This window comes from Flavobacterium sp. GW823-FHT06G12, from assembly GCF_058794775.1.
Genome location: NZ_JBXAHE010000001.1, coordinates 1038446 through 1096116, shown reverse-complemented (window position 1 = coordinate 1096116; position 57671 = coordinate 1038446). Strand labels below are relative to the sequence as shown.

Below are 57671 nucleotides of genomic sequence, written 5' to 3'. Positions count from 1 at the left end.
AAACATTATCTGCTTTAAACAATGTTATAAGAAAAAACAATTATTATCATGATTCTATTGGCTATTTATATAAAATATATAATTCTTTAGGTTTAAATTCATGGACATCTAAATTATATTTTTACTTTTCATCTGAAAATTCTAATTATAACACAACTATGAGTGTACAACAATTTTCATTGATGTATTCTAGTTATTATAACCCTGCGTTTGCAATAATATTAAAAAAATCTTCAATTGATTATTTGAATAAGTTTTCTACTAATAACACTAATCAAACTATCTCTTTTTGGAAAAACATTTGCTCAAAACTCTTTAATTTAGAGAACAATATTATTTATGATGAAAATAAAACAGCTTCATATCGTGAAGCTTTTTATAACGTAAAAATTCTAGAAGCTAATCAAGATTTCAAAAATGCTTTAGAAAAATATGTTGATTTAGAAAATGATATAAATTTTAAATATGAGATTAATTTACCCCACAATCAAGAAGATCTCATTCATTCTAAACTTAAGTGTTTGTTAAATCTAGATGAATTAGATAAAGCCATAGATTTGACAATCGAAAGTTTATTTACAAACAAATATTTAAAAAACAGATTATGCAGTAAATTTCTTATAGACAAAATAACTTCATTTAATAATGAGAAATTATTGCAAAATATATCCTCCTCTATTCTTCTTCATTATTATCAACAACTAATTGATGACAATGACCTTTGGATTGCATATGATGAATTCATGGCTTATGAACAGCTAGATTTCCCAAAAGAGTTAGAAAAAAATCAGAAAAAATTTAGTAAACCTAAATTAATTTATTTTTTAAAAAATATCTGCAAACAAGAAATATATGATTCTTCTCCTTCTTTCGAGAGTCAAGATGAGTTGGACAATGAAAGAGTTGAAATTTGTCGTCTATTGTCCGAATTAGATAGTGAAAACTTTGAAGATTATATCAATGAAATAGCAGAAATAAACAGAAATCAATTAATACGAAGAGGTATAAAACAAATTGATGAAAGTAAAATTTATGTTGATGTTAATGGAATCAAAAATTCTTTAGAGAAAGAAATTAGAGAAAGTTTTGAAAGGAGTTTAAATTTATTCAATTTGCCTATTGAGCAAATAAAAAAAATTGATGACACTACGGAAAGGGTTCTTATACCGTATTTTACAAAAAATGCAGAAGCAAAAAACGATTCAAGTCAATCTGTACAATTAACCAGTTACTCTAGATTTACACAATTTTCAGATATGTTTTCAAAAATAAGAGACAAATTCATTGCAAGTAATGAATTTGGAATAGATACTTATTTAAGCATGAGAATTAGACATGGAACTCTATTAGGTGAAATAAGAAGTGTCTTTGAACTCTATAATCTTATTACTAAAAAAGAAGATACTTCTAATAAATATCAAGAGAATATTTTTTGGAAAGACAAATTACATTTGAAATCAAAACTAATAGAAAATGTTTTTGATGATTTAATGTCTAAGTTTTCATCCGAAATTGATAATATTTGTAATGATTTAAAAAATAATAAAATTCAAATTAAAACAGAGAAAAAAAATTCTGAAGGACTTTTTGATTATTCATTTAGTGAATTTGAACTTATTCAAATTTTTAAGCATCAAATCGGAGGAATAAATCAATACGAAGATTTCTTTGATGCGGTGATAGCAATTTTGTGGGAGAGAACAGAAAAAATCTTATATAACATAAGAGATAATATTTCGAATACTGTTAAACCCCAAATGATTAAACTTTTAGCAGATTTATCAAGAAATTTAGAAACCCAAATAGATAAATTTGAATATTCAGAATTAAATGAAATAATAAGTAATATCATATCTTGTCAAACTGAAATATCAAATGAATTAGATAAAATATCATCTTGGTTTAAAAGAAGTAATAGTAAAAGTATTAATGAATTTGAAATTGATTTACCAATAAATGCCTCTCTAACCATTTTGAAGAGAATCTTTAAAGAGTTTAGTAATCTAAATCCGAAAATTGAAATTGATTGTAATATAAAATTTGAAGGAGAAAACTTTCCTCATTTTACTTACATAATGCAAAATTTATTTCATAATATCTTAGCTCATTCAAAATTAAGTTCAAGAGAGTTAAACATTAAAATAGAAGCAAATATTAACAATAATATATTTTCATTAATAGTAGAAAATAATTTTTCCAAAAGTCTTTCTTTAGAAGAAATCAACAAAAAAATAAATAATACTATGGAATTATTATTAGAAACTCATGATAATGAAAAAACAAGAGCTGAAGATGGGACTGGCTATATAAAAATCCGAAAAACTCTCGTTATTGACTTAAGCAGAAAAAATTACTCTATTGTAATTCATAAGGTTGACGAACAAAGAATATTTAAAACACTTATTAACTTCGAAATAAATAATTTGCAAAAAATAGTATACAATGAAAATATTAATAATTGAAGACGATCCTAATAAATCTAAACAAATACTTGAGTTTATTTCGAAAACATTTACTGATTATTATTCTGAATTAAAAAAATCTTACCAATCCGGTCTTAAAGAAATATTATTAAACAAATATGATTTGTTGTTGTTAGATATGCAACTTCCAAATTTTGATATCAAGCCTGGAGAAGATGGATATAAATTCAGAAAATTAGCAGGTTTCGATATATTACGCGAATTGAAAAGAAAAAATATTGATATAAAAGTTATTGTAGTAACACAATTTGAAACTTTTGGTGAAGGTGAATCATTAATTGAATTAAAAGATTTGAAACAAAAATTGAGAGAACAATTTCCTGTCTTATATGTTGATACTGTTTTTTATTCCGCTGATAAATCAATATGGCAAAAAGAACTTAAAAATATAATTGAAAAAACAACTCTTTAGTATTATGATAGGAATTTTAATCGTTGATGATAATCAGAATAAAATAAAAGCTTTAAGACAAATAACAGAAAAATATACAGGACAAATTGAAATCGAAACGTGCACAAATATAATTTCTGCAAAAAAAATGCTAAGTATAAATCATTTTGATTTACTTATCCTCGACTTAGGAATACCTCTTCGAGATGGTGATGATCCATTACCTGAAAATGGTATAAATTTTCTAGATGATATTAATCGTGGAAGTGGTAAATTAATCAAACCATTCCATATAATTGGTTTTTCTGCATTTAATGAGTACATAGAAAATTTTCATTCTAGATTTGAAAATGAGCTTTGGAGTCTAATTAAATATGAAGAGGATTCTATAAATTGGCAAACAAAAATCATCACAAAAATTGATTATTTAATAAAATCAAAAATTGATTTACAAAATTCTACTGCCCGCAAGTATCAATATGATCTAGCAATAATTACAGCATTAAGAAGTCCTGAACTTGACAGTATTCTAAATTTGAATGCAAATTGGGAATCTTTCAAACTCAATAATGATTCAACTGAATACTTTAGAGGTCATTTTGTTCAAAATGATAAAAAAATTAGTGTGGTTGCTGCTTCTGCTCCTCAAATGGGAATGGTTGCAGCCTCAGTTTTAACAAATAAATTAATTAATAATTTTCGCCCAAGATATTTAGCTATGACAGGTATAGCCGGAGGTGTTAAAGGAATAGGCAATTTTGGAGATATCTTAATTAGCGATATTTCATTTGATTATGGAAGTGGAAAAATTAAGTCTTCATCTGATGGAAGTGAAGATTTTTCCCCTGATTACAAATCAATAAATCTAAATGCAGATTTAAAAGAAAATTTGATGTCGTGTCAAGGAAATCGTGAATTTTTGAATGATATAAAGCAAAAGTGGAATGCAACTAAAATTAATACCGAACTAAACATTCATATTGGTCCTTTTGCATCTGGAGCTGCAGTACTTGAAAATGCAAATGCACTTGCAAAAATAAAAGTTCATAGTAGAAAACTTATAGGAATTGATATGGAAGCATATGGCGTATTTTACACTTGTGAAAATTGTCCAAAACCAAAACCATTAGCAGCCTTATCAATTAAATCAATATGTGATTATGGAGATAGTGAAAAAAATGACTACTACCAAACGTATGCAGCCTATACTAGTGCAAACTTTTTATATAATTTTGCATTAAACAAAATAGACTTTGAAATATGATATTCTTAAAAAGAAATCTCTCAAATGAGAGTTAAAAAAAATATTTTAAAAGAGACAGGTTGCACTGTCTCTTTTTTTTAGAATTAAATCATTTAATCCTTTGGCTTGTGATCATGCTCTTTTAGAGGAGGATAATCTTTCTTTTTGTCAGGTGTAACACGTCTTCTCTCATCTAATGTTCCATCTTCCTTTTTTGGTTTTGGACCTGGCTTAATTGCTTCAATTGTTTCCATTAATGTATTTTTAAAATTAAACATTTATTATAAGATTAGAGATTTAACCAACTAATCTTAAAACAAATAACATCAATAAATTCAAGAGAAAATTACGGAAAACCATAGCCAAAATTTGAAGAGAATTTTTTAATAGAATTCACCCCAAACTCATCCCACCATCCATAATAACATCAGCCCCAGTCATAAACACCGCAGCTTCACTACTTAGATAACAAACCATTTTAGCCACATCTTCTGCCCTTCCCATTTGTTTTAGCGGGACTTTTTCTATTACGACATCCATAATGCCTTTTACAGTGGCTTCGTCTAGACCTACTTTGTTCATGACTTCGGTTTGAGTTGGTCCTGGGCTAACCGAATTGACACGAATCTTTCTTGGCGCTAATTCTAAAGCCGCCGATCTCATAAACGAATTCAAAGCTGTTTTACTCGCCGAATAAACCGAAGATCCCGGCCCCGGCATACTCGCAGTATTCGAAGAAAGAAATACCACCGAAGCACCATCTTTCAAAATCGGGATAAATTTGCTTAAAGTGAAAAAAGCACCTTTTAGATTTACGTTCATAATGCTATCATACAATTCTTCTGTGGTTTGTTCAATTGTTCCTAAACCCGCGATTCCTGCATTGATAAACAAAATATCAACCGAACCGAAATCGGCTTTTACCTGAGTAGCTAGTTTTTCAATATCAGAAATATTCGATTGGTCTGCTGTAATGGCTGTAACGCCTAGTTCTAAAGCTGCCGTTTCTATCGCCTCTTTTCTTCTTCCTGTAATAATTACTTCTGCCCCCTGATCTTTTAATAATTGCGCTGTAGCATATCCTATCCCACTATTTCCGCCTGTTATGACTGCCACTTTATTTTTTAAATTGTCCATTTTTTATGCGTTTTAAATTAATGAGACAAAGGTAAATTCAAAATGGTATAACTTTGTAACCAGTATCACAGAGTATACCAGAAGTACATTTTAACATTAAAATAGTATTGAAAAATAAGTTTTAGTAAAAAGTCTCATTTTTATGTTAAATATTGAATTCGTATTCTTTACTTTTTTGGTTAAAATTCTTCGATTTCTTTAGTTTTTTCAATCATTTTTCTTAATTTATTTTTAAAACTTCATTAAACGGCTGTTAAATCTTAATCAGAATTCATTGAAAATTCTGCAGAAAAAGGTATATTTGAGTAATACAGAAATTTATTATCGTGCAAGAAAAAACAAAATCACATAGTTTTATATTTCCAAAAACTCCTACTGGAGTCGACGGATTAGACGAGATTACAGAAGGTGGATTTCCGCAAGGACGACCAACTTTAATCTGCGGTGGTGCGGGATGCGGTAAGACTTTATTGTCTATGCAGTTCCTGATAAAAGGAATTACAGAGCATAACGAACCAGGAGTTTTCATGTCTTTTGAAGAACCTTCAGATGACTTGACTCTAAATGTTAAATCATTAGGCTTTGACCTTGAACAGCTTAAAAAAGATAAAAAGCTTGTTGTAGATCATGTTCGCGTTGAAAGATCAGAAATTGAGGAAGCGGGCGAATACGATCTTGATGGCTTATTTATTCGTTTAGGACATGCTATCGATTCTATAAAAGCCACTCGTGTTGTATTGGACACCATCGAATCGCTGTTTGCTGGTCTGGACAATCAGGCCATTTTACGGGCAGAATTACGAAGATTATTCCATTGGCTTAAAACCAAAGGCGTAACGGCCGTTATTACAGGAGAACGTGGCGAGGCTACACTAACCCGTCAAGGTCTGGAAGAATACGTTTCGGACTGCGTAATTGTTCTCGATCATCGTGTAATTGAACAGGTTTCGACTAGAAGGCTTCGAATTGTAAAATACAGAGGTTCAACACATGGAACAAATGAGTATCCGTTTTTAATTGACGAAGACGGAATTTCAGTTCTTCCTATCACTTCTCTAAAATTAGATAACGAAGTTTCCTCAGACATTATTTCTACAGGTGTTCCTGGACTAAATGAAATGTTTCATGGTGGCGGTTTCTACAGAGGAAGCAATATTTTGGTTTCGGGAACTGCGGGAACGGCTAAAACAACAGTTGCCTGTTATTTTGCTAATGAACAATGCGAAAAGAACGAAAGAACGATTTATTTCGCTTTTGAGGAATCACCGCATCAATTGGTGCGCAACATGAAATCAATCGGAATTGATCTGGAAAAACACATCAAAAAAGGCATTTTGCAAATACATTCTTCTCGTCCGTCATTAAATGGTTTAGAGCTGCATTTGCTTACGCTTAGAAAACTAATCAAAGAGTTTCAGCCTACTACCATTATTATTGATCCAATCAGTAATCTTATTTCGGTAGGAAGCGAACACGAAGTGCGCTCCATGCTGGTACGGTTAATTGATATGCTGAAAGCCAATAATATTACGGCCATGTTTACGTCATTAAACAAACAAACCGATAATTTCAGACCAGATCTGGCAGAAGAATCGGTTTCTTCATTGGTGGATACTTGGATTACGGTTCGTGACATGGAAGGAATTGGCGAAAGAAACCGCGGTATTTTTATCATTAAAGCCCGAGGAATGGGACATTCTAACCAAGTAAGAGAATTTGTCATAACAAGTAACGGAATCGAATTGCTAGATGTAGAATTAGGTCCGCAGGGAATTTTGACGGGAGCGGCAAGACAATCTTATCAATTCAAAAAAACCATGTCGGATATTAAGCTTCAAAACGAAATTAGCCGAAAAGACAGGGAAATTGAGCGTAAACGCAAAGTCCTTGAGGCGAATATTGAAGCATTGAGAACAGAATTTGAATCGGCTGAAGAAGAACTAAGCATCCTTAAAGCAACAGAAGAATTGCAGGAAAAACTGTCTTCTAAGAAAAAATAAATAAAATGAAAAAAGAAGTAGCCGAATGGCAATTATTGCTTTATATAGCGGGACAAACGCCAAAATCGATCAAGGCGCTCGAAAACATAAAGAAGTATGCCGAGGAACATTTAAAAGGAAAATACAGCATCGAGATTATCGATTTGCTGAAGAATCCGCAATTGGCAGAAGGCGATCAGATTTTGGCCGTACCTACTTTGGTGCGTAAATTTCCTGAGCCTATTCGTAAAATTATAGGTGACCTTTCTAATGAAGAAAGAGTGCTTGTAGGGCTTAACATCAAAGCTATAAACTCTTAATTATGGAAGATTCATCTGATGGCACTAGTACAACCAAACATAAGTTTATGCTTTTTGTTTCAGGTATGTCTGTTAAATCAGGACATGCAATCGAAAATTTACGCAAAATTTGCGATACCTATCTCACCAACAATTATGAATTAGAAATTGTTGATATCAGCCGTGATAAAGAACAGGCTGTGATTCATCAAATTGTAGCCATTCCTACCTTGATCAAAACACAGCCAGAACCTAAAAGAATCATTTTAGGAGATTTATCAGATAAAGAAAAAGTATTATACATACTTAATATAAGCGAATAGTTTGAAGGAGAATAAAAAAAATATAGCAGAATTACTAGCAGAAATTGAGTCATTGAAAGAAGAGCTTTATGAGTCAAATAGTATCGTAAATGCTATAAAGCAAGGTGATGTCGATGCGCTTGTTGTAAACAGCAATGGGGTTCCTGAACTGTATTCTCTAGAAACCGCCGATTATACGTATCGTCTTCTTATAGAGAAATTCGGTCAAGGCGCGCTGAGCATTTCAAGAAAAGGACTGATATTGTATTGCAATGAGCATTTTTCTAAATTGGTTGGCATTCCATCAGAAAAAATAACGGGAACGTACATTTATGAGTATTTTACCAATCAAGCGCAGTTTGTGTCTTTAATAGAAGCATTGAGATATGGGATTACCAAACACGAAATACTTTTAAAATCGGAGAATGAAAAGACTTTTCCAGCTTATATCGCTTTAACTGATCTGGAACCCGCTGTAGAAGCTATTGGAGTTGTGATTACCGATTTGACTGAAAAGAAAAAGCATGAAGAAGCTTTAATTCGCCATCAGAAAGAACTGGAAGAAAAAATAAACGAACTGAATAAAATCAATCGTAATCTAGAAGAATTTATTCATGTAATCTCGCACGATTTAAAAGAACCGCTGCGGAAAATTGTCATGAATACTAGCAGAATTGACGGAAGCTATTTTAAAGAAGCCGATACAAAAGCTGTAAATGTGATGAAATTATCGGCTTTAAGATTAAATTCGCTTGTAGATGATTTAGTGCAGTATTCTTCGCATACCGCGCAGGAAGAACGAACAGAAATAGATTTAAGAACCATAATTTCGGAAGTTATTGAGGATTTTGAAATTATAATTTCTGATAAAAAAGCGGTTATCAAAACAGGAAAAGTCCCCATTATTAAGGCTTCTCGAGTGCAGATGAGACAACTTTTCTCTAATCTTATTTCAAACGCCATTAAATATAGCAAAACAGATATCGCTCCTGTAATAGAAATTTCGCAGGAAGAAAATTTAGATACTGAAATACCAAATCAAAATACTAAATTTGTAAAGGTTCAGATAAAAGACAACGGTATTGGAATGGAAGAAAGCCATTTGCTTAAAATATTTGTCATTTTTCAGCGCCTGCATGCCAGAAATGAATATTCAGGAAACGGTATTGGCCTCGCGATCTGTAAAAAGATTATGGAAAACCATTCTGGAAATATTACCGTTGAAAGCACATTGAACAAAGGCACAACATTTAACCTTTACTTCCCAATCTTATAAAATGCCGGAAAAATATAATTTACATATCGTAATTGCTGAAGATGACACGGATGATGCAGATGTTATTACAGAAACTTTTACCAATAATCCAAATTTTAGCAAAGTCAGTCTGGTTGCCAATGGCGAGGAACTACTTAATTACCTAAAAAACGATCAGAACGAAAATCCTGATGTTATTCTTACCGATATCAATATGCCTATCATTGACGGTATTGAAGCTTTGCAAGAAATTCTTAGCAACGATGAATTAAAAAATATTCCGTGTTTTGTTTATTCCACAAGTATTAATCCTTCTTACAAAGAAAAATGCGATGATATGGGTGTAAAAGCCTACTTAATTAAACCGTATTCTTTTGAAGCTTTCGCTGAAATTCCTAAAACTATTTTAAGTATTATTGAAGCTTAAATTTCTCGTTTAATCTTAAACTTTTTCTTCATTATTTTAGATTTATGGTATAACTTTGTAACCAGTAAATTTTCTAAACTAATGCTGTTTTGTTATGGAAAGAAATCAGAAAGAAGAAGTACAAGCGCTTCAGGACACATTGCATGTTTTGGGCGGAAAATGGCGTTTGCCGATCATCAATTCGATCTGCAACGGAAATCATCGTTTCAGGGAAATCGAACGCAGTATTCCAGGAATTACGACACGCATGCTTTCGCGAGAGCTCAAAGAAATGGAGATCAATATGCTTATAAAAAGAACCAAAGACCGCGATGCCGAAATTCAAGTCAAATACGAATCGACGCCTTACTGCAAATCTTTTGGTCCTGTAATCGAAGAAATGATCAAATGGGGAAAATCGCATCGAAAGGAGATTATTCGAAATTCTTAAAATATTCTCTCGCAGATTTTGCAGATTTCGCAGATTATACAAATTAAAAAAAATCTGTTTTTTGATTCAAAAAACGCTCTAATAAACTTAAAAAGTGCTTAAAACTGCCTTTTTTTATCATTTTTAGCTATAAAAGTTCTATCTTACAAAAAAGGCAAACGCCTATTCTGTTGGCCTATATTCTAAAAACTATAAAAAATGAAACAATTATTACAGTGGACCATAATAATTCCGATTCTCTCATGGGCGCTCTTATTTAGCGGACTTATAGAAAACAGCACTATTTTTCAAATCGTTGCAAGTATTCTGCTTATTTTAAGTGTGATGTCGGCTGTACATCATTCAGAAATTATTGCCGAACGTGTTGGAGAACCTTATGGTACGATTATTTTGGCTATTTCAATCACTGTAATTGAAGTTTCTATTATTGTTTCTTTAATGCTTTCAGAAGGTTCAGAGGCAGCTTCTTTGGCCAGAGATACGGTTTATGCTGCAACTATGCTTATCTTAAATGGAATTATAGGTTTGTGTCTTCTTATTGGAAGTATCAAACATTATGAACAGAATTTCTCTCCTTCTTCGGTAACCATTGGTTTGGTTTCGCTTATTTCGATTATTGTATTTACTCTAGTTTTCCCCACTTTTACAGAAAGTGTTCATGGTTCTTATTATTCAACGCCTCAGCTTATTTTTGCTTCGATTGCCTGTCTGATTATTTACGGTTCTTTTTTGTTTGCACAAACCAAAGGGTATCGCCAATATTTTCTAACCAATACTACAAACGAAGACGAATCTAAAACACATCCAATTGAAATTAATAATAAAACATTTTACACTAGCCTATTTTTTCTATTGGTGAGTTTAGGAATTGTGGTTTTACTAGCCAAAACCCTCTCGCCTACTATTGAAACTATTATTATAAGTCACAATCTTCCAAAATCTTTGGTTGGAGTTATAATCGCCATCATCATTTTATTGCCAGAAGCCATTGCAGCGATAATTGCAGCTAAAAAGAACAGATTGCAAACGAGTCTAAACCTAGCTTTAGGTTCCGCACTTGCCAGTATTGGTTTAACTATTCCAACTGTTGCGCTCGTTTGTATCTTATTGGGAATTCCTATTGTTTTAGGACTTGATATTAAATCTATTGTTCTTTTGGCACTGTCTGTTTTTACCGTAATGCTTTCTCTTAGCAAAGGAAAATCGAATATCGTTTATGGTGTTGTGCTTTTAGTCAATTTGTTTGCTTATATGTTTTTGATGATTTATCCTTAAAAAATGGAATTTAAACACATAGAAACATAGTTTTTTTTTTATTTGAAAAAGAAACTAATTCTAACACATAGTTAAAAAAAAGCCTGTAAAATTAATATTTACAGGCTTTTTTTATCATTTTTTAGAACAGTGTCAATCCAAAGCTCCATCCTATCCATCCCAGAATATCTTTGCTGTTATTATTGATTATAGTGTAGCGTTTCGTACGATCCTGAACGAATGTAGAAGTATTTACGTTTCCGTTTTTATCTTGTTTCTCAGACCAATAAAAATTTAAAGACGGTCCTGCAGATATTGCTACACCTTTACACAATTGAAAAGAAAAGGAAGAATCAAATTTAGATAAGGAATTATAAATGTCCCAATTTCCTAAATAAAGATACTGCGTGCTAAATTCAGGATTAAAAGTAAAACGTTTCCCCAACGGAATGTTCTTTCCTAGTCCAATTCCGAAAGAGAATAGTTTTTCTTCATCGTTTCTATCGCTTCTTCCCGCCAGTAAAATAGTGTACATTTTATGATCTCCTGTTTTTACAGCAAGATTTATATCTGAAATTTCATTGCTCGTTATGCTGATTTTTTTATAACCGTCTTTTTTAAAATTTAATAGACCAAAACTATAACCAGAAGGTGAATCTGTTATATTGACTAATCCAAATTGGACTCCATGTAATTCTTTGGCATAATTAAAAAGACCTGTAATTTGAGCACCTCGCACGGTATCTTTTCCAATATTGTAAATTCCCGAAAGCTGTAATCCGTTTTGCGAACCCTTTACTGTATTACCAATTCCTGCAATTTGAAGTCCTTTAGAATCTTTATATACATTGTTATAGATACCGCCCATTTGCAAACCGACTTGCGAACCTTTTACACTATTATGAATACCACTTACTTGCAATCCTCTTAAATTGCCAAAAACATTATTATAGATTCCGGCTAACTGAACTCCGTTTACAGATCCACCAACGGTATTAAATATTCCGGCTATTTGAAGTGCGTCAACATTCATACGATTAATGTTGTAAAGTCCTGCCATTTCAAGTCCGCGAACTCCAGCATTATAACCTCCTAATATATTTAGCGAAAAATTATTGACAATCTGCGTATTCAGCATTCCTCGAGTGCTGATACTCGGAATTAAAGAAGCCTGCAAAGGAACCTTAGAAATAAATCCTCCTAGATTGAGCGCTTGTATTTTTTGTTTGGAAGAAATAAAGAAACGGCCAATTCCTGATCTTTCAATTGCAGAGAAATCTCCATCAATATAATCTGTTTTATTTTTTTTGTCCCCCATCTGAATTTTAATTTCAGAAAGAAAAACCATTGTCACCGTTTTATAATTCTCCTTAACCGCTGTAAGTTCTATAGCTTGAGGTGGATTTTTTAATCGAAGTTCAAAAAAACCATCTTTATTTGTTAAGGTAGACACTAATGCATTCTTCTCTAATACACTCACATTTTCAATACGATTATTGGTTTTTGTATCTAAAATATAACCAATTACAATTTGCTGTCCGTCACTCATAACAGTGTTTTTTTCTAACACAAGAGCAAGTTCTAAAGGCGCATAACGAACAATAACAAATCCTGGCGATTCTTTAAATTCATATTTAGCACCTAGTAACTGATCCAGAACTCCTTTTATAGTAGCATTATCAGCATCAATGCTAACGATACTATCTTTTACCGCCAGTTTGCCATAATAAGCAAATCTAAAATTTCCTTTTTCTTCCATTAAGTCCAAAACACTGCCTAATGGTTTCTTATCTGCTTGAATAGAAATTTCATTTTCTAATACCGACTGAGCATTTGCTTTAAAAAAGATACCCGAAATAAGCATCAATAACAGGGAGGCAAAAGTAAACTTTGTATTATTTGGCATATAAAAAGGGAATTACTCTACTATAATTTGATTATCTGTACGTTCGATTTTTATCATTAGTTCTCTATTAAAATTGTTGCACACCTTTACAAAGCTTATATTCCATTAGTACAATAATAATTTATGGATTAAATCTTGGACTCAATTACATTTTCAAAATTACCTCAAATCCTATATTTTTAATATACATTTTTGTAATTTTTTACTGCTTTTTACTCTTGAGCAGAAAACTACTGTAAATAAAAACAACTCGAGATTGGTATTATCAGTATTATAACGATATAGTACTATAAAGGACTAGAAACAATTATAATAAGCGTAATTTTTACACATAAAAAGTATCACAATAAAGACCAAAAGTGAACTATTTTACACCTCCTTTTTCAGCATTTTTGCCTAACTTAGCGGTCTGCATTTTGAATGTAAAAAAATTAAAATAACCATTGTTTTTCTGCAAAACATTGAACTAAAAAACATTACTGTGCTTTTTCGTGCTTTTTTCTGCAAAAAACAGCTTTCTAATAATTTAGTTAATTGAAAACTATGAACAAATTTGATTTTGGAATTGTAGGACTTGGTGTAATGGGCCGTAACCTACTTTTAAATATCGCTAGCCACAACTTCGCGGCTGCAGGTTTAGACTTAGATACCGAAAAAGTCAACTCACTTCAACAAGAAGCTGCTCCTGATCATACTATCGAAGCGACTACAGATGTAAAGCATTTTGTAGAACTTATTCAACAGCCAAGAGCGATTATGCTATTGGTTCCTGCGGGAAAACCAGTTGACAGCGCAATTGCTAGTTTACTTCCTCATTTAGATAAAGGAGATATCATCATCGACGGTGGAAACACTTATTTTACTGATACTGACAGAAGATTTATTGAATTGTCTGAAAAAGGAATCCATTTCTTTGGGATGGGAATTTCTGGCGGTGAAAAAGGTGCTCGTTTTGGCCCAGCTATGATGCCTGGTGGAGATCAAAAAGCTTATGAAAGATTACGTCCTATTTTTGAAGCAATTGCAGCAAAAGTAGATGGAGAGCCTTGTGTAGAATATTTAGGAAATGGTTCTGCTGGAAACTACGTAAAAATGGTTCATAACGGAATCGAATATGGAATCATGCAGTTGATTTCTGAGATTTATGACTTAATGAAAAGAGGTTATAACTTGGACGACGAAACGATTCAGAAAACTTTTGCTGAATGGAATCAGACTGATGATTTAAGATCGTATTTGATTGAAATTACTGGAAACATCTTAAAACAAAAAGACGAAGACGGAACACAATTAATCAACAAAATCTCGGATTGGGCAAGATCTAAAGGAACAGGGAAATGGACATCGCAAAATGCTATGGATTTACAAGTTCCAGTTCCGACAATCGACGCGGCAGTGAACATGCGTGATATGTCTAAAACAAAACCAGAAAGAATTGAAGCAGCTAAGAAATTAGTTTGGAACGCTGATGAAACAAATGTTCCTCAAAACGAAGCAATTGCTTCTTTAAAATCGGCTTTATTCTTTTCTATCGTTGTGACTTATGCGCAAGGTTTAGCTCAGCTTCACACAGCTTCTAAAGAATATAACTACGGATTAAATTTAGAAACAGTTGCTAAAATCTGGCGTGGCGGATGTATCATTCGTGCGACAATTTTAGAAGATTTCAGAAAAGCATATGTTGCCAAAACAGATTTGCCAAATTTACTTTTAGATAGCGGAATTGCTTCAAAATTAGTAGAAAACCAATCAGGAATGAGAGCGGTTATTCAATTTGCAGTTCAAAAAGGATTACCAGTTTCAGGATTAATGAATTCATTGGCTTATTTTGATGCTTACCGTTCTGCTAATCTTCCGACCAATTTAATTCAGGCACAACGTGATTATTTTGGAGCGCATACTTACGAGCGTATCGATAAAGAAGGCGTTTTCCATACTCAATGGGCTGAATAAATAATTAAAGCAACACAACTACACCACACAATGACTAAAAATAAACTAAAGAATCCGACAATTATAGTAATTTTTGGAGGAACTGGAGATTTAGCGAAGAGAAAGCTATTCCCCGCTTTTCAAAATCTGTACCTTGACGGACGCATGTCTGAAAAGTTTCAGATTATTGCTCTTGGAAGAGCTGAAAAAACCAATGAAGATTTTCGCGCTTATGTAGCAGAAAATCTAAATCTATTCTCAAGAAAAAAAGGAATTGATGACCCAGAAACAGAAAAATTTCTTTCTCACATCACTTATCACAGTCTTGATATTGACAAAGAAGAATCGTACATTGGATTAAATGAAAAAATAAACAATTTTGACCTTGCTTTTGGCGAACGTTCTAATCGTCTTTTCTATCTTTCGATTACGCCTTCTTTCATTTCAACGATTTCAAGCAACATTAAGAAAATTGGACTTGCTGCAAATCCGAAACAAGATCGTATTATTATCGAAAAACCTTTTGGTTACGATAAAGCCTCTGCAATTGAGTTGAATGAAATGCTTTCACAGACTTTCAAAGAAGAGCAGATTTACCGAATCGATCACTATTTAGGAAAAGAAACAGTTCAAAACATCTTGGCTTTCCGTTTTGGAAACTCAATGTTTGAGCCTTTATGGAGCCGTAATTTCATTGATTTCGTGCAAATTACCGTTGCAGAAGAAGTTGGCGTTGAGGAACGCGGTGGATTCTACGAAGGTGTTGGTGCATTGAAAGACATGATTCAGAATCACTTGTTTCAGATTTTGTGTATGACGGCTATGGAAGCGCCTGCTTCTTTAAATGCTGATGACATTCGTAATCGAAAAGCAGATGTTTTAAAGTCAATTCGTCGTATTAAACCAGAAGAAGTCGATCATTATATTGTAAGAGGTCAGTATGATGCTGGAGAAATAAAAGGAGTTCCTGTTCCAGGTTACCGTCAAGATAAAGGCATTGCGCCAGATTCTAATACAGAAACTTATGTAGCAATGAAAATCTATTTGGACAACTGGAGATGGCAAGGAATTCCGTTCTATTTACGTTCAGGAAAAAGAATGGAAGAAAAACAATCTTCGATCATCATTCAGTTTAAACCCGTTCCGCATTCTTCATTTTCTTATGGAAAAGAAGGTATGACACCAAATAGACTGATTATCAATATTCAGCCTTCAATGGACATTAAACTGCAATTTATGACCAAAAAACCAGGCTTATCGATGTCTTTAAGACCTGCAGAGATGGTTTTTGATTATTTTTCTTGTTCTACAATGTCACCAGAAGCTTATGAAACCTTAATTGCAGATGCATTATTGGGAGATCCTACGCTATTCATGCGTTGGGATCAGGTAGAAGAAGCTTGGGATGCAATTGAAACGATTCAGCAAGTTTGGAAAACAACGCCTCCAAAGAATTTCCCAAATTACAAAGCAGGAAGCTGGGGACCTGAAGAAGCTGATGAATTGTTAGCGCGTCAAGGCCACAAATGGATTCCGAATACACAAACAAAAGAAGAAGTTTTAAATGATACAGATACACAATAATACAGAAGAAATTAATACTGCAGCAGCAGACCTTTTTGTGGAATCTGCGCAAAAAGCAATTGTGGCAAAAGGCAAGTTTACAGCTGTACTTACAGGAGGTTCTTCTCCTGCTGGGATTTACAAATTATTAGCTTCTGATGCTTACAAAAACAAAATAGACTGGAGTAAAGTTTATATTTTTTGGGGTGACGAAAGATGGGTGCCGCTAAATGATGATTTGAGTAATGCTAAAATGTCTTACTCCACTTTATTGAGCCACGTTCCTATTCCGCAAGAAAACATTTTTGAAATGTACAAAGATGGTGTAACTCCAGAGAATTATGCAGCTGAATACGAAAAGTCTATCAGAACTGTTTTGGGCGAAGAAGGTAAATTTGATTTGATTCTTTTAGGCATGGGAGACGACGGACATACGGCTTCTCTTTTTCCAGGTGAAGCAGTTTTAGAAGAGCAAACCAAATGGGTTGATGCTTATTATTTAGCTCCTCAAAAAATGTATAGAATTACGCTTACGGCTCCAATAATCAATAAAGCAGAAAAAATTGTAGTGGTAGCTTTTGGAGAAAAGAAAGTTCATGCTTTGAAAGAAGTTACAACTGGAGCTTACAATCCAACATTATACCCAATGCAATTGATTAAACCAGTTTCTAGTGAATTATTGTTTTTGGTGGATAAAGTTGCTGCTGGAACAAACTAATAAATTATTTATTCCCATATAATTTAAGGTCTATGCTGAAAAGTGTAGACCTTATTTTTTATAGATATTTTTTCACGCAGATTTTGCAGATTTAGGCAGATCTAAACAGATCAATTAAAAAAAATCTGCGCGAATCTGCTTAAATCTGCAAAATCTGCGTGAAACCTAAAGCCCAGCCATACAATCACAAAACACTGAAAAACAAATATTTACACAAACCTATTTCTTTTTTATTTAATTTTGTTTAATACTCTCCGTATCAAACCACTATACTATAAGCATCTTTTTTATTCTTCACGAGCTTTTACACTGATTATATAATTTCAAATCTATTTTGCAATGAAATATAATTACTTTCTAATTGCTGTTTTTCTTCTTTTTATTTCCTGTAAAGAAAAAAACACCGAACCCAAATCAGTTATAGTCAGCGCTTCGCAAGGATGTTATATTCCGAAAACGAACGATAAAGATTGGTACACCCAAAATAAAAAAGCGCCAAAATTTAAAGGTCTTGATGGTGTGAACTTTAAAATTACGACCAACAATCCCGAAACGCAAGAATACTTTAATCAAGGAATGATGTTGGCGTACGGATTCAATCATGCCGAAGCCGCAAGATCATTTTATGAAGCTTCGCGTTTAGACCCGAATTGCGCGATGGCGTATTGGGGATTTGCATATGTTTTAGGTCCGAATTACAATGCGGGAATGGAAGAAGATAACTTTCAGCGTGCTTATGATTCGGCTCAAAAAGCTAAGAAACTTTCTTCCAAATGTTCTCCCAAAGAAATGGCTATGATTGATGCATTATTAACGCGTTATGCTAAAAATCCTCCTGCCGATAGAAAACCGCTTGACATTGCTTATGCCGAAGCGATGAAAAAAGTATACGCTCAGTTTCCTTCAGATCCAAATATTGGAGCGCTTTACGCGGAATCCCAAATGAATCTCCATCCGTGGGATTTGTATGAAAAAGACACCGGAATACCTAAAAAATGGACTCCAGAAATACTGGCTGTTTTAAACGAATTGATTAAAAAAAATCCGAAGCATCCTGGTGCACATCATTTTTTGGTTCATGCGGTTGAAGCTTCAGCACATCCAGAAAACGGGCTTAAAAGTGCTAAATTACTAGAAACTTTAGTTCCGGGATCGGGGCATTTGGTACATATGCCTTCTCATATTTACATTCGAACAGGAGATTATCACCAAGGCACACTTTCAAACATCGAAGCGGTGAGAATTGATAGTTTGTATTCTACTGCTTGTAATGCACAAGGCGCTTATCCTCTAGCCTATTATCCGCATAATTATCATTTTTTGGTGGCTACAGCAGCTTTAGAAGGAAATTCAAAATTGGCTTGGGAATCGGCACAGATATTACAGGAGCATATGTCTCCCAAAATTATGCGTGAAGCTGGTTGGGGGACTTTACAGCATTATTATAGTATTCCGTATTATATCGCTGTAAAATTCTCGATGTGGGATAAAATTATGGAGATTCCACAACCTGAAAAAGACCTTGTATATCCAAATGCGATTTGGCATTACGCAAGAGGAATGGCGTATCTCGGGAAAAATGATATTGCCAATGCCGAAAAACAGCTTGCTTCTCTGAACCAATTAGCCAAAGACAAAACCTTAAAAGAGGTTACCGTTTGGAATATCAATACCACTTATGATCTTGTTCAGATTGCAACCAATGTACTTTCAGCAGGAGTTGAAGCCAAAAAGAATAATTTGGATAAAGCAATTGTTCTTTTAAACCAAGCAATAACAATTGAAGACCAATTAAATTACAACGAACCACCAGATTGGTTTTTCTCCGTTAGACATTATTTAGGAACAGTTTTACTGAAAGCTGGAAAATACGCCGAAGCTGAAAAAGTCTACAAACAAGATTTACAAACGCTTCCAAAAAACGGCTTCGCCTTAATCGGACTTTATAATGCTTTATCGTCACAGAAGAAAGAAAAAGAGGCTTTAAAAATCAAAACCTCTTTTGATGATGCTTGGCAATATGCTGATTTTGAGATTAAGGATTCTTCTAGTATTTTGGAGTGATTTTAGTTTTTATGATTTTTCATTTTCAAGAAAAAAAATACGCAAAGTCAGAGACATTTGCGCAACTTTATAATTCACCTTTACAACTTATCTAAGAGTGGAGTTTCTTAATATAAACAATTGGCTCGACGCAAAACTCAAATTCATCTAAAGGTTTTCGTTCTTCCCATATTTCTTCTAGTTCACTCTCTTCTACCTCATAAACAGGCTCATAGCTATGACGATCAAAATCCTTAAAATAAATTTGTGCTTCTGCTAAAGGTCTAATTCTATAAAATCCTGTATTTAGTAAAATCTCAAGAAAAAACTTAAAACCTTTATATGTACAAAATGTACCAACATCAAAAGCACTTTCAATCTCATTAAAATCAACTTCTTTATATACTTTATTTTTCAATTCTATATTATCATATTCTCTAAACCCGATGTTTTTTAATTTCTCATTATTATTTCCTTGTAAAACATAGAGATTACCCTCTTCCCAAAACCTACAGTATATTCCTTGATGTTGGGCATATAAGCCATTTCTTATCATTCGTTAATTCCTTTTTTTACTTATCTTCGCTCTATAGTTAATTATCTTTAAAATCTCACTTCTCATTTTTATATCCCCAACTCTCCGCAGTCTTCCTGCTAGCGCTACGCAAATGTCTCCGACTTTCCGTAACCTTTAATACTTTTTAAAAACACAAAACGTCTAAAAAGTCTCTGACTTTTAAAACGAATACTAGTTATCTATTTTCAAGAGAAATAACTTCTATATTCACCTCTTGGCCATCTTTTAATTTTTCCTTAGTAAATGCTTCCGAAAATTCTGCCGAACCATAAATATTGGGTCCACGAAGCAAAAAATTATATCCTTCTGTTCCATCAAGCATAATTTTAGCTGAACCTGTGGAATCTGTTGTGTATTCTGCCACTTTTTTAAAGGTCTTTTTTATAAAACCAAATCCTTCTTTTCTTACTTCGATTGTATCAAAAGTATTAAGTCTAGGCAATTTCGTTTTACTATCAATTGAATGTATTGTAATCGTTATTGGATCACTCTTTTTATTACAATTAAAAATTAGCAAAGCAAATATAAAAACACATATTAATTTTATTGCTTTAAAGACATTTGATTTCATAAAACACATTTAAAAAATTTAAACATTCAATTAAAAGTAATTTAATATCCGATGTAAAGGCTGCTTTTTAGAGCTGAAAATTGTATAACTTTTCAATTCAAGACTGAATTTTTCAATTCCAATCAAATATTACCCCATAATAAAGAAGACACTAAAAAACCAACTCCCTAAAAACCAACCCCAATTATTATCAAATTTTTAAATCTACTAGTTTTTAAAAAAATTTTAAGAATCCTTATTTTTCTAATTACTATATTTGGCGCACAATTCAAAAATACTGTTCACTTCCAAAAATAAAATCCTATATAATTCTCTTATATTGTAAATGAAACCTGCTAAGTTCATATATGTCGTTTTACTATCGCTGCTTTCTTTTTTTAGAGGTGCAGAGACGTATTCGCCGATTTATAGTTCTAGCAGCTGCATTACTTTGGATAGTGTTGCGGCAGACGATACGCAGATTTTTTCTTCTGACTTTTCTTCTACTAAAAATCTAGAAGTCCATTATAAGCTCAAAAAGAAAATGAAATGCAGAGCGACTACTTTAGAACAAAGTACGATCAAAGCTCCTTATTTCAGCAATTTAGTCAACTTCAAGCTTTATAAAGAAAGCTTAATCTATGGTATAGCTTCAATATACCATATTGAAAGACATCCCCACTTACATTTGTACCAGTTATTCTAGACTGATGTATTTCGTTGTTTTTATATTCTAGTGTTCTGGAAAAATATCTCATTTGCGTATGTGATTGAGCAGTTATTGCTATAAAAACACTTTTCAACGGCACTTTTCTAAAAGAGAAGCATCCGAATCCATTTTTATTTTCTGTTTCGATTTTTATCGAAAACAAAATCCAAATTCAGACTCCCGATATTCTAGTATCAAGGGAGCACATCTATTTATTCAAAAATTTAAACCTAATGATGAGCATTTATAAAAATCCATTTCTTCTATGCACCTTGGCTTTATTCGTTTTAGTCTCGTGCGGAGATAAATCTAAAAAAGATTCTAACAACATAAAAACGTTTCCTGTATATAAGGTTACTTTAAAAGACACTATAGTTTCGAGCAAATTTGTTGCCGATGTACATGCTAAAAACAATGTAGAAATTCACGTTCGTATTCCAGGTTTATTAGACAAAGTATATGTTAGCGAAGGACAAAAAGTAAAAAAAGGACAAATCCTTTTTAAAATAAGTGATGTTGAACTTCAGATTCAACTTCTAAAAGCCGAAGCCGTTTACAAAAGCGCAAAAGCCGATTTAAGAATTGCAACTGTAGAACTGGAACAGGCTCAAACCCTTTTCAATAAAAAAGTAATTGCAGATAAAGAATTAGAATTATCTAAAGCAAAAAATGATGCCGCTTCCGCAAAATTGGCTCATGCTGCTGCAGAAAGAAAAGCAATCAACCAACAGATTAGCTTCACCACTATCCGCGCGCCGTTTGACGGAACAGTTGACCGTATTCCGTTTAAGGAAGGAAGTTTAGTAGAAAATGGTTCATTATTGACTACTGTTTCTCAATTAGACGATGTTTATGCTTATTTCTCAATTCCTGAGAACACCTATTTCCAAATGATGGAAGACAAAGCTTTAAACACGCAAGGCGATATTAGATTGGTATTGCCAAACGGACAAGTTTACGATCAAAAAGGAGAATTAAGAACTGCTGATGGAGATATCGACAGACAAACAGGTTCTATTCAATACAAAGCAAAATTTCACAATCCGCAAGGATTTATCAAACACGGAACTTCTGGAAAACTGATTATTTCGGAGCCAAAAACCAATGCAATTTTAATTCCGCAGAAAGCTGTTTTTTCTATCCAAGACAAACAATACGTTTTCCGCGTGAACAAAGATGGAGTAGTTAAAATGACGAATGTTACCATTGAAACGACTCTAGATGATGTGTATATCTTAAATGATGGTCTAAAAAGCGATGACCTGATTGTACAAGAAGGTACACAATCATTAAGAGACGGCGATAAAATCAACATGAAACAAATGTAGATTATCGACTTGTAAAACAGTTATTTAATTATTTATCTAAAACATTTAAAATGATAGAGTTATTTATCAGGAGGAAAATATTGTCATTAATCATCTCGGTTATGATAGTCCTTCTGGGATTGCTGGCGTTGTTTCAGCTTCCCATTACCCAATTCCCAGACATTGTACCACCGTCTGTAACCGTTACAGCAAAATATACAGGAGCAAACGCAGAGGTTTCGGCCAATGCCGTCGCCCTTCCGTTAGAAAGAGCCATCAATGGTGTGCCTGGAATGACGTATATGTCAACCGTAACTTCCAACGATGGTTTGACGTTAATCCAAGTTTTCTTCGAAGTAGGAACCGATCCCGATCTTGCTGCCGTAAACGTTCAAAATAGGGTTACCACGATTTTGGACGAACTTCCAGAAGAGGTAATTCGTGCCGGAGTTACAACCGAAAAAGAGGTAAACAGTATGTTGATGTACTTGAACATTACAAGTACCGACAAAACTCAGGACGAGCAGTTTATCTTCAACTTTACCGATATTAATATTCTTCAGGAATTAAAACGTATTGATGGTGTCGGACGTGCCGAAATCATGGGTCAGAAAGAATATTCGATGCGTGTTTGGTTAGATCCAGAAAAGATGCTTTCGTATAATATTTCAGCAAATGAAGTCATTAATTCACTTCAAAAACAAAACATTTCTGCTGCGCCTGGTAAAGTGGGTGAAGGTTCAGGACAAATGAACAATCAATTACAATACGTAATTAAATATGGCGGAAAGTTCTTTGAACCAAAACAATATGAGGAAATTCCGTTAAGAGCCAATTCAGACGGAACTATTTTAAGATTAAAAGACATTTCGAAAATCGAATTTGGTGCGATGAGTTACGGAATGGTTTCTAAAACCGATGGAAAACCTTCTGCATCAATCATGTTAAAACAGCGTCCGGGTTCGAATGCTTCTGAGGTTATTGCTAGCGTAAAAGAAAAAATGACCGAATTAAAAGGTTCTTCTTTTCCTCCTGGAATGGAATTCAACATTGCATACGACGTTTCTCGTTTCCTTGATGCTTCGATTCACGAAGTTTTGAGAACTTTAGTTGAAGCCTTTCTTTTAGTAGCATTCGTGGTTTTCCTTTTCCTTCAAGATTGGAGATCGACTTTAATTCCAGTATTGGCAGTTCCTGTGGCGCTTATCGGTTCGTTTACCTTTATGTCGATGATGGGATTCTCAATCAACTTATTAACGCTTTTCGCTTTAGTACTTTCCATCGGAATTGTGGTCGATAATGCGATTGTCGTTGTCGAAGCCGTTCACGTAAAAATCTCCGAAGAACATATGTCCCCAATGGAAGCTACCATTAGCGCGATGAAGGAAATTACTGGAGCCGTTATTGCAATTACGATTGTAATGGCTGCCGTGTTTATTCCGGTTGCTTTCTTAAGCGGTCCAGTCGGAGTTTTCTACAGGCAGTTCTCATTGACAATGGCAATAAGTATCGTAATTTCTGGTATTAACGCGCTTACCCTTACTCCTGCGCTTTGTGCTATTATGTTAAAAGCGCACGATCCGAATAAAGAGAAAAAATCATTATTAGATAGATTCTTCCACAGATTCAACCATTGGTTTGATAATATTACTTCAAAATACATCAAAGTATTAGTAAAATTTGCAGATCGCAACACCGTAACTGTAGGATTATTAGTACTATTTTGTGTATTGACTTGGGGAACAACTAAGTTTTTAGCGTCAGGATTTATCCCAACCGAAGATCAGGGAATGGTTTACGTAAGTGTAACAACGCCACAAGGAGCAACAGTAGAACGTACTGAAAAAGCATTGGACGAAGTAACTAAAATTGCTCAAGGAATTAAAGGTGTAGACAACGTAACCACTCTTGCTGGATATAGTATTGTAACTGAAATTGCAGGTGCTTCATACGGAATGGGAATGATCAATCTAAAAGACTGGAGCGAACGTGATATTTCGGTAACCGAATTCATGGCAGAACTTACAGAAAAAACCAAAAACATTACCGACGCACAAATCGAAATTTTTGCACCGCCAACTGTTCCTGGTTTTGGTAACACGAGTGGTTTTGAGCTTCGTTTGCTAGATAAATCTGGAGGAAGTATTACCAATACCGATAAAGTGACCAAAGAATTTATAAAAGAACTAAATGCTTCGCCAGAAATCCAGAACTCATTCTCGAGTTTTGATGCCACTTTCCCGCAATATTTAATTCATATTGATTACGATTTGGCAGCCAAAAAAGGAATTTCGGTAGACAATGCCATGTCGACCTTGCAAACCATGTTAGGTTCATTTTATGCCACCAACTTTATCCGTTTTTCTCAAATGTATAAAGTGATGGTTCAGGCAAGTCCACAATTCCGTCAAAACCCAGAAAGCATTTTGGATATGTATTTGAAGAATGAGGCAGGCGAAATGGTTCCATTTTCAACTTTCATCAAACTAGAAAGAGTTTATGGTTCTGAGGTTTTAACGCGTTACAACATGTATATGTCAGCTATGATTAATGGTGAACCTGCTGAAGGTTACAGCTCTGGAGATGCCATTGCCGCCGTAGAAAGAATTGCTGCCGAAAAACTGCCAAGCCGTTTCGAATTAGAATGGTCTGGTATGACACGTGAAGAGATTCTTTCTGGTAACCAAACCATATACATTTTTGCGCTTTGTATACTTTTTGTATACTTATTGCTTGCCGCTCAATACGAAAGTTTATTGCTTCCGTTCCCAGTATTATTAAGTCTTCCCGTAGGAGTTTTCGGTTCTTATATCGCACTTGTAATGGTTGGACTGGACAATAACATCTATGCCCAAGTAGCACTCGTCATGCTGATTGGTCTGCTCGCCAAGAACGCCATTCTGATTGTAGAGTTTGCGATGGCACAAAATAAGCTCGGACGAGATATTGTCGAAGCAGCAATTGAAGGAGCTAGACTTCGTTTCCGTCCAATTTTGATGACTTCTTTTGCTTTTATTTCAGGATTGATTCCACTGTGTATTGCTTCTGGTGCGGGTGCAATTGGTAACCGTTCCATCGGTACAGCAGCTGCGGGTGGAATGTTAATAGGAACTGTGTTTGGTCTTTTAATCATTCCTGGACTTTACATACTGTTTGCAAAATTGGAAAAACGAATGAATAAAAATTAAACAATGAAAGAGATATTAAATCAATATAAAAATGCTGATGTGCAGTTTCTAAGGACAACCAAAAGTGCCGTTATAATAACCGGAATTTTACTTTTGACGGCTTGTTCTGCACCAAAAGTCAGCACTAAACTAGACGCTGCAAAGCTTCCGGAAAATTTTGATGCACAAAGAAAAGAAGCATCAAACGAGACTTTTATTCCATTAAAAACAGAAACCTTTTTTAAAGATCCAAAATTAGAAGCTTTACTAAAGAAAGCCATTGCCAAGAATCCTGATTATTTAATCATGCAGGAAAGAATCCTGATTGCCAATTCACATTTAAAAGTGGCAAAACTGGCGCTTCTTCCCTCTTTAGATTTTGTTGCCGATGCTTCTGGAACACATTACGGAAAATATACAATGGATGGAGTTGGTAACTTTGATACTAACTTTTCTCAGAATATTTCCGAAAAACAAAGAATCAACGAAGATGTAACTCCGAACCTATTTTTAGGCGCGAAAGTTTCCTGGGAAGCTGATATCTGGGGAAAACTGAGCAATCGTAAAAAAGCAGCGCAACAGCGATTTTTTGCTTCACAGCAAGGAATGCGATTGTTGCAAACTCGCCTTTTAAGTGATGTTGCTGACTTATATTTCAAGCTGATTGCATTAGACAAACAAAAGTCGATTTACGATAACAACTTAAAAACACAGGAAAAAGCTCTTGATATTGTTTCGGCACAAAGATCTGTTGGTAAAGCGACAGAATTGGCTGTACAGCAGTTTAATGCACAAAACAATAACATTCATGCCGAAGCTTCAGAACTGCATTTAAGCATTGACCAAACAGAGAAAGCTTTATTGACACTTCTAGGTGAATATGGCGGAAAAATTGACAGAAGCAACGACTTTTTGGCTGGACATTTAGAAGTTTTAAACCAAAAAATAAGCGTAGATTCTATCATTCATAAAAGACCCGATGTATCTGAAGCTTACTTCGAATTATTAGCAAGTAACGCAGATGCTAAATCGGCTCGCGCTGCCTTTTTCCCAACGGTAAATCTGGGCGGTTATGCAGGTTTCAACTCATTCTCATTCAACACTCTTTTTGATGCGGGTTCTTTTGCTTGGCAGTTATTAGGAGGTTTAACAGCTCCTGTTTTTAATAAAGGACAAATCAAACAGGAATTTTATGTTTCCAACAGAAGACAGGAAATCTCATTCCTTCAATATCAAAATGCAGTGACGACAGCGTTCAACGAATTAAGCGCTTTACTGCATAGAAACGAAGCTTATGAAGATGTTTTAAAATATAAATTGAACGAAATTGATCATCTAGAAATTGCTGTAAATGTCTCAAACGATTTGTATTTGAGCGGTTATGCCAATTATCTAGAAATCATCAATGCGCAAAAAAATAAATTGCAAGCCGAATTGGATTTTGTTGACATCCAACTTCGAAATGCAAACTCACAAGTATTGCTGTACAAAGCTTTAGGTGGAGGAATAAATTAGTTTATATGTTGGTCAAAAATGGCTTCTGTTTATAATAGCTCATCGCAGAGGTTGTTTTTAAGTCCCGTTTCTATTTTGAAACGGGATTTTTTTTTATAAACCAACACTCATTTTACCGTTTACTTTTTACCTTTATTCCAAAATAATAAAATTCCGTTGATGGATATTTCCAAAATTCTAGATTACATACACCAACTTCCTGAACAATCTAAGCTTGCTTTGCAAAACAATGTTACTGAAATTGCTTTTGCTAAAGGGCATATTTTGCTAAAAGCCAATAAAGTAGAATCTAATATTTATTTTATAAAGAAAGGATTGGTGCGAGCTTATGTAGAAAGAGATAATGAAGTCACTTTTTGGTTTGGAAAAGAAGGCGAAACCATCATTTCGATGAAAAGTTATGTGGAAGATCAGCCTGGTTATGAAACCATCGAGCTTTTGGAAGACTGCGAATTGTACGAACTCAAAACAGAAAATCTAAGAAAACTCTTTAATGAAGATGTTCACATTGCCAATTGGGGACGAAAATTTGCAGAAAAAGAATTAATTAAGACCGAAGAACGTTTGATCTCTAAACAATTCAAAAATGCATCTGAACGTTATTTGGAATTAATGAAAGATCATCCCGAGCTCTTGCAAAGAGTTCAACTAGGACATATTGCTTCCTATTTAGGAATTACACAAGTCAGTTTAAGCAGAATACGTGCAGAAATAAAATAACTTCATTTTTTATCATTTGTTAATTTTTTTCTGATTTCCATAAAAGAACTTTGCATCACAAAATTTTAACTATATGAACTGGATTATTTTAATCATCGCGGGTCTATTTGAAGTAGCCTTCGCATCATGTCTTGGAAAAGCAAAAGCAACTACTGGAACTGAAATGTACTATTGGTATATTGGTTTCTTTATTTCGTTAACTGTAAGTATGCTTTTATTAATGAAAGCAACAGAAACACTTCCGCTGGGAACCGCTTATGCTGTATGGACAGGAATTGGAGCTGTGGGAACGGTTCTAGTGGGTATCTTTGTTTTTAAAGAACCTGCGGCGTTCTGGAGATTGTTTTTCTTGGCTACTTTAGTTGGTTCTATTGTTGGTTTAAAGGCAGTTTCTCACTAAAAATATATTACACGAATTGGATACAACTTTGTCAAAGTTTTAAAGCTTTGACAAAGTTTTTTTGTTTTTAAACACATAGTCCCGATAGCTATCGGGATTCTATCTCAAAAAAGGTAATTGAAAGAAACTAGTTTCTAACACATAGAATTTTCACGCAATTTTGTCATTCCGACGAAGGAGGAATCTCCGCAAGTAGCTCCGTTCAGAATAGTTGCCAATCTTTGTAGAGTTTCTTGCGGAGATTCCTCGTTCCTCGGAATGACAAACTGTTGACGTAAACTGTTGCCTTAACTTTGACAAAGTTTCCACTTTCGTTTTGTGTTTTCATCTTGGAATTTGGGATTTAAAATTTGGAATTTAAATAAACTAATGCAATTCCAGCATCACATGATAAAAAAATAGCATTTTTAATCATTATTCTCTCCTTTATCTTTGCCAAAAATTAAAGCCTAAAATAGAAAATGACATTCAGCCATTCCATTAAATCTTTTGAAGAATTAACCAATCACGAAATGTACAATATGCTTCGGTTAAGAAGCGACGTTTTTGTAGTAGAACAAAACTGCCCTTATCTCGATTTAGACAATAAAGACCAAAAAGGTTTTCATTTATTGTATTATGTCGATAACGAATTGGCAGGTGTTACGCGTTTACTTCCAAAAGGAGTATCATATGATGAAGTTTCAATAGGAAGAGTTGTAATCGCAAAATCGCATCGTGGATTAGGTTTAGGAGTAAAACTAATGGAAGCTTCAATTGCAGGCTGCGAAGAGAAATTCGGAAAAGGTCCAATTAGAATTAGCGCGCAATACCATTTATCCAAATTTTATCAATCTTTGGGATTTGTAGAACAAGGAGAAGTGTATGATGAAGACGGAATTCCGCATATCGGAATGCTGAGAGCTTAACGATTTACGGAATAATCAATTTCAAAACATTAGCCAGCACAGGATTATGATCTTCGGTTCTCCAATTGACATAAAGATCGGTTTCTAATGGCAGTTTGATAAATCGGATTCCTGGAATTTCATGAAAAACATACGAATCGGGTAAAATCGCGATTCCAAGGCCTTTTCGAACCAAAGCAATTATAGAAGAACCAAATTCAGACTGAAGATAGGCTTCTGGCGCGTTATCCAAAGAATTGAATAATCTCTGAATAAGGTCACTGTAACTGCTGCCTTCGTCATTGGTTGGCAAAATAAACTTTTGAGACGCAAGGGTTTCTTTAGTAAAATCCTCAGGCGTTTGATATGGATGATCTTCTGGAACAACAACTGCTAAGTGATCGGTATAGATTTTTTGAGATTGAATATCTTTTGAATTATTGATATCTCTGGTAATCGCCAGATCTATTTTATAATTTCGCAGAAAATCTTGCTGATTCTCGTACAGCACCTGAACCAGCTTGATTTTTAGTTTTGGAAAAGCTTCTGAAATACGTGATAAAATTTCGGGCATAAGAGAAGCCGAAATAGAATCGGGATGAGAAATGGTAATGGTACCGCTCTCTCCTAGCTGAATCTGACGGGCAGATTGATGAATAAACTCTAGTTTACTCAATTCAACTTCCCATTTTTCTTTTAAGAACTGGCCAGCTGCAGTAAGTTTCACATTGCGTTTGTTCCGCTCAAACAACTGCACGCCAAGCTGATTCTCAAGAGACTGAATCTGACGGCTAAGTGCCGATTGTGTAATATTCATTTTTCCGGCGGTGTTCCAGAAATGAAGTTCTCGCGAAAGAGCCAAAAAATATTTAATCTGCTGTAAATCCATTGATGCAATTTACGCATTTATCATAAACAAAAAATAGCTTTAAACGCATTAAAGAAATAAAAAATGAACACGCTAAAAATAACCAAAGCCACAGCTGAAGATGCTTTAAAATTGCAATCAATTGGCAGGCAAACCTTTTCTGAAACCTTTGCAGATGTTAACAGCGAAGAAAACATGAAAAAATATTTGGATGAAAGTTTCGCTACAGCAAAACTGACTGCAGAATTAAACAATCCTTCATCTTATTTCTACTTAGCTGTTTTAGATGAAAAAATAGTCGGTTACTTAAAATTGAATACAACTGATGCACAAACCGAAAAAGAAGATTTAAATGCCTTAGAAATAGAACGTATTTATGTAGCAAAGGAATTTCATGGCAAAAAAGTCGCGCAGGCACTATACGCTCAAGCAGAAGAAATTGCTCAAGAAATAAAAGCTACGTACATGTGGTTGGGTGTTTGGGAAAAGAATTTTAGAGCAGTAAGTTTCTACACTAAAAATGGTTTCGTACAATTTGACACCCATATTTTTAGATTAGGCAACGACGAGCAAACCGATTTAATGATGAAAAAAGCATTGATTTAAAATGGAAAGAAGACAGCTTTTATTGTTTTTATTAATTCTTGGCACTGCATTTTGGGGAGTATCTTACTCTGTTACGAAAATGGCAATTGGCCACTATTCGCTAAACGTATTTTTATTTTATCGTTTCCTGCTTGCTGTTGTGGTATTGAGTATTATTTTTTGGAAATATGTCAAAGATATTAATCGAGAAGCTATTAAAACAGGCTTTTTGCTTGCTGTACCCATGTTTTTAGGCATTCAGCTTCAAACTGTTGGACTAAAATATACAGATGCTTCTCAATGCTCTTTTATTGCTGGATTAACCGTAATTATTATTCCGTTATTAAAACTAGCGATTTATAAAACTAATGCTTCACTAAAAATCTGGATTGCCGCTTTGACGGCTTTAACTGGGTTATTTATTATTGCCATTCAAGATAAATTTACCATAAACTTTGGAGACTTATTTACCATTGCGGGAGCCTTTGCTTTTGCAGTTTATTTAATAGCTGTCGAAAAGCATTCGGCGACCAAAAACCTTCTGTATTCTATTGTACCAATGTTTGCTTTTTGTGCGCTTTTTACTTTTTTTATAGCGTTAACAGACAGTTCATCAGAATGGTTGCCTCAAAATAATACGTTTTGGATGGGCGTAATTTACTGTGCTTTGTTTTCTACCGCTTTTATGTATACGGTTTCAAACATTTCACAACGTTATTTATCGGCAGAACGTGTGGCAGTTATTTATTTGTTTGAACCTGTTTTTGGCGCAATTGGAGCTTTTTTTATTTTGGGAGAAAACCTTTCATGGCGACTGCTTTTGGGCGGAACTTTAATTTTTTCTGCTACGATTATTTCTGAAGTCAATTTTAAAAGTGAAAGATTAAAGCTGTTGATTAGAAAAAACTAATATTTTAAAATATTTCACGCAGATTTAAAAAGATTTAAAAAGATTTATTAAAATAAAAATCTGCGTTGATCTGCTTAAATCTTTTTAAATCTGCTGAATCTGCGTGAAAAAATCTAAACTTTTTTTAGGCTAATCAATCCTCAATCAAAGAAATCTCGAAAATCGTTTTTCCATTTTCGGTTTTATGCGAAATATAACCGCCATGCGCTTCAATAATGTTCTTAGACAAAGTAAGTCCAATACCAGCGCCTTCAGTTCGGGTGGTGAAAAACGGAAGAAATATTTTGTCCTCAATTTCTTTTTCGATTCCTTTTCCGGAGTCCGAAACTTTTATAAAAATACGATTGTTTTTGGCTTCCGCCGAAATCGAAATTTGCTTCGTATTGCTATTTTCTAAAGCATTAATCGAATTGGTCAATAAATTAATCACTACTTGTTCTATCTGCTGCGAATCTATATTTATTAGATAATTTTGAGTAACGGAATTGGTAACTTCAATATTATTTTTCCTAAACAATGGATTCATAATCTGAATACAGTTTTCAGTTATGTGTTGCAATGAAGTTTTTTCTTTTTTAGGCGAAGGTAACATAGCCAGTTTTCGATACCCTTCCACAAATTTCTGCAAATGGTCGCTTCGTCTCAGCATTGTATGAACGCTATGTTTGATATCTTCTAAGTCTTCTGTCGAAAGCGAATCTTGTTCTACTAAATCCTCTAAATTCTGGCAAATCGAACGAATTGGCGTTATAGAATTTAGCAATTCATGCGAAATCACTTTCATCAAATTAATCCACGCATCTTTTTCTTTCTTTTCTACTACATTCTGAATAGAATCTAATAGAACAATAAAGTAATCCTGCCCAAAAATTTCGGTTCGTGAAGCCTGCAAAACAAACGTCTGTTTGCTTTGTTCGTTTATACTAAGTTCGATTGAAGTTTTAATTTCATGAAAATCATCTTCTTCGATAATTTCACACAAAGATGGCAGCTGATTTTTAAGATATTTCCATTTTGAAACTTTCGGAACATTAAAGTGACTCGAGAAATAATCATTCATCAAAAAAATACTCCAATCGCTTTCTTGTTTCTGCAAAATAATTACACCCGATTCTATATTGTTTAAAATCGAACGGTAAATAATATCTCTCGTAACTTGCTCATTTTGTTTACTTTTTAAGGTTTCATACAAAGTGAACAGCTCATTATACGTACTATTGAATTTATGCTTAGAAAAATCAGAACTAAAATCATCTTGCAATATCGAAGAGATGGTTTTATTATAAATCAGAACCATATTTCTAACATAAAAATACATTTCTCTTCCTAGTAGAAAAACCATGCAGAGACCAAAAACTCCCGTAAAAAGCAAGCCAATTCTAAAGAAATACAGCGACAATTCGATTCCGATCACGATAAAGATTAATCGCAGAAATAGGAGTTTGTAAGTTTGTAAAGTCCTTAACATAATTAATCGATATTGATATTAAATTTCTCCAAACGTCTGTACAATGCGCCTCTTGACAAACCCAATTCTTCGGCAGTTTTACTGATATTGTTGTTGTTTTTAAGCAGTGCTTTTTCAACCGTTGCCTTTTCAACCGAAGAAAGCTGAATATCATCTGAGTTTTCCTCGTAAGGCGTTATCGTTTCTAAATCCAGATCAGAAACCGTTATGGAGTTATTTTCGCAAAGAATAACGGCACGTTCAATCTTATTCTCCATTTCACGGATATTTCCGTTCCAAGCATGTTTTTCAATCTGTTCTAAGACTTTTTTATCAAAAGTGATTTCGTCACGACCATATTTCTCAATCATTTTATCCAAAAGATATTCGGCAAGCGGAATTTTATCTTCGTGACGTTCTCTAAGCGGAGGCAAAACAATTTCCATCGTATTGATGCGATAATACAAATCTTCACGGAAATTTTTGTCGGTAACTTCCAGTTTTAAATTCAAATTGGTTGCCGTAATAATGCGAACATTCAAAGGCCTTGCTTTCGTTTCTCCTAATCTTGTTACGGTTTTGGTTTGAATAACTTGCAAAAGTTTTGATTGTAAATGAAGCGGTACATTTCCTATTTCATCTAAAAAAATAGTTCCGTTCTGTGCCATTTCAAAACGTCCGACTGTATCAGTTTTGGCATCAGTAAAAGCGCCTTTAGCATAACCAAACAATTCACTTTCGAAAATATTAGAATTTAAAGATCCCAAGTCAACCGCAATAAATGGCTGGCTTTTCCTTTCGGATTGTGTATGAATATGATGCGCGAGAACAAATTTCCCAGTTCCATTTTCACCCAAAATCAAAACATTGGCATCGGTTTTTGCTACTTTATCTGCCAGAGAATATGCCTTTTTTATAATCTCAGAACTTCCAACAAAAAAGTCTTCTTTTATCTCAACATCTTTGCTTTTCTTCTGTTCTTTTCGAGCTTTATCGACTGCTTGTTTTACCGATTCTAAAAGCTTCTTATTTTCCCAAGGTTTCAGAATATAATCAAAAGCACCCGATTTTAAGCCTTCAACAGCTGTTTCTACTTTTCCGAAAGCAGTCATTAGAATTACCACTGTTTTAGGAGAAAGCGTTTTTATTTCCTTCAATAAATACAAACCTTCTCTTCCATCTTCAAATCCTAATCTGTAATTCATGTCTAAAAGAACAACATCAATGGCATTTTTTGCCAATAATTCGACAATGTTTTTCGGATTATTGAGTGTATAAATGTTTTCAAAATACTTTTTCAGGTAGACTTTTGATGCAAAAAGAATGTCTTCCTGATCGTCGATGATTAAAATAGATGCGTTGGTCTTTTTCATTATTGTTCAGTTTTGGACGAAAGGTGTCCACTTATGGACAGTTTAAATTTATTCAGAAAAATAATCCTTTAAAAACAAGGCGTTTACAATGTTTAATTTACTGGCACGAAAATCACATTAGAACTTGTAAATCATTAATTATTAACCTCTTTCGGAAGTAAAAATAACAAAATAAATAGCGATTACACATTGCAAATATTTTAAAACCTAAAAAATAAAACAACTAAAACCATTATCTTTTATGACCACCAATCATTCAACAATTCAATCTAACTGGTTCTCAAAATTTTATTTAAGTTTTCTCGCAATAGTAGGCGGAGTAAACGCTTTACTTTTTGTGATATTACCAATTCTATCATATAATCTCACAAAATTTATAAATGCAGCTGGAATGTTGAGTTTATTGGCAGCAATTTTATTTTCGTTTATCTTTTCATTTTATTGGAATTATAGAGAAAAAAATAACAACGCAAACTCCGAAAAATACAAAACTCTACTTATTGCATTATTACGATTTTGGATTGCCTTTCATGTTTGCATTTTTGGTTTTGAAAAGATTATAGACGTTAACTTTTCTTTTTCTTACCATATAAATGATTCTTTGGCAAGCACGCTAACAGGCCAAGAACTTACTTGGAAATATTATGGCTATTCTTATGGTCTTTCAATCATAGTTGCCCTATTACAAATTGCGGGAGGTATTACATTATTATTCAGACGATCTGTTTTATTCGGATTAGTATTGCTTATGCCAGTAATGTTCAACATTTTACTGATTAATCTATTTTACAATATTGGCCCCATTACTTGTTTTACCTCAATAATAATTATGCTAGGTTTAGCTTATTTGTTATGGCAGTATAAAGAAAGCATAATTGCATTATTTAATCATTCTTCAAAAGCTTATTCTATAGTAAAAAATAAAGTATTGCGTATTGCTGCAAAAGCCTTTTGCATCATAATACCATGTTTATTTGTGCTTTATTACAGCCATAAAGTTCAGCTATCTAAAAGATATTTTGGAAAATGGAAAGTTGAAAGCATATCTCGCAATGGCAAAATAATTCCTGACAATGCATGGAAAAAAGACAGTTCTGCATGGAAAACTATTTATATTGAAGAAAGAGAAAAGATGTTTTTCTGTCCAAATCCAAATATGTATGTCGATAGCGCCTCTATTTATATGAAATATCGATTTGATGACATAAAAAATACCTTTAAAGTGATTTCGTATGAAAGAAACTTGCAAAATCCTGATACAATTCCTGTTCAAATTAATAATTTCGACAGCAATTCTATGCAGTGGAATATGGTATTGTATAAAGACACAATCAAAATGCAATTAAAAAAAATCAAATAATCAATCAATCAAAAATTAAAACAGTCAAATTATGATTACCATTACAAAACTTTCAAAAGTATTTAGAACTGAGGAATTAGAAACCAAAGCATTAAGTGAAATTTCGTTAACCATCAATCAAGGCGATTTTGTCTCTATTATGGGACCGTCTGGAAGCGGAAAATCGACTTTATTGAACATCATCGGACTTCTGGATAGCGCTTCAAGCGGAAGCTACCAACTTCTTGATCAGGAAATGGTGGGTTTGAAGGAAAAACAAAAATCGCAAGCTAGAAAAGAAAACATCGGATTCATTTTTCAAAATTTCAATTTAATTGATGAATTATCAGTTTTTGATAATATCGAACTGCCTTTAATTTATAACAATGTTCCTTCTGCAGAAAGAAAATCGCGAGTAAACGAAATGGCAAAAATTTTGGGAATTGCACATAGATTGAAGCATTTTCCACAACAGCTTTCGGGCGGACAACAGCAGCGTGTAGCCGTAGCAAGAGCTCTAATCAATAATCCGAAAATTATTTTGGCCGATGAGCCAACAGGAAATCTAGACAGCAGAAACGGAAATGAAGTAATGGAATTGTTGACCGATCTTCATGCCAGCGGATCGACAATCTTAATGGTAACACACTCAGATTACGATGCTTCTTTCTCGCAAAGAACAATTTTAATGAAAGATGGTGAAATCCTTTCTGAAAAAGTAAATCATAGAAATGTTGATGTTTTAGTAACTGCTAACAACTAGTTTATGCTTCAGAATTGGATTAATATATTTATTTATCAATTAAAGCATAACAAGCTTTTTACAACGCTGAACATTCTTGGTTTAAGTATCGGAATTGCAGGTTTAATTTTTGCAACGCTGTATTGGAACGACGAGTATTCTTATGATAAATGGAATCCTGAAAGGGATAAGACATTTATTGTTATGAATAATGTAGGAAAAGGAAATATTTTTGCGACAAACTCCGCTATTACAGCACCATTATTAAAATCGTCTACTCCATATGTAGAAAATTATTGTTATTTCAATGACTATTACACCAAGGAAACGATACAATATAATGGCAAAATAGAAATCGTTGATAAGATCTTTTCTGCACAAAAAAGTTTCTTTTCTTTTTTTCCGTATGAATTCAAATATGGTAATGCAAAAACGGCGCTTCAAGAACCACAAAGCATTGTTTTTTCAGAGGAAACTGCTTTTCAATTATTTAAAAAAGAAAATCCAGTTGGTAAGCAAGTAAAATATGCCGACAAAATATATGTTGTTCGAGGCGTTTACAAAATACTTGGAAAATCTGTTGTGATGCCAAGCGCGGTTACCAACAGTATTGAAGAAGATCTTGAAAAACACAAAGACCATTGGGGATTTAATTTTGGTTTAATCTTAAAATTGAAAAACAAGAGTGATGCCGGATTTGTAGCCAAATCTTTAGATGAAATATTTATAGAAAAAAACTATAAAAGACAAGCAAGAAATGAAGGAATGACGCTTGAATTGTTTATAAAAACATACGGAGAACCATTGAAAACCATAGTAGTTCCTTTTGAAAATTCTAGACTTCACAATGAAAGTTATCCGTTTCCAGAAGGAACAGGAAATCTTCAGTTTTTACGAATCTTGATGGGTTTATCAATTGTGATTTTATTGCTGTCAATTGTAAATTATATCAATTTAGCTACTGCAAATGCTATAAAACGAGCAAAAGAAGTTGGCGTGAGAAAAATAATTGGTGCCACAAAAGGACAGATTGTTCTTCAATTTATATTTGAAACTGCCTTAACCATGCTTTTTGCTTTATTATTGGCACTCGTTATTGTGGAAGTTTCTCTGCCTTTTTACAATCAGTTTTTAAACAAAGAATTAGTTCTTATTGGATCTCAATTTTATTTACAGCTTGTTGTAATCTTTATTCTTGTAGTAATTGTGAGCGGTGTTTTTCCTGCAATTTACATTTCAAATTTTGAAGTTTTGAATGTTTTAAAAGGAAATTTTTCGCACAGCAAAAACGGTTTGTGGCTTAGAAACACTATGCTTGTTTTACAATTTTCGATTGCTGTTTTCTTTATTATCGGTTCTGTTATTGTATACCAACAAGTTCAATTTATGGTAGAAAAAGATTTGGGTTTTAACGGATCTCAAATAATGAACATCACTTTTAGAGCACAAAAGGACAAAGAACAATTTAAACGATATCAAACCATAAAGGAGGAAATAAAGAAATTTAAAGGTGTTGAAGCCGTTTCTGCTGGCGCTTTTGCTATTGGAGAAAATTGGTCTTCAAAAGGTGGATTACACTATAAAAGCATTCCAGAAGTTCTCGTTCAGCAATTGGGTTCTGATTTTGGAATGCTGGAAATGTTGGGTGTTAAACTAGTTAAAGGGCGGTTTCTTACCGAAAAACTGGCTTCCGACACGATTTCTAATGTATTACTTAATGAAGTAGCAGTCAAAAAAATAAATGAAAAAAATCCTTTGGATAAAATTATTGACTGGCAAGGCCAAAAATACAAAGTTGTGGGAATCGTAAAAGACTTTCATTATTATGGCCTTGATTATGAAATTAGTCCAATGATTTTCTTTCATATCAATACTCAAAAATGGACACAAGGTAATATCGGATCTATTACAGTAAAAGTTTCACCAAAAGATATGCCTCAAACTATATCGGCACTTAAAAGTTATTGGTCTAAAAAAGTAGATTCAGAATATCCTTTTGAGTATAATTTCTTAGATAAAAACTTTGCGAAAACTTTTAAAAAGTACGAAGATCAAAGAAATTTATTTGCATTATTGAATGTTGTTGTGATTCTAATTGCCGTTTTCGGGCTGTTTGCCTTAGCTTCTTTTTCTATGGAAAGAAGACTGAAAGAAATTGCAATCAGAAAGACACTTGGCGCTGAAACCAATACTTTACTGAAAGAACTATCTAAACAATATGTAGTTTTCTGTATCATTGGTTTCTTTATCGGAATTGTTCCTGCTTATTTTTTATTGCAGAAATGGCTTAAAAATTTCCCATTCCGAATTGATATTACTCTTCTACCCTTTATTCTTGCTTTTGTGTCTTTGCTTTTCCTTACACTGACAATAGTATTGCTAAAAGCCTATCAAGTAACAAAAGTGGATGTTTTAAAATACTTAAAATACGAGTAAGATGCTTAAAAATTGGACAAACATATTTGTTTATCATATAAAGAACAACAAATTCTTTACAGCCCTAAATATATTGGGCTTGAGTATAGGAATTGCAGGTTTAATCTTTGCAATTCTATACTGGAACGACGAACATTCTTACGATCAATGGAATCCTGAGAAAGATAAAATTTATAATGTAATGAACGATTTTGGCGGAGGAAACGTTTGGACATCAAACTCCCCGATTCCAGGAAGAATGTTAAGCGAAACTACTTCCTATTTAGACCAATATTGTTATTATAGACTGTATTACACAAAAGAAACCATTCAATATAACGGAAAAATAGAATTGGTTGACAAAATTTTTTCAGCTCAAAGAAGTTTCTTTTCTTTTTTCCCTTTTGAATTTGTACGAGGAAATGCTAAAACAGCTTTTAGCGACCGCAACAGCATGGTTCTTTCTCAGGAAACGGCTTCGCGCATTTTTAAGAATGAAAATCCTATGGGCAAACAAGTTAAATATGCTGATCGAATTTTTGTCGTTCGCGGTATTTATAAAACACCCGAAAAATCATCGATAATGCCGGCTGTAATTACTCCAGTTGTAGAACATGAATTAGAACAAAATAAGGATAATTGGGGTTTTACCTACGGATTAATGCTTAAGCTAAAAAGACCAAGCGACACTACGGCTGTTATTCAAAACTTAGATAAAATATTTCTCGAAGACAACTACAAAAAACAGGCAAAAGCTGAGGGATTGTCTATTGAACAGTTTATCAAACAATATGGAGATCCTATAAAATCAAGACTTCTTCCACTTTCAAGAGCGAGACTTTATCAGGGAAATTATGCTTTTCCTGAACAAAACGCCAATTTGCAGTTCTTAAAAATTGTAGTGGGTTTATCTATCTTAATTTTAATACTTTCGATTGTAAACTACATCAATATGGCTACTGCAAATGCCGTAAGACGTGCTAAAGAAGTTGGAGTTCGCAAGATAGTTGGCGCTTCAAAACCGCAAATTATTGCTCAATTTGTTTTTGAAACCACACTCATCACTTTGTTTTCGGTTTTACTGGCAATGGTAATCGTTGAACTTTCGCTTCCGTTTTATAATGCTTTTTTAAATAAAAACTTAACGTTAATCGGAACTCAATTTTACTTTCAGCTTATTTTAATTTTCTTTTTTGTTATTATCGTTTCAGGAGTTTTTCCGGCAGTTTATATTTCGAATTTTGAAACGCTAAAAGTCTTAAAAGGCAATTTTTCTAGAAGCAAAAACGGTGTTTGGATTCGTAACGGAATGCTTGTTTTACAATTTTCTATTGCTACACTTTTCATTATCGGGTCGTTTATTGTTTACAAACAGGTAAACTTTATGATGGATAAAGATTTAGGTTTTAATGGCACTCAGGTTATGGACATTTCTTTTAAACTTCAAAAAGGAAAAAGTCAATACGAAAGGTATAAACTCATTAAACAAGAATTGCTGAAAATTAAAGGCGTTGAAGCTGTTTCTGCTGGAATGTTCTCTATTGGCAGCAACGAAAACTCTTGGCAAGGCCTTCATTATAAATCCAATAAAGAAGTCATAACACAGCAAATGCCAATGGACTTTGGACAATTAAATCTTTTAGGAATCCAAGTAATCAAAGGAAAAGACTTGAATCCTGAATTGGCAACAGACAGCATTTCGAGTGCTTTATTGAATGAAACCGCCGCAAAAACGCTTCAGGTAAAGGATCCTGTAAATCAAGATGTCACTTTTGGAGGAAAAAAATTTAAAGTTGTAGGTATCGTCAAAAACTTCCATTACATCGGAATGGAATATAATATTGCTCCAATGATTTTTTTCCATATCAAAGCTTTTGACTGGATAGATAACGAGATGCGCTTTATTTCTGTTAAAATATCTACCGATCAAATGCCTGAAACAATCGCTGCTATAGACAAATTCTGGAAAACTAAAGTCGATCAGGAATATCCGTTTGAATATGGTTTTGTAGATAAAAACTTTGCTCGAACTTATAAAAAATATCAAGATCAAAGAAACTTGTTTGCTTTACTGAATGTGGTCGTAATATTAATTGCCGTTTTCGGATTATTTGCTTTGGCTTCTTTTTCTATGGAAAGAAGATTACGCGAAATCGCCATTAGAAAAACACTCGGTGCGGAAACCAATATTTTGCTAAAAGAATTATCTAAACAGTACGTCCTTTTCTGCGTAATTGGTTTCTTAATCGGAATTGTTCCTGCTTATTTATTGATGCAGAAATGGCTAGAAAACTTTGCTTCTCGAATCGATATTCCGTTTTTGCCATTCTTAGTTGCTTTTGTATCACTGTTGTTTTTAACGCTGACCATTGTTTTAGCAAAAGCCTACCAAGTGACCAAAGTAAATGTTTTAAAATATTTAAAATACGAGTAAACTAAACTCCAAAACCAAAAAACACCAATAAAATGCTAAAAAACTGGATCAATATATTTATCTATCAAATCAAACACAGTAAGCTTTTTACTGCTCTCAATATTCTCGGATTATCAATAGGAATTTCAGGTTTAATTTTTGCGCTTTTGTATTGGAACGACGAACACAGCTACAATGCTTGGAATCCAGAAAAAGATAAAGTTTATCAGGTTTTAGCGCAATTAAGCGACATGCCTGTAACTGCAAATAATCCTGTCCGTTTAAAACCTCATTTAGAAAATGACCCCAACGTAGAAGCTGTTGTTTATGCAGATGAATGGTATCAAAAAGACAAAGTGGTTTACAATGGCCAAAAGGAATTTGTAGATAAAATCGTAAATGCCGAAAAAGATTTCTTTTCTCTTTTTCCGTTTGAATTTATTTATGGAAATGCCAAATCGGCTATAAAAGACGAAAACAGTATTGCCATTTCAGAGAAACTTGCAGAACGCTTTTTTGGAAATAAAAACCCAATAGGCAAACAAATCAAATGTTTGGATGCTACGTTTACAATTTCAGGTGTTTATCGCATTCCAGGAAACTCATCGATCGCACCAAACATAGTGATAAACCACATGAAAGACTTAGCAGATCCTGACAAAAACCCTGGCCTTTTTGTTCTAAAAGTATTGGTAAAACTAAAAAATCCATCAAAAGTAGAATCGACCAGAAAAATGCTTGATAAAGTATTTTATGACGAGGTTATTGTAAGAACTGCCAAACAAGCGGGTTTTACACCTGCCGAAATGGTCAAGAAAATGGGAAGTTTCAAGGTTTTGATGGAACCGCTTTCATCTGCTAGATTACATTCTGTTACTGATGGATATCCTGAAGGAAGAGGAAATTATCAGTTTCTGGTAATTATGGCTTGCTTATCGGTTTTGATTCTTATTCTGTCTATTGTCAATTACATCAATTTGGCAACAGCAAATTCGATTAAAAGAGCCAAAGAAGTTGGAGTTCGTAAAGTATTGGGCGCTTCCAAAAAACAGATTGTTTGGCAATTCATTTTTGAAACTGTTTTGATGACTGCTTTTTCGGTTTTATTAGCATTAATGATTGTAGAAATTGCACTTCCTTATTACAATTCTTTTTTGGAGAAAAATTTAAGGATAATCGAAAGTCAATTTTATCTTCAGTTGATACTAGTTTTTCTCATAACCATTGTATTTGCAGGAATATTTCCAGCTTTATATGTTGCAAATTTTGAGACTTTAAAAGTTTTAAGAGGCAATTATGCTCGAAGTAAAAGCGGCGTTTGGATTAGAAATGGAATGCTGATTTTTCAATTTGCCATTGCTTCCTTTTTTATTATTGGTTCTGTCGTTGTCTATCAGCAAATTAAATATCTAAACAATAAAGATCTTGGTTTTAAAGGCGATCAGGTTATGGCAATTTCGTTAAATCTTCCGTCTTCCTATTATCAGGGAGAAAATGTTGGAAAGAATATTTTTGAAAGATATAACACTATAAAACAGGAACTTTCAAAAATTAAAGGCGTTGAAAATGTTTCAACCGGTCTTCTTTCTTTTGATGGAGAAGATGATTCACAATGGCCAATTTGGTATCGTGACGTGCTTTTCAAACAAAAAGCAATCGGACTTGATTATGATATGCTAAATCTGCTAAATATAAAAGTAATAAAAGGCAGAAATCTTAGTCCAAACATAGCTTCAGACACTATAAATTCTGTTTTAGTTAATGAAAAATCATTGAGTTTAATGCAGATAAAAGACCCTATTGGTAAAGAGATCAAAATTGGAAATCAGAAAATGAGGATTATTGGCGTCGTAAAAGATTTTAATCTTTTAAGTCCAGAAGTCGATGTTCCGCCGATTACTTTTTATCATATAAAATCTTTAGATATGGCCAATGAAATGAATCGAATCTATGTAAAATTAAAAGCAGATCAGATTCAAAGTAGTATTGCTGCAATTGAAAAATTCTGGAAAACAAAAGTCGATATCGAATATCCGTTTCAATATGATTTTGCCGATAAAGAATATGCCCGAACTTACGAGTCTTATGTAAAGCAGAAAAATTTGTTTTCTCTGCTCAATGTTATTGTGATTCTTATTGCCCTTTTTGGACTTTTTGCTCTCGCATCTTATTCCATTCAAAGAAGAATGAAAGAAATTGCGATTCGAAAAACTTTGGGCGCAGAGACCAATATTTTACTGAAAGAACTGTCTAAACAATATGTAGTGTATTGTGCAATAGGTTTTCTTATTGCTGTATTTCCTGCCTATGTTTTATTGCAGAAATGGCTGAATAATTTTGCCTTTAGAATCGAAATTCCGATGCTGCCGTTTCTACTTTCCTTTTTGCTTTTATTGTTTTTAACGCTATGCATTGTCTTAGCAAAAGCGTATCAAGCAACAAAAGTCGATGTGCTGAAATATTTAAAATACGAATAAGTTAGTTTTGAGTTTTTGTAAAAAGCTGTGCAAGTCTGAGCCCTTGCGCAGCTTTTTTTATTTTCGATTAAGCGTAAAATCGTTTTAAAATTTTCTTTGCACTGTCTGAAGCTACGATCAATCCGCCACTCATCATGATAATGTCTTTGAGAACCAAACGGCCTCCAACAGAAAGATACGGAAAACCAAATTCTGGTGTTTGAAAATCTCCACCCAAATTCGGCACATAAACTTCTGGCGTTGTAATTAAAAATGATAAGGTTACAAACGCCATTCCGAATGTCAGAAGTCCGCCCAAAAAGCCCATTTTAGGAAACCAGATTCCCAAAAGAACCAACAAACCAATTGTGACAATAACAGTTCCTAATCCGTAAGAAAAAATATAAGTTCCGTTGGCTTCGTGCCATTTGATGTTTTTCTCAACAGTTTTGCCTTCAACGTTTTTGTAAAGCGTGTAAGCTTTTACCGTTTTACCTTCATCGTTTACGACTTGTTTATTAGCATCTTTATAAAAGAAACTCATAAACGGACTATTCGCTACAAGCGGAACAATTCCATCAGCTTCATATTTAAAGGCTTTTAATCCGCCAATCCATGCCATTACAACAAATATGGCAATTCTTAAAAAGTGAATAAAGTTATTTTGTCCACCCGCAATAAATCGTATAAATTTTTCCATTTTGATTCTGTTTTAAATACATACCAAAATTACTTTATGCTTATTTGGATAAAAATGGACATAAAGGAGTTTTCATGGACTATTTTGCCACGATAGAAATGCCAACTTCTTTTCTGAATTCTTTAGGCGAAATGCCCACACTTTTCTTGAAATATCGGCTGAAGTAAAATTCATCTTCAAAATTAAGATCGTCTGCGATTTCTTTTATGGTTTTGGTTGTCAAATGCAACAATTTCTTTGCTTCCAACACAATGCGATCTTGAATAAGCTGAGAAGGCGATTTCCCGAAATGTTTTTTGATTCTTTTGCTGAAAGTATTCACACTCAAATTGTATTTAGAGGCATAAAAAGCGACTTCTTTTGCTTCTGAAAAATGAGAATCCAACAAATGCTGAAACTTCAAAATATCAGCGTTTCCAATAGATTCCTGAATCTGTGGTGACATTTTGAGCTGTTTCTCTTTACTGCTCAAGGCTAGAATAACTTGCAGATAAGACTTTAGAATCGAATTATCATAATCCATTTCTGAGTCTTCTACCCTTTTCATTCTTTCCATAATGCTCGTGATTTCCTCGTAAATAAAATCGGAAACCGTTACAAAAGGTTCACTATAAATATCATTGAATAAAATTCCGTTGCAGGCCACTTCTTTTTTATGGTATTCAATACAGTAAAAATCTCCGTGAAAACTAAGAATATTTAGGAAAGGTGCTGTCGAATTTTTCCATTGCAATAACTGATACGGTGTTAAAAACAAAAGACATTTCCCTTTACATTCGTAATCAGTTAAATCAACAGAAAAAGTTACTTCTCCATCAAACATTAAAATGTTGTAATACGGTTCGTTGATTGCCTTTTCAAGAAAAAAAGATTGTTTCAGTTCGATTTTCATTTTACTAAATTACAGATTTGTTTTTGTTTCACGCAGATTCTGCAGATTTGAGCAGATTAAAACTTCAAAACTTTGCGTCTTAGCGACTTTGCGAGATTATATTTTAAGTATCTTTTTCCATTCTTTGAAAAATTGCTCGCAAAGTCGCAAAAACGCAAAGTTATTTATATTCATTCTTAAACCGATTTTGACATTCGTCAATGTTTTTTTCCTTGATTAACTTTACTTTTGATAATGATTAATTTTTGAGAAATGATGAGTGAACTTGAGGCTTTAATTCAGAGTAGATTACAATTGGAAAATGATGAACTTAACACCATTTTATCCTGCTTTAAATTAATACAAGTAAAGAAGAATGAGCAGTTGCTTAAAAGCGGAACCGTTGCCAATAAAATATTTTTTATAAAAAAAGGCTGTCTGCGATTGTATTACAGCACAGAAGATCATAATATAACTACACGTTTTATGGCTTTTGAAGGTACATTTCTAACTTCGATTGTCAGTTTTATTTCTAGAGAACCAAGCACCGAATACATTGAAGCGGTTGAGGCTTCAGAGCTTTTGGCTATTTCTTATGAAGATTTTTTTCATCTCCGAAACACCATTCCGCAATGGGATAAAATGTACATCTATATTCTCGAATATGGTCTTACGGTGATTACTTCTAAACTCAGCAGTTTATTGACACAAAATGCTGCCGAACGGTATAGAAATCTTCTCAAAAACAACCCAGAACTTATTCAGAGATTGTCCAATGCCAATCTTGCGGCATACCTTAATATTTCGCCAGAAACATTAAGCAGAATAAAATCGCAGATTTAATTACGATCTGTTAACTATCAAAAAAGCAAAAAACAACATTAAAAAACATTTTCTATCATGAGAAGTGATGAAGTAAAAAAAGGTGTTCAGCGAACTCCTCACAGATCCTTATTGCGAGCTACGGGCTTGAAAAATGAAGATTTCAGCAAACCATTTATTGGAGTGGCAAATTCGTTTATCGAAATCATTCCAGGACATTTTTTCTTAAACAAAGTATCTGAAATTATCAAAGAAGAAATTCGCGCCAATGGCTGTGTTCCTTTTGAATTTAATACAATCGGAATCGATGACGGAATTGCAATGGGACATGACGGAATGTTATACTCGCTTCCGAGCCGTGAAATTATCGCCAACTCTATAGAAAGTGTAATGAATGCGCATAAATTGGATGCGATGATTGCGATTCCGAACTGCGATAAAATTGTTCCAGGAATGATTATGGGCGCTTTACGTGTAGATGTTCCAACCATTTTTGTAAGCGGAGGTCCAATGTCTAAAGGATATACTAAAAACGGAACAGCAATTGACTTAGCAACAGCATTTGAGGCAGTTGGAAAACACGAAGCTGGAAAAATCTCTGACGAGGAATTGTACGATATTGAATGCAACGCTTGTCCAAGCGGTGGAAGCTGTTCGGGAATGTTTACCGCAAATTCTATGAATACTTTGATGGAAGCAATGGGAATTGCGCTTCCTGGAAACGGAACAATTTTGGCTCAAACTCCAGAACGTGAGCAATTGTATCGCCAAGCAGCAAGAAGAATCTGTGATATTGCAAAAGACCAACAAGCTATTGAAAAATTCAAATTAAAAAATATTTTGAACGAAAATGCCGTTCGCAACGCTTTTGCTGTCGATATGGCAATGGGCGGAAGTACGAATACTGTTCTTCATATGCTTGCAATTGCGAACGAAGCTAATGTTGATTTTAAATTAAAAGACATTAATACCATTTCGGGAAATGTGGCGCATATTGCTAAGATTTCACCGAGTTTAAGCACGGTTCATATGGAAGATATCAACCGTGCTGGTGGTGTAAATGCAGTTATGAAGGAAATAAACAAAAGAGGTTCAGGCGTTTTAATTGATAATCTAACAATCAGCGGTGAAACTTTATTGGAGAAAATTGCTAATGCCGAAATTAAAGACACAACTATTATTCATACCATCGATAATCCGTACAGTAGAGTTGGCGGATTGGCCATTTTATACGGAAATCTTGCAGAACAAGGTGCTGTTATTAAAACTGCAGGATTAACTGGAGATCGCGTATTTACTGGTAGTGCAGTCTGTTTTGACGGTCAAGCCGAAGCGATTGCAGGAATTATGATGGGAAAAGTGAAAGCCGGAAATGTAGTGGTTATTCGTTATGAAGGACCAAAAGGCGGACCTGGAATGCAAGAAATGCTTTCTCCTACGAGTTTAATTATGGGAATGGGACTTGGAAGTTCTGTAGCCTTAATTACAGACGGAAGATTTAGCGGCGCAACAAGAGGCGCATCAATCGGACACGTTTCTCCTGAAGCTGCTGAGGGCGGTATGATTGGTTTGGTAAAAGATGGTGACGAAATTCATATCGATGTAGATCAATATATTTTATCGGTTAATTTAAGCGATGAGGAAATTGCTACAAGAAGAGCTGCTTTTAAACCATTAAAGAAACCATTAAATTCAAGATGGCTTTCTCAATATAGAGCATTAGTTACTAATGCAAGTACTGGAGCTGTTTTGAAAACAGATTTAGATTAAAAAATTAAAAAAATCCCAAAAAGAAATGTCCCAGAAAGTTAGCTTTTCTGGGAACATTTCGGGGTTTGAACAATTCTAATTATTCAAAGCTGGTTTCGTAATATATTTTCTAATTCATGAAACAAGAATGCATTGGAAGTTGGTACAATTCTTCAAAATCGACCCCAGCAAGATTTAGGCTTTTAAAAAATGTTTTGGCTTTATTTTTTGCCTGTTTATTCAATCCTGTATAAAATATTTCATTGCCATTTTGCTTTTGATTTATCATAGAAAGCACTTCTGGATTCACTATATTAAGTACCCTAACAACATGAGCTTCCGGCAAAAGTGATGCAATTATCTCAGATGATGACTTTGCATTTGGCTCTAGACATTCTAAACTAAAAATAGGATTGCTAGAATGTATTAATACTTTCTCATTCATGTCTGGCAAGTCTGTCAGGAATAATCCAACATCTTCACGCGGAATAAATAATATCAAAATACTGGCTTTTGCTGCTTCGTATTTGCTTACCAATTTTACATTCTTCCCTGAGGTTTTAGCTATATCTTTAAACTGGCTATTTTCGCGAGTAGAACTCAATAATACTTGATGTCCTGCATCAACCGCACGGCTCACAAAATCCATTGTAAAACTACATAAACCAATTACGCCTATCTTCATATTTCTAAACTTTGCCTTTAACCTTATAAGACAAATATAGTCTTATCGACTATTAGATAGCTTATCTTGTCTGTCTCAATAAATCTACAACGTTGTAGATTTAAAACTACAAACCATGATTTCTGATTTATGTTTGCTAAGTTTGTGCTATAATTTAGTCAGATGTCCAAAATAACGGCTTCTTTTTCATTTCGTTATTGTTGTTTTTTGCTATTGCTTATTACAACTAAAATGGCCTGCCAAGAAAACTACACGGCTAGATGGTACACTGCGGATAATAATGAACTGCAACAGAACAGTATAAAAGCAATTGTTCAGGGCAAACACAATTTTATATGGATGACTACCGAAAATGGTATTGTTCGTTATGATGGAAATAATTTTCTTGTTTTTAATTCATCCAATACCTCTTTAGAGCATACTCGTTTTACTGACATTTTTGGAAGCATAGAAAAAGATAGTCTTACAAGTTACAACGAAAGCAAAAAAGAACTTGTCTTTATCAGAAATGCAAAAGTCCAAATTCTAAAAAAAAATGCTCCAAAATCTAGTTTGGTGCGCAACGGAAGACATTTCTTTTTTCATGACGGTCTTCCATCCAACTATTCTATTAATCAGCATGAGCCTTATTACATTCGATTATCTAATGGAAATATATTTTTTATAGATAATCAAACCATTGAATTATGCGATTCTAAAATGAAAAGCATTTCTAGAGCTTCTTTTAAAAACGATAATGTTTTTAATTTTTTCGCAATCAGCAATTCTCTTTTTTACCTGTCTGATAACGGATATTATCATTGTTTTTCTAAAAAAGGTGAATCTTCTGGAAAACTGAATGCAATACCGACAAGAAATCGTAAGTTATTCTGGAACATCACAACAGGTCAGGTTTTTCTATCTGTAAAGAATAAAATTTATCAGTTAAAAAATCAAAATGACCAATTAACTGCTCAATTAATTGTCGAATACAAAGATTTTGAAACAAGCAATATAATCGCTGCTTATTTTGATCAAAAAAATAATAAATTGTACTTAGGGAGCGGTACAAACGGATTGTGCATTATTTCTTTTCCTCTTTTTAAAACCGTCAAAAAAAGTAACGAAAGAGCCGAAGTTTACTATGCTGCACAAGCTTTTAGCGATAGTACTGTAATCACTTCTGAAGGATTGATTATAAATAATAAAAGAGTTATTGATAGTATTCCTTTTCCTAAAAGCGTTCTTTTGGATGAACGTATAAATATTGCTCTCGACGATGAGAAAAATATATGGATTAGTCGAGCCATGAAAGTATTTTGTTATCTAAAAAAATCAGGATACAAAAAATATATCACCTACCCTTTTAATCAAAATCCGAAAACAATATTTAAAGATAATAGCAATACCATTTGGGTTTCTCTGGGAATAGATGAGTTTCATAAACCTAAATTGTATGCTATAAAAAATGGAGTTGTAACGCTTAAAGCTGTTTTTAAAAACAACATCAATTATATCGTTCAGCAAAACAGCATTTTGTATTTGGCTGGAGATAACGGACTGTTTTTGTATGATTTAAAAACTAAAAAACTGCATTTTGCAAAAAACACTGAAAAGATAAATATTCGAAGCGTTTTTATAGACAGCAAGCAGAAAGTATGGCTTACAACATACGAAAAAGGCTTTTTTCTTTACGAAAATCAGACTCTACATTCTTTTCCAACAGACGAAGAGCATTATCTTAATTCTGCTCATTGCATCATTGAAGACAAAAACGAGTTTTTCTGGATATCAACCAATAAAGGACTTTTTCAGGTTTCTAGAAAAGCGCTGATGCAACATTATAAAAATAAAAATACGGTTATATATTACCATCAATACAATAAAGCAGATGGTTTCCTGATTAATGAATTTAACGGCGGCTGCCAACCTTGCGGGAATTTTCTAAAAAACAATGATATTGTTTTTCCGTCCATGAATGGTATCGTTTTTTTTAATCCATATAAAATATCTCCTTTACTTCCGGGAAAAGATCTTTTTATTGACAGAGTTGTTCTAGATCAGAAAATGATTACTCCGAAAGATACTATTGTCTTAAAAAACAATTTTCAACGAGTAAGTTTTTTGGTTTCGTATCCTTATTACGGTAATCCTAAAAATGTGGCCATAGAAGCTAAAATGGACAAAATTGGCAGTGATCGCTGGGAACGACTAAAAGCCGATAAATCAATTTCTTTTACAACATTGCCTCCAGGAACTTATACACTTACCTTTAGAAGTTTATCTGGTTTTAATGCCAATTATGCCTACAAAAAAGTAATTCTCGTTGTGCCTGCAAAATTTCATCAAACGATCTGGTTCACTATTCTTTGCTGTTTTCTTTTTGTTGGTTTTGTTATTTCAATCTGGTACATCAGATTATACTATCAAAAAATGAAAAGCTTGCAGCTTCAAATTACTATTGCAAAAAAGACAAAAAAATTAGCAGCTACGGTTCAGAAACTTGAGATAACAGAAAACAACTTAAAACAGGAAATTAAACAGCACGAAATGCTTGTAAAGAGCATGAGCCATGATATCAAAAGTCCATTAAAATTCTTGTCTTCTTCTGTAAAACATCTTTTCGAAAACAGTACCATACAGCAAGATCCAAAGCTTAAACAGCAATTAGGCATGTTGCAAACATCAACGTTACAATTGTATGAGTATGTCGAAAATCTTATCAAATACTCCTCTATTTTTATTGAAGGTAAAAAACTTGAAGGAGAAAGCTATTCTCTGAACAAATTAATAGAAGAAAGCATTCATATTTTTGAGAAGATTGCAGAAGCAGAAAATAATTCGATTATCAATAGTGTACCTAAGGATTTATTGGTAAAGACAAATAAAAAAGCGCTTTATATTATTATTCATAATTTGATTGATAATGCCATAAAAAACACCAAAAACGGTAGAATTGAATTATTATGCACGACTCAAAGCAATATTCTAACTTTAAAAATTATTGATAATGGTAAAGGAATGAGTAAAGAACTTATTGATTACTATCACAATTTTTATAAAAATCCAATTTCGAAAAATTATCATTTGGGGCTTCATATGATTATTGAGCTTCTTATTCTTATTGAAGGAAACATCAATATTAAAAGCGATATTGACAAAGGAACTACAATCGAAATAATGGTCGAATATAACTAGCCCTGAAAAGTTTTATACAAGTTAATGAGTTCTACCAGATTATTGACTTTTAGTTTTTCAAAAACCCTTGCTTTGTAAGTGCTCACAGTCGACATGTGAATATTGAGTTTGTTAGAAATTTCTAAATTACCATTTCCTTGAATCAATAAATCTGTTATTTGAAGCTCTCTTTTAGATAAACCTTCAAAAGGATTTAAGGTCTTTTTACTAGTCTGGATGCTTACCAATTTACTTACCAATTCAGGAGAAACATAAGTTCCTGATTCAAAAATGGAAGTAATGGCAAACATGATTTTTTCTTCACTGCACAATTTATCGACATATCCATTGGCTCCGCTAGAAAGGTATTTCAAGGCGTATTGCTCTTCTTCGTGAGCCGAAAAAACCAGTATTTTTACTTCAGATTGAATAGCTCTAATGTAGGTTATCATATCGGTATTCTTTCCTCCAGGAATATTAATGTCTAGAACTACTAAGTCAAAAAGAAGATTTTTTAAAAGTGTAATAGCCTCAAAGAAATTTTCAGCATGCGAGATTGCAACATCCTCAAATTGTCTTTCAAGAATCATTGCAACTCCATTTCGCACTACCAAATGATCATCGACAATTAAAATTTTCTTTGTCATATTCACTATTTCTTAGTAAATCCTTTTCTAGTCATTTCGCCCCAACCTTTCGTTCCCATAACTTTTTCTTTGTAACCAATCAAAGCGGCATAAACAGTAAGCGGGTGGAAATAAAAAGGTTCAATAAAAGCAGCCATTAAAAGCTTTAAAAAATCGGCTTGTTTTGGATATTTATGATAGGTTTTTTCTTCGCTATATAAAGCAATAACCGAAAATAAAACAGCAAACGAATATACAAAAAGAAGTAATAAGAAGAAAAAATGCCAATTTAATAATCCCAATACAATAAACACGACTGTTATTACAAGTCCGATAAATTCAATTGCAGGAGCTAAAAATTCAAACAAAGTCCAATATGGAACGCTTAACATTCCCAATAATTTATATTTTGGATTTAAGAACATTTTTTTGTGAAAACTCAATGTTTCTATAGTTCCGCGCATCCAACGCGAACGTTGTTTTTTGAATATATTGAAATCTTCAGGCGCTTCGGTCCAACAAAGCGGGTCCGGAATATAACTTACTGAGTATGGCAATTTATTATCTAGCATATAACGTCGCATTCTCACAATCAGCTCCATGTCTTCTCCAACCGTTTTGGTGCTATAACCGCCAGAAAGTATGGCAATTTCTTTATCAAAAGCCCCAAAAGCTCCGCTAATAAGCAATAAGCCGTCTAGTTTTCCCCAAGCCATTCTTCCTAAAAGAAATGCTCTTAAGTATTCTAAAACCTGAATTCTCGGCAACATAACATCTGGAATATTCACTTCGACCAAACGTCCGTTCTTGATCACACATTGATTAGCAATTCGAACCACTCCTCCAGTTGCAATAATGCGTTTTCCGTATGCCTCTAAAAACGGTTTTGCCAGTTTTAAAAGCGAATCTTTATCCAAAATACAATCGACATCAATACAAACCACATATGGATTCTGAGCAATGTTAAGTCCAACGTTTAATGCATCGGCTTTACCTCCATTTTCTTTGTCTACGACAATTAGCTTTTTGAAAGCGGCATTTTTAGAAGTGTAAATTCCTTTTATTTTTTTTGTTTCAATTTGCGGATGAAAATCCAAATTAGTCAAAACCAAATCGTAGGTTTTAGTCAAGATTTCCATCGAATTGTCCTTGCTTCCATCATTTACTACAATAACTTGATAATTATTATAATTAAGCGAAAGCAATGATTTTACATTTTCTTCGATCGTAAGACCTTCATTATAAGCAGGCGCAATAAGCGAAAGTTTTGGTGCAAACTCAGTACTTAACAGCACATCATAATCAACAAAGCTGTTACGTTTGAGGTAATTTCTAAGCTCTTTTGTCGAAATATAGGCCAGCATTAAATAAGACGACATGATTAGTATGGCGTAACCAAGTATTAGGAGTATATATACATCCAAAAACCATGTTATTTCAGGATTAAAAAAAGTCATTTTCTTATATTATTATGCCGTTAGTGTCTGCAAAATACTTTGCGCTTCGTATTTTATGATAGCATTTGTTGTTTGGGCAGCCAGTTGCGCTACTTGCGGAACTTTTTGCGATAATTTCAGTTCTTTTATAAGCTTTAAACCAAGTGTAATAACGGTTGTGTTTTGCGATTCAAGTAAATGCTCAATTCCTTCTGTATCGCCTATATCGTGTTTTTTAAAAGCGCCTATAATATTCAGTTGCATCCAATCGTCTATAGGATCAGAATGTTGCACCAAATACTGGATGCTTTGAGTTCCCTCAAGTTTTATGCAAGCATTTATGGCAACAATTTTTAATGTTTTATTTCTGGCTTTAGAACAAATAATAATTTGATCAAACGCTTCTTTAATATTAAATTCTGCCAATTCGGTAATTCCTTTACATTTTACTTCCCACCTTAAGCTTTTGAGCTTTTTAAACGAAGATTTTATCAATCCAGAATCCTCATAAAACCGTTCCAATTTCTCGGCATAAATACCTTCATAGTTTTTATGCAGATTGATTAGAGATTCTGTCAAAACTTCTCTAAAAAAAGATGTGTCAAAAAGCACTAGAAAATTCTTGTCTTCTTTAATTTTTGAAAAAGGAATATTGCCAAAAATAATATCCGACATTACTTTATCGATTATTGTGCTGTATTCTTTAGTGAGTCGTTCCTTTTTTATTTTATTGTTTCTGCTTGCTACAATAATAAGATATAAGATAAATGATGCCGTTACAAACAAGTAAATGGAAAACGTGAGAAAAGGTACTTCCCAACCTCCGCTTTTATATAAATCCCAGATCTCTTTCATCTTAAAAACGTTTCGTTACAATTAACTGCACATTAAACTTATTTCGATATTCTCCTGGTGTATATTCTTCATATTCGTAAAGGAAAATCGGACGCACAAAAAACGAATCGCCAAAACGGTGCTGATATTGAATTCCTACTCTATACGCTTTTAGAGGCTGTGTAAAATTATTGTAGAGATACAAATACGGAACATTTCCGTATTGCAATTCCAGTCTTACAAGACGCTCTTTTTCTTCGTTTACACGCTGAACGCTTAAAACATGAGAAAATAATTCGTTCGAAATATCGTAGTAAGGCCTGTAAGCAAAAGTATAAATCCCTGCATTATAAGCAACTTGACCAGTAAGCAATGTAATATTGTCTGTCTCAAAATGCATATATCTTCCTCCAAGCGAAAAATCGAACTTTTTCTGTGGCTTAAAATAGTATTCTAAACCTCCTTTGGCTACAGGAAATATGGTTTCTCCTGTAGAAACTCCTGCATTTGCATACAAATAGCTTTTGTTTGAAAAGGTCTGATAAAAATCGGTTTCAAATAACATTTGCGTGTCGCCACTTATGTTCCCGATATTGGCTCTCCCAACAATTGCCGATTTGCTAAATTTATGCGAATACTCAACATATCCATAATGAAATGGCTGCTGTCCCGGATCTGAAGTCGAAATATTTAGGTAAGAAGCCGAAACTGTATTTTTTGCTTTACGTCCAATAAGTGTGCGTATTCCGCTAAAGGCTTGAGTACTATTATCAATGTAAGATGCTTTATCTATTAAATCTAATGCTTCCTGATCGCGATTTAGTTTTTCTAAACAAGTCGCTTTAATCTTCAATACCTCTACCGATTTTGGATCAATCGTTAAATACTTATCGCAATACGAAATACATTTTTCATACTCTTCTTGCCAGAAATAAACATTTACAAGAGCTTGCAAAGCTTCTGGATTTGGATTGTTTCTGTCTGTCATTGGAGACAAAATTTTTACAGCTGTTTTATAATCTTTCTTCCAGCTATAAATGCGTCCTGTGTACGTTTGTATATCTTCATTTTCTGGGTATTTGGCACGCAGAGGCTCGATAAGCAATAATGCTTTATCAAAATTTTCTTTTTCGACTTCGCGTTTAACATTTGCCAAAGTCTCATCTATATTGATTTCTTGTGCGAATGCAACAGAAGAAATAAAAACCAGGAAAATAGAATAATATATAAACTTCATTAGATTCGGGTTTTTAGTAATTTATTAATCCTCACTAAAAGTACAGCTGGACTTACAGGCTTTGCAATAAATTCATTTGCTCCAATGTCAAAAGAATCAAGCTCTGTCTGCTCCACACCTGAAGAGGTTAATATAATTACGGGAATATCAGATTTAAGGTTTTCTCGCACGTGTTGCGTAATTTCCATTCCGCTAACACCCGGCATGTTTATATCAGTCAATATTAAATCATAGTTTTCTTTTTCGATCGCTTCAAGCGCTTCTTTTCCGTCAGAAAACTGGTCAATGCTAAATCCTTTGGACTCTAAGAAAAAAGATAACGATTTGCGTAGGATATCATTATCTTCGGCTACAATAATTCTCATTTTTTATTTTTTTTATCTTGGGGACAATTTAAATTATAACGTCTTATATAGTAAAGCTATTGTATATTTCCTTTATATCATAGCTCTTTTAAAATTTTAACGACTTCTTCAATTCCGCAGTGAAAAATATTTACTTTATCTAATGTTTCTGCTGTAAATTCGCCAGATGACGCTTCTTCTTCGATAATCGACAAACAATTACTTAAATCTTGCAACATAAAAATATCCATGCTTGATTTCATATTATGCGCCAATTTTTTTACGCTGTCGTAATCGGAATTTTTAAAGGCTTCTTCTAACTGTGCCGACTGACTTGGAATCTTTTCAATAAAAAGATCTATCATATCTTTCCTAAATTCGGCATCGCCTCCAGACATTTCATCCAAAAAAGACATATCGATAATTCTTTTATGATGTGCATCGCTATCTGGTGTCATTACCGTTTTTATGGCTTTTAAAAGTATAGACTGTTTAAATGGTTTTGGCACATAAGCATTCATTCCCACTTTGTAGCATCGCTCCTGCTCTCCTACCAAAGAATGTGCTGTCATGGCAATAATTGGTATGCTTGAATTCATTTCATTCCTGATATATTCTGTGGTTTGGTAGCCATCTTTTACAGGCATTTGCAAATCCATTAAAACCAGATCATATTCATTTTGAGACAAAAGTTCGATGCCTTCTTCACCGTTTTGCGCAATATCCAAATCGAAACCAAAATTATTAATTACGCTTTTTGCAAGCTTTTGGTTTAGAACATTGTCTTCGCAAAGCAATATTTTAAGATTTCCTAAATCATTTTTAGAAACCGTTTTTACCGTTGTTTCTTCAAAGTTTGATTTTTTGTACGAAAGGGTAAAGAAAAATTCAGAACCGCGATTTAGCGTACTTTTTACGTGAACTTCTCCTTTTTGAAGTTCTACTAATTGTTTTACAATATTCAGTCCGAGTCCAGTACCGCCAAATGTTCTTGTTGTACTTTCTTCGCCTTGTGTGAAACGTTCAAAAATTGTTTCGAGTTTATCTTTTGGGATTCCGATTCCAGTATCTTTTATAGAAAACTTAAACGAATAACCGTCTTCCGTTTCTTCTATTTTCTTTACCGAAACGGTTACTTCTCCTTCATTTGTAAACTTAAGCGCATTGCCGATAAGGTTTACCAAGATCTGATTTAATCTGCCTTGATCGCCAACAACCAAATCTGGCAATTCGGCATCAAGAAAAAGATTAAACTCAACGTCTTTTTGCACTTTAACTTTCAGTAAACTATAAACATGTTTAAGCGTTTTCTTCAAATTAAAAGGCTCAGATTCTATAGGTAAATTTCCAGATTCAATTTTTGAAAGATCTAGAATATCATTTACAATTAGAAGCAGATTTTCGCCTGCAATCTGTACACTTCCAATATAATCGCGCTGTGTATCATCGAGTTCGGTCTGCGCAAGCAA

The 57671-nt window shown here is 33.6% G+C and carries 48 protein-coding genes (2 of these 48 running past the window's edge); 31 read left to right on the top strand and 17 right to left on the bottom strand.

Features of this window, described 5'->3' with window-relative positions:
* The 3 genes in view from AC1Q5Z_RS04695 to AC1Q5Z_RS04685 are tightly spaced (each overlapping or abutting the next) and all read left to right on the top strand, a layout consistent with a single transcriptional unit that may run on beyond the window.
* On the top strand, positions 1 to 2462 hold the 3' portion of the coding sequence (locus tag AC1Q5Z_RS04695) for a hypothetical protein (protein ID WP_492443938.1). The gene continues 1084 nt to the left of window position 1, outside the view; 2462 of the gene's 3546 nt are visible here — the last part of the coding sequence; its start codon lies off the left edge, out of view; the stop codon is at positions 2460 to 2462.
* The gene (locus AC1Q5Z_RS04690; RefSeq protein WP_492443937.1) at positions 2443 to 2895 is read left to right on the top strand and encodes a response regulator; all 453 of its coding nucleotides are present in this window, start codon (positions 2443 to 2445) and stop codon (positions 2893 to 2895) included. Before AC1Q5Z_RS04695 ends, AC1Q5Z_RS04690 begins: the two co-directional genes overlap by 20 nt.
* Positions 2876 to 4138, top strand: a complete 1263-nt coding sequence (locus tag AC1Q5Z_RS04685; RefSeq protein WP_492443936.1) for a phosphorylase family protein — start codon at positions 2876 to 2878, stop codon at positions 4136 to 4138. Before AC1Q5Z_RS04690 ends, AC1Q5Z_RS04685 begins: the two co-directional genes overlap by 20 nt.
* A gap of 92 nt (positions 4139 to 4230) precedes the next feature.
* Here the strand turns inward: AC1Q5Z_RS04685 and AC1Q5Z_RS04680 are convergent, their stop codons facing one another.
* Positions 4231 to 4371 (bottom strand): hypothetical protein, encoded by a 141-nt coding sequence (locus AC1Q5Z_RS04680; RefSeq protein ID WP_308854771.1) that lies wholly within the window; start codon positions 4369 to 4371, stop codon positions 4231 to 4233.
* A 139-nt stretch (positions 4372 to 4510) separates the two neighbouring features.
* Complete coding sequence (locus AC1Q5Z_RS04675; protein ID WP_492443935.1) at positions 4511 to 5254, bottom strand: SDR family oxidoreductase; 744 nt, start codon at positions 5252 to 5254, stop codon at positions 4511 to 4513.
* Positions 5255 to 5580: 326 nt separating this feature from the next.
* Here AC1Q5Z_RS04675 and kaiC point away from each other — a divergent pair, with 326 nt between their 5' ends.
* The 7 genes from kaiC (at position 5581) to AC1Q5Z_RS04640 (ending at position 11221) form a co-directional block, all read left to right on the top strand.
* Positions 5581 to 7254 carry a circadian clock protein KaiC gene (gene kaiC, locus AC1Q5Z_RS04670; protein WP_492443934.1) on the top strand — a complete coding sequence of 558 codons (1674 nt, stop codon included), beginning with the start codon at positions 5581 to 5583 and terminating at the stop codon, positions 7252 to 7254.
* Between the two features lie 5 nt (positions 7255 to 7259).
* Entirely contained in the window at positions 7260 to 7553 is a 294-nt protein-coding gene (locus AC1Q5Z_RS04665; RefSeq protein WP_492443933.1) for a circadian clock KaiB family protein, read from the top strand.
* A 2-nt stretch (positions 7554 to 7555) separates the two neighbouring features.
* The gene (locus AC1Q5Z_RS04660) at positions 7556 to 7855 is read left to right on the top strand and encodes a circadian clock KaiB family protein (RefSeq protein WP_492443932.1); all 300 of its coding nucleotides are present in this window, start codon (positions 7556 to 7558) and stop codon (positions 7853 to 7855) included.
* A gap of 1 nt (position 7856) precedes the next feature.
* Positions 7857 to 9110 carry an ATP-binding protein gene (locus AC1Q5Z_RS04655; RefSeq protein WP_492443931.1) on the top strand — a complete coding sequence of 418 codons (1254 nt, stop codon included), beginning with the start codon at positions 7857 to 7859 and terminating at the stop codon, positions 9108 to 9110.
* Position 9111: 1 nt separating this feature from the next.
* On the top strand, positions 9112 to 9516 hold the full coding sequence (locus tag AC1Q5Z_RS04650) for a response regulator (RefSeq protein ID WP_492443930.1): 405 nt from the start codon (positions 9112 to 9114) through the stop codon (positions 9514 to 9516).
* A gap of 94 nt (positions 9517 to 9610) precedes the next feature.
* Positions 9611 to 9946: a winged helix-turn-helix transcriptional regulator gene (locus tag AC1Q5Z_RS04645; protein WP_492443929.1), complete on the top strand. Its 336-nt coding sequence runs from the start codon at positions 9611 to 9613 to the stop codon at positions 9944 to 9946.
* Between the two features lie 198 nt (positions 9947 to 10144).
* The gene (locus AC1Q5Z_RS04640; protein WP_177209807.1) at positions 10145 to 11221 is read left to right on the top strand and encodes a calcium:cation antiporter; all 1077 of its coding nucleotides are present in this window, start codon (positions 10145 to 10147) and stop codon (positions 11219 to 11221) included.
* Positions 11222 to 11342: 121 nt separating this feature from the next.
* Here AC1Q5Z_RS04640 and AC1Q5Z_RS04635 read toward each other — a convergent pair whose 3' ends face one another.
* Entirely contained in the window at positions 11343 to 13106 is a 1764-nt protein-coding gene (locus AC1Q5Z_RS04635) for a peptidase associated/transthyretin-like domain-containing protein (RefSeq protein WP_492443928.1), read from the bottom strand.
* Positions 13107 to 13649: 543 nt separating this feature from the next.
* On the opposite strand from AC1Q5Z_RS04635, the gene gnd reads away from it, so the two are divergent.
* From gnd to AC1Q5Z_RS04615, 4 genes are all read left to right on the top strand, one after another.
* Positions 13650 to 15059, top strand: a complete 1410-nt coding sequence (gnd, locus tag AC1Q5Z_RS04630; RefSeq protein ID WP_492443927.1) for an NADP-dependent phosphogluconate dehydrogenase — start codon at positions 13650 to 13652, stop codon at positions 15057 to 15059.
* A 30-nt stretch (positions 15060 to 15089) separates the two neighbouring features.
* Complete coding sequence (zwf, locus tag AC1Q5Z_RS04625) at positions 15090 to 16622, top strand: glucose-6-phosphate dehydrogenase (RefSeq protein WP_492443926.1); 1533 nt, start codon at positions 15090 to 15092, stop codon at positions 16620 to 16622.
* On the top strand, positions 16603 to 17319 hold the full coding sequence (gene pgl, locus AC1Q5Z_RS04620; RefSeq protein WP_492443925.1) for a 6-phosphogluconolactonase: 717 nt from the start codon (positions 16603 to 16605) through the stop codon (positions 17317 to 17319). Before zwf ends, pgl begins: the two co-directional genes overlap by 20 nt.
* A gap of 339 nt (positions 17320 to 17658) precedes the next feature.
* Positions 17659 to 19383 (top strand): tetratricopeptide repeat protein, encoded by a 1725-nt coding sequence (locus AC1Q5Z_RS04615; RefSeq protein ID WP_492443924.1) that lies wholly within the window; start codon positions 17659 to 17661, stop codon positions 19381 to 19383.
* Positions 19384 to 19474: 91 nt separating this feature from the next.
* Here the strand turns inward: AC1Q5Z_RS04615 and AC1Q5Z_RS04610 are convergent, their stop codons facing one another.
* Positions 19475 to 19918, bottom strand: a complete 444-nt coding sequence (locus AC1Q5Z_RS04610) for a UCP033725 family protein (protein ID WP_492443923.1) — start codon at positions 19916 to 19918, stop codon at positions 19475 to 19477.
* A 196-nt stretch (positions 19919 to 20114) separates the two neighbouring features.
* Entirely contained in the window at positions 20115 to 20510 is a 396-nt protein-coding gene (locus tag AC1Q5Z_RS04605; RefSeq protein ID WP_492443922.1) for a hypothetical protein, read from the bottom strand.
* Between the two features lie 325 nt (positions 20511 to 20835).
* Here AC1Q5Z_RS04605 and AC1Q5Z_RS04600 point away from each other — a divergent pair, with 325 nt between their 5' ends.
* The 7 genes from AC1Q5Z_RS04600 to AC1Q5Z_RS04570 all read left to right on the top strand — a co-directional run bounded on the left by AC1Q5Z_RS04600 (position 20836) and on the right by AC1Q5Z_RS04570 (position 29215).
* A complete protein-coding gene (locus AC1Q5Z_RS04600) occupies positions 20836 to 21195 on the top strand; it encodes a hypothetical protein (RefSeq protein ID WP_492443921.1) in 360 nt (119 codons plus the stop codon).
* A gap of 236 nt (positions 21196 to 21431) precedes the next feature.
* Positions 21432 to 22526, top strand: a complete 1095-nt coding sequence (locus AC1Q5Z_RS04595; protein WP_289057871.1) for an efflux RND transporter periplasmic adaptor subunit — start codon at positions 21432 to 21434, stop codon at positions 22524 to 22526.
* A gap of 50 nt (positions 22527 to 22576) precedes the next feature.
* Positions 22577 to 25693: an efflux RND transporter permease subunit gene (locus AC1Q5Z_RS04590; RefSeq protein ID WP_492443920.1), complete on the top strand. Its 3117-nt coding sequence runs from the start codon at positions 22577 to 22579 to the stop codon at positions 25691 to 25693.
* A 3-nt stretch (positions 25694 to 25696) separates the two neighbouring features.
* Positions 25697 to 27187 carry a TolC family protein gene (locus AC1Q5Z_RS04585; RefSeq protein ID WP_492443919.1) on the top strand — a complete coding sequence of 497 codons (1491 nt, stop codon included), beginning with the start codon at positions 25697 to 25699 and terminating at the stop codon, positions 27185 to 27187.
* Positions 27188 to 27346: 159 nt separating this feature from the next.
* Entirely contained in the window at positions 27347 to 27907 is a 561-nt protein-coding gene (locus AC1Q5Z_RS04580; protein ID WP_343585959.1) for a Crp/Fnr family transcriptional regulator, read from the top strand.
* Positions 27908 to 27980: 73 nt separating this feature from the next.
* Complete coding sequence (locus AC1Q5Z_RS04575; protein WP_026728926.1) at positions 27981 to 28307, top strand: DMT family transporter; 327 nt, start codon at positions 27981 to 27983, stop codon at positions 28305 to 28307.
* Between the two features lie 461 nt (positions 28308 to 28768).
* Positions 28769 to 29215, top strand: coding sequence for a GNAT family N-acetyltransferase (locus AC1Q5Z_RS04570; RefSeq protein WP_492443918.1), 447 nt, complete (start codon positions 28769 to 28771; stop codon positions 29213 to 29215).
* A gap of 4 nt (positions 29216 to 29219) precedes the next feature.
* Here the strand turns inward: AC1Q5Z_RS04570 and AC1Q5Z_RS04565 are convergent, their stop codons facing one another.
* A complete protein-coding gene (locus AC1Q5Z_RS04565; protein ID WP_278021883.1) occupies positions 29220 to 30083 on the bottom strand; it encodes a LysR family transcriptional regulator in 864 nt (287 codons plus the stop codon).
* A gap of 63 nt (positions 30084 to 30146) precedes the next feature.
* Between AC1Q5Z_RS04565 and AC1Q5Z_RS04560 the strand changes: the two genes are divergently transcribed.
* Both AC1Q5Z_RS04560 and AC1Q5Z_RS04555 read left to right on the top strand, forming a co-directional pair.
* Positions 30147 to 30668: a GNAT family N-acetyltransferase gene (locus AC1Q5Z_RS04560; RefSeq protein WP_492443917.1), complete on the top strand. Its 522-nt coding sequence runs from the start codon at positions 30147 to 30149 to the stop codon at positions 30666 to 30668.
* Between the two features lies 1 nt (position 30669).
* On the top strand, positions 30670 to 31557 hold the full coding sequence (locus AC1Q5Z_RS04555) for a DMT family transporter (protein WP_492443916.1): 888 nt from the start codon (positions 30670 to 30672) through the stop codon (positions 31555 to 31557).
* Between the two features lie 133 nt (positions 31558 to 31690).
* Here AC1Q5Z_RS04555 and AC1Q5Z_RS04550 read toward each other — a convergent pair whose 3' ends face one another.
* Positions 31691 to 33025: a sensor histidine kinase gene (locus AC1Q5Z_RS04550; protein ID WP_343585950.1), complete on the bottom strand. Its 1335-nt coding sequence runs from the start codon at positions 33023 to 33025 to the stop codon at positions 31691 to 31693.
* A gap of 2 nt (positions 33026 to 33027) precedes the next feature.
* Positions 33028 to 34377, bottom strand: a complete 1350-nt coding sequence (locus AC1Q5Z_RS04545) for a sigma-54-dependent transcriptional regulator (protein WP_492443915.1) — start codon at positions 34375 to 34377, stop codon at positions 33028 to 33030.
* A gap of 241 nt (positions 34378 to 34618) precedes the next feature.
* On the opposite strand from AC1Q5Z_RS04545, the gene AC1Q5Z_RS04540 reads away from it, so the two are divergent.
* The 5 genes from AC1Q5Z_RS04540 to AC1Q5Z_RS04520 are packed head-to-tail and all read left to right on the top strand — an operon-like array spanning position 34619 to position 43763.
* On the top strand, positions 34619 to 35737 hold the full coding sequence (locus AC1Q5Z_RS04540; protein ID WP_492443914.1) for a hypothetical protein: 1119 nt from the start codon (positions 34619 to 34621) through the stop codon (positions 35735 to 35737).
* 31 nt (positions 35738 to 35768) lie between these two features.
* The gene (locus AC1Q5Z_RS04535; RefSeq protein WP_492443913.1) at positions 35769 to 36479 is read left to right on the top strand and encodes an ABC transporter ATP-binding protein; all 711 of its coding nucleotides are present in this window, start codon (positions 35769 to 35771) and stop codon (positions 36477 to 36479) included.
* Positions 36480 to 36482: 3 nt separating this feature from the next.
* On the top strand, positions 36483 to 38894 hold the full coding sequence (locus AC1Q5Z_RS04530) for an ABC transporter permease (RefSeq protein WP_492443912.1): 2412 nt from the start codon (positions 36483 to 36485) through the stop codon (positions 38892 to 38894).
* Position 38895: 1 nt separating this feature from the next.
* Complete coding sequence (locus tag AC1Q5Z_RS04525; RefSeq protein WP_492443911.1) at positions 38896 to 41307, top strand: ABC transporter permease; 2412 nt, start codon at positions 38896 to 38898, stop codon at positions 41305 to 41307.
* Between the two features lie 32 nt (positions 41308 to 41339).
* Positions 41340 to 43763: an ABC transporter permease gene (locus AC1Q5Z_RS04520; protein WP_492443910.1), complete on the top strand. Its 2424-nt coding sequence runs from the start codon at positions 41340 to 41342 to the stop codon at positions 43761 to 43763.
* Positions 43764 to 43830: 67 nt separating this feature from the next.
* Here AC1Q5Z_RS04520 and AC1Q5Z_RS04515 read toward each other — a convergent pair whose 3' ends face one another.
* Together AC1Q5Z_RS04515 and AC1Q5Z_RS04510 are read right to left on the bottom strand one after the other, a co-directional pair.
* A complete protein-coding gene (locus AC1Q5Z_RS04515; protein WP_492443909.1) occupies positions 43831 to 44442 on the bottom strand; it encodes a DUF417 family protein in 612 nt (203 codons plus the stop codon).
* 79 nt (positions 44443 to 44521) lie between these two features.
* A complete protein-coding gene (locus AC1Q5Z_RS04510; RefSeq protein WP_343585936.1) occupies positions 44522 to 45334 on the bottom strand; it encodes a helix-turn-helix domain-containing protein in 813 nt (270 codons plus the stop codon).
* 252 nt (positions 45335 to 45586) lie between these two features.
* On the opposite strand from AC1Q5Z_RS04510, the gene AC1Q5Z_RS04505 reads away from it, so the two are divergent.
* Both AC1Q5Z_RS04505 and ilvD read left to right on the top strand, forming a co-directional pair.
* Complete coding sequence (locus AC1Q5Z_RS04505; protein ID WP_177209832.1) at positions 45587 to 46156, top strand: Crp/Fnr family transcriptional regulator; 570 nt, start codon at positions 45587 to 45589, stop codon at positions 46154 to 46156.
* Between the two features lie 57 nt (positions 46157 to 46213).
* Positions 46214 to 47905 carry a dihydroxy-acid dehydratase gene (ilvD, locus tag AC1Q5Z_RS04500; RefSeq protein WP_492443908.1) on the top strand — a complete coding sequence of 564 codons (1692 nt, stop codon included), beginning with the start codon at positions 46214 to 46216 and terminating at the stop codon, positions 47903 to 47905.
* Positions 47906 to 48014: 109 nt separating this feature from the next.
* Here the strand turns inward: ilvD and AC1Q5Z_RS04495 are convergent, their stop codons facing one another.
* Complete coding sequence (locus AC1Q5Z_RS04495) at positions 48015 to 48569, bottom strand: NAD(P)-binding domain-containing protein (protein WP_343585930.1); 555 nt, start codon at positions 48567 to 48569, stop codon at positions 48015 to 48017.
* 231 nt (positions 48570 to 48800) lie between these two features.
* Between AC1Q5Z_RS04495 and AC1Q5Z_RS04490 the strand changes: the two genes are divergently transcribed.
* Positions 48801 to 51746, top strand: a complete 2946-nt coding sequence (locus AC1Q5Z_RS04490; RefSeq protein WP_492443907.1) for a sensor histidine kinase — start codon at positions 48801 to 48803, stop codon at positions 51744 to 51746.
* Here the strand turns inward: AC1Q5Z_RS04490 and AC1Q5Z_RS04485 are convergent.
* The 6 genes from AC1Q5Z_RS04485 to AC1Q5Z_RS04460 all read right to left on the bottom strand — a co-directional run.
* The gene (locus AC1Q5Z_RS04485; RefSeq protein WP_492443906.1) at positions 51743 to 52372 is read right to left on the bottom strand and encodes a response regulator; all 630 of its coding nucleotides are present in this window, start codon (positions 52370 to 52372) and stop codon (positions 51743 to 51745) included. The two genes, AC1Q5Z_RS04490 and AC1Q5Z_RS04485, sit on opposite strands and share 4 nt — an antisense overlap.
* Positions 52373 to 52377: 5 nt before the next feature.
* Entirely contained in the window at positions 52378 to 53808 is a 1431-nt protein-coding gene (locus AC1Q5Z_RS04480) for a glycosyltransferase family 2 protein (protein ID WP_198855929.1), read from the bottom strand.
* 12 nt (positions 53809 to 53820) lie between these two features.
* Positions 53821 to 54642, bottom strand: coding sequence for a hypothetical protein (locus AC1Q5Z_RS04475; protein ID WP_343585922.1), 822 nt, complete (start codon positions 54640 to 54642; stop codon positions 53821 to 53823).
* A gap of 1 nt (position 54643) precedes the next feature.
* Complete coding sequence (locus AC1Q5Z_RS04470) at positions 54644 to 55858, bottom strand: YaiO family outer membrane beta-barrel protein (protein ID WP_492443905.1); 1215 nt, start codon at positions 55856 to 55858, stop codon at positions 54644 to 54646.
* Positions 55858 to 56223: a response regulator transcription factor gene (locus AC1Q5Z_RS04465; protein ID WP_111423610.1), complete on the bottom strand. Its 366-nt coding sequence runs from the start codon at positions 56221 to 56223 to the stop codon at positions 55858 to 55860. Before AC1Q5Z_RS04465 ends, AC1Q5Z_RS04470 begins: the two co-directional genes overlap by 1 nt.
* Positions 56224 to 56300: 77 nt before the next feature.
* Positions 56301 to 57671 carry the 3' portion of a GAF domain-containing hybrid sensor histidine kinase/response regulator gene (locus AC1Q5Z_RS04460; protein WP_492443904.1) on the bottom strand. Its footprint extends 615 nt past the window's final position, so the window shows 1371 of its 1986 coding nt (coding positions 616–1986); its start codon lies off the right edge, out of view; it ends in the stop codon at positions 56301 to 56303.

Excerpts from the sequence above, each read along its gene's own strand:
- AC1Q5Z_RS04690 (WP_492443937.1), top strand. The coding sequence starts at position 2,443 with ATGAAAATATTAATAATTGAAGACGATCCTAATAAATCTAAACAAATA.
- AC1Q5Z_RS04680 (WP_308854771.1), bottom strand. The coding sequence starts at position 4,371 with ATGGAAACAATTGAAGCAATTAAGCCAGGTCCAAAACCAAAAAAGGAA.
- AC1Q5Z_RS04675 (WP_492443935.1), bottom strand. The coding sequence starts at position 5,254 with ATGGACAATTTAAAAAATAAAGTGGCAGTCATAACAGGCGGAAATAGT.
- AC1Q5Z_RS04665 (WP_492443933.1), top strand. The coding sequence starts at position 7,260 with ATGAAAAAAGAAGTAGCCGAATGGCAATTATTGCTTTATATAGCGGGA.
- AC1Q5Z_RS04660 (WP_492443932.1), top strand. The coding sequence starts at position 7,556 with ATGGAAGATTCATCTGATGGCACTAGTACAACCAAACATAAGTTTATG.
- AC1Q5Z_RS04650 (WP_492443930.1), top strand. The coding sequence starts at position 9,112 with ATGCCGGAAAAATATAATTTACATATCGTAATTGCTGAAGATGACACG.
- AC1Q5Z_RS04645 (WP_492443929.1), top strand. The coding sequence starts at position 9,611 with ATGGAAAGAAATCAGAAAGAAGAAGTACAAGCGCTTCAGGACACATTG.
- AC1Q5Z_RS04640 (WP_177209807.1), top strand. The coding sequence starts at position 10,145 with ATGAAACAATTATTACAGTGGACCATAATAATTCCGATTCTCTCATGG.
- AC1Q5Z_RS04635 (WP_492443928.1), bottom strand. The coding sequence starts at position 13,106 with ATGCCAAATAATACAAAGTTTACTTTTGCCTCCCTGTTATTGATGCTT.
- gnd (WP_492443927.1), top strand. The coding sequence starts at position 13,650 with ATGAACAAATTTGATTTTGGAATTGTAGGACTTGGTGTAATGGGCCGT.
- zwf (WP_492443926.1), top strand. The coding sequence starts at position 15,090 with ATGACTAAAAATAAACTAAAGAATCCGACAATTATAGTAATTTTTGGA.
- pgl (WP_492443925.1), top strand. The coding sequence starts at position 16,603 with ATGATACAGATACACAATAATACAGAAGAAATTAATACTGCAGCAGCA.
- AC1Q5Z_RS04615 (WP_492443924.1), top strand. The coding sequence starts at position 17,659 with ATGAAATATAATTACTTTCTAATTGCTGTTTTTCTTCTTTTTATTTCC.
- AC1Q5Z_RS04610 (WP_492443923.1), bottom strand. The coding sequence starts at position 19,918 with ATGATAAGAAATGGCTTATATGCCCAACATCAAGGAATATACTGTAGG.
- AC1Q5Z_RS04605 (WP_492443922.1), bottom strand. The coding sequence starts at position 20,510 with ATGAAATCAAATGTCTTTAAAGCAATAAAATTAATATGTGTTTTTATA.
- AC1Q5Z_RS04600 (WP_492443921.1), top strand. The coding sequence starts at position 20,836 with ATGAAACCTGCTAAGTTCATATATGTCGTTTTACTATCGCTGCTTTCT.
- AC1Q5Z_RS04595 (WP_289057871.1), top strand. The coding sequence starts at position 21,432 with ATGATGAGCATTTATAAAAATCCATTTCTTCTATGCACCTTGGCTTTA.
- AC1Q5Z_RS04590 (WP_492443920.1), top strand. The coding sequence starts at position 22,577 with ATGATAGAGTTATTTATCAGGAGGAAAATATTGTCATTAATCATCTCG.
- AC1Q5Z_RS04585 (WP_492443919.1), top strand. The coding sequence starts at position 25,697 with ATGAAAGAGATATTAAATCAATATAAAAATGCTGATGTGCAGTTTCTA.
- AC1Q5Z_RS04580 (WP_343585959.1), top strand. The coding sequence starts at position 27,347 with ATGGATATTTCCAAAATTCTAGATTACATACACCAACTTCCTGAACAA.
- AC1Q5Z_RS04575 (WP_026728926.1), top strand. The coding sequence starts at position 27,981 with ATGAACTGGATTATTTTAATCATCGCGGGTCTATTTGAAGTAGCCTTC.
- AC1Q5Z_RS04570 (WP_492443918.1), top strand. The coding sequence starts at position 28,769 with ATGACATTCAGCCATTCCATTAAATCTTTTGAAGAATTAACCAATCAC.
- AC1Q5Z_RS04565 (WP_278021883.1), bottom strand. The coding sequence starts at position 30,083 with ATGGATTTACAGCAGATTAAATATTTTTTGGCTCTTTCGCGAGAACTT.
- AC1Q5Z_RS04560 (WP_492443917.1), top strand. The coding sequence starts at position 30,147 with ATGAACACGCTAAAAATAACCAAAGCCACAGCTGAAGATGCTTTAAAA.
- AC1Q5Z_RS04555 (WP_492443916.1), top strand. The coding sequence starts at position 30,670 with ATGGAAAGAAGACAGCTTTTATTGTTTTTATTAATTCTTGGCACTGCA.
- AC1Q5Z_RS04550 (WP_343585950.1), bottom strand. The coding sequence starts at position 33,025 with ATGTTAAGGACTTTACAAACTTACAAACTCCTATTTCTGCGATTAATC.
- AC1Q5Z_RS04545 (WP_492443915.1), bottom strand. The coding sequence starts at position 34,377 with ATGAAAAAGACCAACGCATCTATTTTAATCATCGACGATCAGGAAGAC.
- AC1Q5Z_RS04540 (WP_492443914.1), top strand. The coding sequence starts at position 34,619 with ATGACCACCAATCATTCAACAATTCAATCTAACTGGTTCTCAAAATTT.
- AC1Q5Z_RS04535 (WP_492443913.1), top strand. The coding sequence starts at position 35,769 with ATGATTACCATTACAAAACTTTCAAAAGTATTTAGAACTGAGGAATTA.
- AC1Q5Z_RS04530 (WP_492443912.1), top strand. The coding sequence starts at position 36,483 with ATGCTTCAGAATTGGATTAATATATTTATTTATCAATTAAAGCATAAC.
- AC1Q5Z_RS04525 (WP_492443911.1), top strand. The coding sequence starts at position 38,896 with ATGCTTAAAAATTGGACAAACATATTTGTTTATCATATAAAGAACAAC.
- AC1Q5Z_RS04520 (WP_492443910.1), top strand. The coding sequence starts at position 41,340 with ATGCTAAAAAACTGGATCAATATATTTATCTATCAAATCAAACACAGT.
- AC1Q5Z_RS04515 (WP_492443909.1), bottom strand. The coding sequence starts at position 44,442 with ATGGAAAAATTTATACGATTTATTGCGGGTGGACAAAATAACTTTATT.
- AC1Q5Z_RS04510 (WP_343585936.1), bottom strand. The coding sequence starts at position 45,334 with ATGAAAATCGAACTGAAACAATCTTTTTTTCTTGAAAAGGCAATCAAC.
- AC1Q5Z_RS04505 (WP_177209832.1), top strand. The coding sequence starts at position 45,587 with ATGATGAGTGAACTTGAGGCTTTAATTCAGAGTAGATTACAATTGGAA.
- ilvD (WP_492443908.1), top strand. The coding sequence starts at position 46,214 with ATGAGAAGTGATGAAGTAAAAAAAGGTGTTCAGCGAACTCCTCACAGA.
- AC1Q5Z_RS04495 (WP_343585930.1), bottom strand. The coding sequence starts at position 48,569 with ATGAAGATAGGCGTAATTGGTTTATGTAGTTTTACAATGGATTTTGTG.
- AC1Q5Z_RS04490 (WP_492443907.1), top strand. The coding sequence starts at position 48,801 with ATGGCCTGCCAAGAAAACTACACGGCTAGATGGTACACTGCGGATAAT.
- AC1Q5Z_RS04485 (WP_492443906.1), bottom strand. The coding sequence starts at position 52,372 with ATGACAAAGAAAATTTTAATTGTCGATGATCATTTGGTAGTGCGAAAT.
- AC1Q5Z_RS04480 (WP_198855929.1), bottom strand. The coding sequence starts at position 53,808 with ATGACTTTTTTTAATCCTGAAATAACATGGTTTTTGGATGTATATATA.
- AC1Q5Z_RS04475 (WP_343585922.1), bottom strand. The coding sequence starts at position 54,642 with ATGAAAGAGATCTGGGATTTATATAAAAGCGGAGGTTGGGAAGTACCT.
- AC1Q5Z_RS04470 (WP_492443905.1), bottom strand. The coding sequence starts at position 55,858 with ATGAAGTTTATATATTATTCTATTTTCCTGGTTTTTATTTCTTCTGTT.
- AC1Q5Z_RS04465 (WP_111423610.1), bottom strand. The coding sequence starts at position 56,223 with ATGAGAATTATTGTAGCCGAAGATAATGATATCCTACGCAAATCGTTA.